Below are 55608 nucleotides of genomic sequence, written 5' to 3'. Positions count from 1 at the left end.
ATGGTGTCGTGGGCGGCCGCCCTGTCGACGCGGGTGCTGACCGCCGCGCTGCCGCTGCTGGTCTGGTTCTTCACGCTGTTCGTCTTCGGGTACCTGGAGCCGGGGGCGGTCTCCGGCAAGGCCCTGCTGCTGCAGGACTGGCGGGGACTGCTGCTCTTCGCCGCCGGCGCGTTCCCCGGTGCGGTCGCGGTGGGCGCGGTGATGGCCCGCAACGCCGCCAACCGGCCGGGGCTCTACGAGACCGCCGGGATCCAGTAGCGGTAGCGGTGGTGCTCGGTGCAGCCGAGGTCCTCGTACAGTCGGATCGCCGGTTCGTTGTGCTCGGCGACCTGCAGCACGCACGTCGTGGCGCCCTGCTCGAGACCCCAGCCGGCCAGTTCGCCCATGAGGCCCCGCGCGAGGCCCTGACGGCGGTGTGACGGCCGCACGGCGAGGCGGGCGACGTGCAGGACGTCCTCGACGACCGCGCCCCGCACGGCCGCGGTGACGGTGTGCTCGTCGGTGAGGCTCGCGAAGCAGACGTCGCCGCCCGAACCGAGCACGTGCCGTTGGGCGGCGCTGATCTCGGATCCTGCCGTCAGTTCCCACCATCCGGGAAGATCACGGCTCTCGGCTACGCCCTGCGCGAACTTCTCCAGCGGACCGGTCATCACGAGCGACTCGGCCCCTCCCGGATGATCCAGATCGACCCGCCAGCCAGCGGCTTCGACCGCCGCCTCCGCCGGTGAGCCGTTCACCACATGCGCCGTCGGTTTGATCCCGTGCTCGCGGGCGAACCTCTGCACGGCATCGAGGGCGTCCGGAACGGGCACGCCGGGATCGCCGCAGGTCAGGGTGCTGTTCGCGCGGCCCGTGAACCCCGCGGCGGCCCGCATCAACCAGTTTCCGAGCGGAACTTCTGCCAGCGCGGGCCATGCTCGCGCGCAGAGCGTTTCGAGGTGATCCACGGTGTGCACCCGTCCATCCTGACTAGGTTGTCGAGAGGATTTCCGAGCGGGAGTTGTGGCGTGGCGCACCGCACAGCTAAGGCAAGCCTGACCGGGTGATACTCGTATGCGCCGCGTACTCTCCGGCTTGCGCGGTGTGGACCAGATGAAGTTGGAGAGCGCAGTGACTTATGTGATCGCCCAGCCGTGCGTAGATCTGCTCGACAAGGCGTGCATCGAAGAGTGCCCCGTCGACTGCATCTACGAAGGCGACCGGATGCTCTACATCCACCCCGACGAGTGTGTGGACTGTGGCGCGTGCGAACCCGTGTGCCCGGTGGAAGCCATCTACTACGAGGACGACGTCCCCGACGAGTGGAAGGACTACACCAAGGCGAACGTCGACTTCTTCGACGAGCTCGGCTCGCCCGGTGGAGCCTCGAAGGTCGGCAAGGTCAGCAACGACCCGCCGTTCGTGAAGGCGCTCGAGCCGCAGCAGGCTGAGGGGCATTGATCATCCAACGCAGGGGTCCGGCGCTGCCGGACTTCCCGTGGGACCAGCTGTCCGGCCACGCCGCCAAGGCGCGCAAGCACCCCGGCGGCGTGGTCGACCTGTCGGTCGGCACGCCCGTGGACCCGGTCCCGGCCGTGATCCAGGCCGCGCTGTCGTCGGTCGCGGACGTCCCCGGCTACCCGACCACCCACGGCACCCCTGAGCTGCGTGCCGCCTTCGTCGCCGCGGTGGAGCGCCGGTACGGGATCGTCGGGCTGTCCGCTGACGCCGTGCTGCCGACGATCGGGTCCAAGGAACTGGTGGCCTGGTTGCCGACGCTGCTCGGCGTCGGGCCGGGGGACGTCGTGGCCGTGCCCGCCGTGGCGTATCCGACCTACGAGGTCGGGGCGTTGATGGCCGGGGCCACCGTGGTGCGGCTGGCCGATGGCGAGGCGCCGCCTGCCGGTACTCGGCTGGTGTGGCTGAACTCGCCGTCCAACCCGACCGGCCGGGTGCTGTCCGCCGCGCAGCTGCGGGACGCCGTCACGGCCGCTCGTGCCGTCGGTGCCGTGGTGGCTTCGGACGAGTGCTACCTCGCGTTGCCTTGGGACTCTTCGCCGGTGTCGGTGTTGCACCCGTCGGTGGTTTCGTCGTTCGACGGGGTGCTGGCTGTGCACTCGTTGTCGAAGTCCTCGTCGTTGGCCGGCTACCGGGCCGGGTTCATCACCGGTGACGCCGAGCTGATCGCCGGGTTGCTGGAGCTGCGCAAGCACGCCGGGATGATCGTGCCCCGGCCGGTGCAGGAAGCGATGCGGGCCGCGCTGGAGGACGATTCGCACGTTGCTGAGCAGCGTTCGCGGTATCTGGCTCGGCGGGCGGTGTTGAAGCCCGCTCTGGAGGCCGCCGGGTTCGTCGTGTCTCACTCCGAGGCCGGGTTGTACCTGTGGTCCTCTCGGGGTGAGGACGCTTGGGAGACCGTGTCCTGGTTGGCCGATCGTGGGATTCTGGCCGCGCCTGGGACGTTCTACGGGCCTGCCGGTGAGAAGCACGTCCGGATCGCTTTGACGGCTTCGGATGAGCGGGTCGCGGCTGCGGTGGAGCGGTTGCAGGGCTGAGGTTCTGTTTCGGCGGGGTTGGTCGCGTCCCGCACTTCGGCTCACCTCGCGGGGGTGGGCGCGCAGGCAGTGACGAACATGTGGGGTTGCGATTGGGGCTTGACCTCGAGCCTCTGGTGGATGCGTTGCCCGTCAGGGCTTGAGGGCTGACCACACGCGGCGCGTGAACTGGTTCGGTGGCACCGCGTCCGTCGTCAGGCGGACGCTCGTGCTGATCTCCTCGCCGCTCAACCCCAGCCCCAGCACGAGGTGCCAGTGCAGGTCCCAGAGGTCGGCGAACGCGTCGAGCTCCACGTCCGCGTCCGCGCTCACGTGAAGCACGGCAGGTTCGGCCACCCGCACCACGCGCTCGACGGCGCGGACGTCTCGGGTGTTGGTGCGGAAGCTGAACGCCAGGTCCACCGTCTCGCTGTCCAGGCCGAAGGTCGCGTAGGAGTGGCAGCGGTGGTGCGGCAGGGACAGGGGTTGGTTGGTCTCCAGGTAGAGGTCGCCCTCGAAGCGCAACGTCGGCGAGTGCTGGCTGAGGGTGGCTCTGGCGCTCACGAACTCCCAGCCCGGCATGTCGAGCTTGGGGACGAGGAGTTCCAGGACCTCGCCCCGGCGGGCCGAGCGGGTTCGTTCGCCTGAGCGCCACGGGATCTCGCGGCTGTACGGCTCTTTTTTCGTGACGAAGACGTACGGGGCGTTGTCGGTCTGCAAGGACAGGACGACGACGGTGCGGCCGCGCGCCCAGTCGAAGGCCACGGTGGTCAGGCCCGGGGCCACGCCGTCGAAGTGGCTTTCCACTCGGGGCCACCAGGAGGAGAGTTCCTCGGCCGGCGCTCCTTTGACGTAGCGGCCCTTCTCGTCGACGCCGACTATCCACATCGCCTCGGAGCCCCGGGCCGCGTTGCAGAGGGCGGCGATCTGGCGGGCCGCTTTGCCGTGGTCCACCGGCCACTGGGTCTTGAACTCCACGAAGGAGTCCTCGGACTGCGCGCCCTGGAGGGCACGTTCGATGGCGGCGCGAGCGTTCAACTCCAGTCGCTGTTTCAGCACGTGCACCTCCCTCTGGCCGGCCGGGGGCCAGTCTGCCTCGGCAGACCGGCCCCTGACACCGAGTTTCGGGCGTCTGTCAGTCGTTCGCGTGCAGCGCCGAGTTCAGTTCGACGCCGGTGCCCTTGCGGGCCTTCACCAGAACCGTGCCGGTGACGGAGTCCCTGATGAACAGCAGGTTCGATTGTCCGCTCAGGGACACGGCCTTGACGACCTCTCCGTCCGGCAGGGTGACCTTCGTGCCCGCGGTGATGTAGAGGCCCGCTTCGACGACGCAGTCGTCGCCGAGCGAGATGCCGAGGCCCGCGTTCGCGCCCAGCAGGCAGCGCTCGCCGATGCTGATGACCTGCTTGCCGCCGCCGGACAGGGTGCCCATGATCGACGAGCCGCCGCCGACGTCCGAGCCGTCGCCGACCACGACGCCGCCGGAGATGCGGCCCTCGACCATCGAGGTGCCGAGGGTGCCGGCGTTGAAGTTCACGAAGCCCTCGTGCATGACCGTGGTGCCGGACGCGAGGTGCGCGCCCAGGCGGACCCGGTCGGCGTCGCCGATGCGGACGCCGGACGGGACCACGTAGTCGACCATGCGCGGGAACTTGTCCACGCCGTAGACCGTCACCGGGCCGCGCACGCGCAGCCGCAGGCGGGTCTGTTCGAAGCCGTCGACCGCGCACGGGCCGTGGTTGGTCCACACGACGTTGGTCAGCAGGCCGAAGACGCCGTCGAGGTTCGCGCCGTGCGGCTGGACCAGGCGGTGGCTCAGCAGGTGCAGGCGCAGCCAGACGTCGTAGGTGTCGCGCGGGGCCGCGTCCAGGTCGATCGCGACCTGCACGCCGACGACCTCGACGCCGCGTTCGAGGTCCTCGCCGAGCAGCTTCGCGGCGGCCTCGCCGAGGGCCTCGGCGATCTCGGCCGACGACACGCGCGTCGTGCCGGGTTCGACGTCACCGAGGGCGGGGGACGGGTACCAGGTGTCGAGGACGGTGCCGTCCGGGGTCACAGTGGCCAGGCCGATGCCGTATGCGGTGCTCACGGCTACCGAGCTTAGTCCGAGCGCCCCGCCCGCGACCGTCCGGCGGGGAAGTGCGACGTGCCCTCGCAGCCCCTGTGCCGGAACCGTTGCCGCAGCTGAGGGACGAGGGTGTCCTCCCGTCACGGCCACGGGTGGAGAGCCGGCAGCGGTACCGGGGTCAGTCGGGGACGTCCGCGCTGAAGTAGAGCGAACCCAGGTCGCCGCGGGTGGCGATGAGGGCCTCGTTGCACTTGGACTGGCGGGCGTCGGTGCTGGAGACGTTGTCGACGCGCACCTCGCCGCACCGGTGCGCCTCGAAGTCGCCGACCGCGGTCATGAGCCGCGGCAGCACCTCGCTGACGTCCTCCCGGACGTGCTTGCCCTGCAACGACGTGTCGAGCCGGCGGGTCATCGAGCTGACGTCCTCGACCCACCCGGCGCAGTCCGCGGGCGTGAAGCTGTGCTGCGAACCGCAGGGCGCGGTGAACAGCGTCCGGATCTCGCCGCACTGCCGGCCGCACGCGGCGGGGGCCTCACCGCAGCCGGTCGCGGTCAGCAGCAGGGAGATGACCAGGAGTGTGCGCTTGATCACGCAGCGCACCGTATCGGCTGAACGGCCCAGCGCCCAAGCGCGCTGAGTAGGGTGAACCGCGTGTCCGACACCCTTGACCTCCTCGCCGACCCGATCGACCTGACGACCGCGCTCGTGGATGTGCGCAGCGTGTCCGGGGAGGAGGCGGAGATCGCGGACCTCGTCGAACGCTCGCTGCTCGCGCACGCGCCCCACCTGGAGATCACCCGATCGGGCAACGCCGTGCTGGCGCGGACCTCGCTGGGTCGCGACCGCCGCGTCGTCCTCGCCGGGCACCTCGACACCGTGCCGATCAACCAGAACTTCCCGAGCCGCCGCGAGGGCGACGTCCTGCACGGCTGCGGCACCGTGGACATGAAGGGCGGCGACGCGGTCATGCTCGCCCTGGCCGCGTTGAGCGCTGACGCTTCGTACGACCTCACGTTCGTGTTCTACGACTGCGAGGAGATCGAGGCCGAGCGCAACGGCCTCACCCGCATCCAGCGCGACCTGCCGGAGTGGCTGCTGGGCGACCTCGCGATCGTGTGCGAGCCGTCGAACGGCGTGGTCGAGGCCGGGTGCCAGGGCACGATGCGGATCGAGATCAGCACCTCGGGCAAGCGTGCGCACACGGCGCGGGCGTGGATGGGCTCCAACGCCATCCACGGTCTGGGCGAGGCGTTGCGGCGGCTGGAGTCGTACGTGCCGCGTCAGCCGTTGATCGACGGCTGCCAGTACCACGAGGGCCTGCAGGCCGTGAAGATCGTCGGCGGTGTCGCGGGCAACGTCGTGCCGGACTCGGCCGTGCTGACCGTGAACCACCGCTTCGCGCCGGACAGGTCTGTCGCCGATGCCGAGGCACACCTGCGCGAGGTGTTCGAAGGCTTCGACGTGGTGGTCACGGACTTCGCCGGTGGTGCGCTGCCCGGCCTGGAGTCGCCGGCCGCCGCCGAGCTGGTCGCCGCCGCCGGTGGTGACCCGGTGGCCAAGCTGGGGTGGACCGACGTGGCGCGGTTCGCCGCGCTGGGGATGCCGGCCGTGAACTTCGGCCCCGGCGACCCGACGCTCGCGCACACCCAGGAGGAGCACGTGCCGGTCCAGCAGATCACCGGTTGTTTCGACGTGCTTAAGCGATTTCTGCTGAGCTGATCACTAGCATCTCAGTGATGAACGAGGAGAAGAAGAACGGCGCCGTCGACGAGCGCCCCACCGAGAAGCAGCGCGGACCGGTCGTGCTGCGGCGTGACCGCAAGGACGAGCTCACCACCACCGACCAGCGGCTGCTCGACTCCCGCGGCCCCTCGGACTGGGTGCACACCGACCCGTGGCGGGTGCTGCGGATCCAGGCCGAGTTCGTGGAGGGCTTCGGCGCGCTGGCCGAGGTGCCCTCCGCGGTGACCGTGTTCGGATCGGCCCGGACCGGGCGCGACCACCCCGAGTACCAGATCGGGCGCGACCTCGGAGCGGCTCTGGCCGAGGCCGGGTTCGCCGCGATCACCGGTGGTGGCCCTGGGGCCATGGAGGCCGTCAACCGCGGGTGCTCGGAGGCCGGCGGGTTCTCGATCGGGTTGGGGATCGAGCTGCCTTTCGAGCAGGGGCTGAACCCCTGGGTCGATCTCGGGGTGAACTTCCGGTACTTCTTCGTGCGGAAGACGATGTTCATCAAGTACTCGCAGGCGTTCATCTGCCTGCCGGGTGGGTTCGGGACGCTCGACGAGCTGTTCGAGGCGTTGACGTTGGTGCAGACCAAGAAGGTGACGAAGTTCCCGGTGGTGCTGTTCGGGACCTCGTACTGGCAGGGGCTGTACGACTGGATCCAGAACTCGGTGCTGGAGGGTGGGAAGGTCGGGGAGAAGGACCTCGCCCTGCTGCACCTGACCGACGACATCGACGACGCGGTTCGGGTGGTCAAGGACGCGCACAAGGCTTGGGGCGACGCGCACTGACGCCGGCCCCGCGCACTGACGCCGGCCCCGCGCCCCGTCACGGCCTCGTGCTGCGCGCGGCCGTGACGGGGCGCGCCCGGTCCCGGCCCGTGATTCGCGTGGCTTCGGCGGTGGCGCGGGCGATAGTGTGCGGCCTTCCTCGTCAGGAGTGGACTTCAGACTGATGTACGTAGCTGTTTATTGCGGAAGCCTCGCGACCGTTCCCCGGAGTTATGTCGAGCTGGCTGCCGAGGTGGGGCGTCAGATCGCCGCCCGCGGGTGGCACCTCGTGTGGGGTGGCGGGCAGACGTCGATGATGGGTGCCGTGGCCCGGGAGGCCCGCGCCGGTGGCGCGCACACCTACGGCGTGATCCCGAAGGGGCTGGCCACGCGGGAGATCGCGGACCGCGAGTCGACCGAGCTGCACGTCGTCGACACGATGCGCGAGCGCAAGAAGATGATGGACGACAAGGCGGACGCGTTCCTCACCCTGCCCGGCGGCATCGGTACCGCCGAGGAGTTCTTCGAGGTGTGGACGGCCGGGGTGCTGGGCATGCACCGCAAGCCCGTGGTGCTGCTGGACGTCGACAACCACTACAAGGGGCTGGTGGAGTGGTTGACCGAGTTGCGGGACAAGGGTTTCGTGTCGCACGCGGCGTTGAATTCACTGGTCGTCACGGACGACGTGTCAGTTGCTCTTGACGCTTGCGTCGTCTAGGCCCTTGGCCTGGGCCAGGAGTTCGACTTCCGGCAGGAGGTCGGGGAGCGGGCGGTACGGGGTCGCGGTGACCTCGTAGCGCTTGCCCGAGACGACCTTGCCCTGCCAGGAGCCCGCGATCTCGCCGTCGACCAGGATGGCGCCCCGGCGACCCAGGATGCGGAAGACGTCCTTCTGCGCGGCCTTGTCCGGGAGGAGCAGGTCCCGGTCGCGGGCCTGCAGGTACGGGTCGGTGGGCGGGAGCAGGCGGACGTCCGGCGGTTCGGCGTCGGCGATCTCGACGTCTTCCGGGAGCCAGGCCGTGACGCCGTCGACCTTCACCTCGACCAGGCCCTCCTTGGGCCAGCGCTTCTTCAGCTCGCGGACCGTGGTGCCGAAGTAACCGGCCACTTCGGACGGTCCGGCCGGGCCGTGCAGCGTCAGGTAGCGGTGGACCAGTTCGTCGAAGCCCGCGGTCTTGCGGGGGACGCCCGGCCAGCCGTGGATCCGTTCGAACGTGACGGTCTTCTCCTCCGGGATGATGCGCAGGCCTGCCGGGAGGGCGCCCAGGCGGAAGATCGGGTCGCTCACGTGCTCGGTGCCGCAGCTCCGGCAGGGTTCGACGGTCTGTTGTGGTGCCAGCGGGGTCAGGGCCTTGCTGACGTCGCCCTTGGTCATCGGCTTGGTGACGATCGAGCGCATCGCGGTGGCGATGTGGCGCAGCGCGGCGAGCATGTCGTCGGTCTTCGGGCGGGCGGCTCTGGCCCTCGCGTCGGCGTCGCTCCACGGCCAGAGGGCTCGGGAGAACGCTTTCAGCTCGCCCGCCCGGTGCAGGTGCGGGGCGCCGCGGACGGACCAGGTGACGGTGAAGTCGTCTGTAGCAGGTGCTTTCAGCCTGGCGGCGAGGCTCAGCAGGGCCGAGCCGGCGGTGTTGTCCTGGACGCCCAGGGAGAACACCGCCAGCTCGTCCGCGTCGCTGGTCCGCCGGTCCAGTTCGTGCTGATGGATCCGGTGGAGGAGCACCTGTTGCCGGGTGAGGTCCACCCGGACATTCTTACGCCTTCGGAACCGTGAGGCTCGACGGTCCGAAGGTGACGGTTGAGCCGCGAGTTGATTCCGTCAGATAACGCGGGTCGACCGTGTCGATCACCAGTGCGAGGCGGTTGCCCGCGTCGACGTTCCACACCGTCGGCTCCAGGTCGACGGCGAGGGTCTGGGTGCGGCCCGCGCCGGTGACCTTGATCGGCTTGTGCGTGATCAGGGCACCGAGGCCCAGCGGGCCCACCTCGTACAGGTACGCGAAGAGGGTCGTGGTCTCGGCGCTCGGGGTGACCGTCAGGGTGAGGCGGGGCGTGCCCGCCAGGGTGGTGGTGCGGGAGTAGTGCGGGCCGTTCCAGACACCGGCCACGTTCCGGTCGACGAACGGCAGGGAGACGCCCGTCGGGATGTTCAGGAACCCTTGCAGGGCACCGGAGAGCAGGATCGTGCCGCTGTCGGCGACCGTGCCCCAGCCCGCGGTGATGCGCCTGGCGTCGAGCTGGAGGGTCTCCCGGTTCGAGTCTGGCCAGGCGCCGAACGTCCTCCAGGCGCCGCCGTTGTTGGGCTTGAGCTGGACGGGCTGTTCGGCGTCGATGCCGTTCGCGACGCCCTTGACGTACCGGTCGAACCAGCGGCCGACGGACTCCCAGATCTCGTTCGGGAGGCCTGCCGCGCCGAAGAGTTCGGCGGTGGCGTGGTCGCCCGGCGAGAGCATGAGCCGCTTCGGTCCGGTCAGCCCGCCGTAGAAGTCGGCGATCTGGCCCGGCGCGAAGATGCCGTCGTTCCAGGCGTTGCCGAGCATCACGGCGGTGCCGTTGGCGTTGATCTGCGCGATCCGGTCGGCCGCCGAGCGTTCGGCGGAGATCGGGACGACCTCCCAGAACCGGCCGTCGCGGTACGCGTCCTCGGCTTCCCGCAGGACGGGACCGGGACGTCCGGTGGCCTTGCCGGCCGCCAGCAGGACCTCGACGGCCTGCTTGTTCACGGTGTTGTTCGGGTAGAGGGACCGGGCCAGGTCCGTCCACGTGCTCAGCGCGGCCGCGGCCTTGATGCGCCTGTCGGTCGCCGCGGCCAGCAGGGACTGGCCCGCGCCGTACGAGATGCCGGCCGCGCCGACCTTGGTGCCGTCGGCGTGCGCGTTGGCGATGGCCCAGTCGATGACTTTGCTGACGTCGCCGACCGTCTCGGGACCCGCGACGTCGATCGTGCCGCCCGAGTCCCAGAAGCCGCGGCTGGTGTAGCTCACGACGACGTAGCCGGACTGCTTGGCGAGCTTCGCGGCCGCGCCGACGTACTCGATGTTGGGGACCGCCCAGCTGGACGGCATGACGAGCAGCGGGAACGGGCCACCGCCCTGACCGGTCGGTTCGACGACGAGCGCCTTCAGGACGGTGCCGCCGACGCCGGGGATCGAGCGGTAGGTGATCTGGTGTCCGGGAGCGGCCGTTGCGGCGACCGGAGCACCGAGCAGGGTTGTGAGGAGTACCAGGACCAAAACAAGTGATCGTCGCACGCTGGTCCTCCTTGACCATGACGTAGATCACACAGGGTTGTTACTGCGGAGTAAACCAGGCGGCTACTCGTGGGTAGCAAGACCGTGTGAGCCAGCTCACCTCGCGCGGTGGTGTTTACGCTGGGTGGCGTGAACCGATTCCGCGTCACTGAGCTGCCAAAAGACCGGGTCCTGGTCGTTGCGCATCTGACCAGCGCGGACGCGTTGGCTCAGGTGGTCGCCGACGGCGCCGACGTCGTCGAGTTCGACGGCGAACTGGAATTGCCGTCGCTCACCGAAACGTTGGACGTGGTGACGATCCCTCCAGGGGACGAGGACTTCACGCTGGCGGCCGCCACGAAAGCCGCGCTGTCCGGCGCACGGGCCGTTCGCGCGTCCGACGTGCGGCAGGCGAGGAAGGTCGTGGAGATGGTGGCGAGTGTGGCCGGGACCCGTCCGCCGGCACGTGCGATGAGGGCGCTCGCCTGATGCTGCCCTCCGTCGAAGCCTGGTTCGCCACGCACACCTGGCAGCAGCCGTCCTGGACCGTCGACGAGCTCGTGGCGCTGAAGCGCGGGCGGACGGTGTCCGTGGTGCTGCCCGCGTTGAACGAGGAGGAGACCGTCGGTGACGTCGTCGCCGTGGTCAGGCCCCTGCTCGGAACGCTCGTCGACGAGCTCGTGGTGATGGACTCCGGGTCCACCGACCGGACGGTCGAGGTCGCCGCCGAGGCCGGGGCACGGGTGGTGCTGCGCGAGGACGTCGTGCCGTGGCTCGAGCCCTTGCCCGGCAAGGGCGAGGTGCTGTGGCGGTCGCTGGCCGCCACGTCCGGGGACCTGGTCGTCTTCCTCGACTCGGACCTGGTGGACCCCGAGACCGCGTTCGTGACGGCGCTGCTCGGGCCGTTGCTGCTGGACTCCGACGTGCACCTGGTGAAGGGGTTCTACCGGCGGCCGTTGCGGCTGGAGAGCTCCGGGGGCGGGCGCGTCACGGAACTGGTGGCGCGGCCGTTGCTGAACACGGTGCGGCCGGAGCTCTCCGGGGTGGTGCAGCCGCTCGGCGGTGAGTACGCGGCCACGAGGTCTTTCCTCGAGTCCGTGCCGTTCGCGGCCGGGTACGGGGTGGAGATCGGGCTGCTGCTGGACGTGCACCGGATGCACGGGCTGGCGGCGCTGGCGCAGGTGAACCTGGGCGTGCGCAAGCACCGGAACCGGTCGTTGTTGCAGCTCGGCGTGATGTCCTCGCAGATCATGGGGACGGCACTGGCCCGTTGCGGCGTCGCTGCGGAATCCGGTCCGTTGACGCAGTTCGTGCAGGTCGGCGGCGAGTGGCTACCCGACTCGACCGACGTCGTCGTCGCCGATCGGCCGCCGATGATGCACGTGATCGAAAAGGGCTAGCTGCTCGGTCCGGTGGGTGACGACCAGGGCCGTGCCGCCGTGGTCGTCCAGAACCTTCGCGAGGACCCGGTCTGCTTGGAGCGGGTCCAAGCCTTCGGTCGGTTCGTCCATCAGGAGGACCTCGGGGCGGGCCAGGACGGACCTGGTGAGGATCAGGCGCTGGCGCTGCCCGCCGGAGATCTCCTCGCCGCGTTCGCCGACGACGCGGTCCCAGTCGAGGTCCAGCTCGGTGATCTCGGCGGCCCGGTCGAGTTCCTGTTGCGTGGCATCGGGTTTGGCCAGCAGGACGTTGGTGCGGACCGTGGTGTGGAAGACGTGCGCGTCGGCCAGCGCGCCCATGCTGGGTTCCAGGTCGTGCGCGATCGCGTTGAGCAGGGTGGTCTTGCCGGCGCCGCTCGGGCCGACGATCGCGGTACGTCCCCGCAGTTCAGGGGTCTGGTGGGTGGCCGAGGGCTCGGGTTCGTCGGTGGGTTCCGGCTTGGGCTTCGAGAGTGCCGCGAGCGGGACGGTGATCTCGAACGTGGCGACGGCGGCCATGATCAGCCACGCCGGTTCGTGCTGGACGAGCATCGTGACGGCGACCGCGAACTGGACGGCGACGGCCAGCGGGGTGAGGTCCCCGGTGCGTTCCCCGCGCGAGAGTTCCTCCGCGGTTTTCGTTGCTGCGGCGAGCTTCGCGTCGAACAGGCCGTAGGCGATCAGCTCTTCCCGGCTGTGGACGAGTTCGGTGGTCTGGTCGGTCAGCCTGGCGCGCAACGGGGTCAGGTCGCGCGGGTTCCTGGTGGCGAACCACGGCAGGAGTGCCAGGTTGATCAGCAGGCCGGCGATCAACGGGAGCGAGAAGCCCGACGCGACCGCGACGACGGCACCAGCCAGGGCCGCGGTGAGCCACGGCAGGGTGGTGCGGAGCCGGGTGTCGAGGTGCTGGTCGACGTTCGTGACGATGCGGGTGAGCGCCGTGCCGGACGGGACGTGCCGGCGGCGCGCGAGGTCGTCGTAGACCTTGCCGCGCAGTTCGACGGCTTCGCTGAGCACCGCCTTGTGGCTGGTCAGGCGTTCGAGGTAGCGCAGGGCGCCCTTGGCGAGGGCGAGTGTGCGGACCGCGACGATCGCCACCGTCAACGCCTGCATCGGCGGATGCTCGGCGGCGCGCATGATCAACCACGTCGCGGTGGCGGTGAGGCCGACGCCGGCCAGTTCGGCGAGCGTGCCGACGAGGATCGCGAGCTTCACACCCGGACCACCCTGTCGACCTCGTCCAGCAGTGCCGGGCGGTGCGCGACGATCACGGCGGTGCGGCCGCGGGTGAACTCGCGCGTCGCCTGGAGCACCAGGGATTCCGTGTCCGCGTCGAGGTGCGCGGTGGGTTCGTCGAGCAGGAAGAGCCCGGCCCGGCGACGGTCGAGCGCGGCGGCCAGCGCGACCCGTTGCCGCTCGCCGGACGACAGGTCCGCCGGGACGAGCGTGGGGCGTTGCGGTACCCACGACAGCGCGTCGAGCCACTGCCGGTGGTCGATGTCCTTCAGGTCGACGCCGCCGACGAGCACCCGGCCGTCGTCGGGCCGCACGAACCCCAGCAGCAGTCCCAGGACCGTGCTCTTGCCCGCGCCGCTCGGGCCGACCAGCGCGATCCGGTCACCGGGCCGGATGGTGAGCGAGAAGTCCTTGAGGCTGCGGACCGTCACGCCGTCGAACACGATCTCGGCGTGAGCGAGGTCAGGAGGAGTCTGGCCGCTGGTTTCCTCGTACTGCGGGACTTTCGCGAGCACCTCACGTCCCTGCGCGCTGGCGTGGTACTGCGCACCGGCCGCCCTGAGCGGAAGAAACGCTTCGGGCGCGAGGAAGAGCACGAGCAGGGCGGTCTGCAACGGCACCCCGCCGTCGAGCAGCCGCAGCCCGACCGGCACGGCCACGAGCGCCACCGACATCGTCGCCACGACCTCCAGCACCAACGCCGACAGGAACGCGACGCGCAGCGCCGACATCGTCTCGGTCCTGTGCCGAGCGGCGAGTTCGCGCACCGTCGTGGACTGCGCCTCGGCCCGGCCGAAGGCCCGCAGCGTGCCGATTCCCCTGACCACGTCGAGGAAGTGCCCGCCGAGCGTGGCCAGCGCGTCCCACTGCCGGGCCGTGCGTTCGCGGGTGTGTGCGCCCACCAGAGCACCGAAGATCGGGATCAACGGCAGCGTCGCGAGGATCGTCAGGGCCGCGATGAGGTCCGCGAACCCCAGCCTGACCACGACCGCGAGGGGCACCGCGACGGCCAGGACCTGCTGCGGCAGATAACCGACGACGTACGGCGTCACGTCGTGCACCCCGCGCGTGACCAGTGTGGCGACCTCGCCGGCCTTCGAGCCCGGCGTGCGCAGAAAGGCTTCCCGCAGGCGCGTTCGGGTGCGTTCGGCAGCCCGGTGCGCAAGAACGCGGTGCGCCCACCAGACCAGCACGCGCGCGCCGATCACCAGGCACAGCAGGGCCAGTCCCGTTCCGCCGCTCAGCACCGACGCCAGCAGTTCGGCCTGCGCCAGCACCAGGAACGGGATCGGGATCAGCGCGAGGAGATGGCGACGATCGACCATTGCAGCACCACCACCAGCGGGATGATCGGGATCGCGACCCAGGCGAGCAGACCGAGCGTGTCGGAGTGCGCCATCAGCCCGGTGACGTCGATCGAGGAGAACGCCAGCGGGATCGGCAACGCGCACAACGCCGCGGTGAAGGGGAACACCTTCCACAGCCGCGCCTGGAACACCCAGCCGTGCACCCCGAACAACACCGGCATGACGAACGCGACGGGCCACGGCGCGTGCAGCAGGTGAGCCAGGAAGAGTCCCCACCCCACCGACACCAGCAACGCACCGGTGAACACCAGCCACCACCACAACCGCAGCTGCACGGCCGCCATGAACAGCACCAGACCGGCCAGCACCAGCGTGAACGTGCTGTGCGCGCCGGAGAGCAGTTCGCCTTCGAGCCGCGGGAACGCCGCGAACAGCACGCCGACCGCCGCGACCAGCCACACCTCGTTGCCCAGGAAGAACGGGTTCATCTGCCGCAGCACGACCTCGCGCCGCCGCAACGGCAGCAGCAACCCCGAGCCGTAGTCGAACCCCGCCAGCGCGAAGTACCCGACCGCGAGCACACCGAGCACGGTCAACCAAAGAGCTTCCATCAGAGCGTCACCACCAACGGCGAGACAGGGGCGGGCGCCACGTCCGGACCACGGCGGACCGCACGCGCGATCAACACCCAGTCGACGCACGCCAGCACCACGAACAGGGACGTGAACACGATGAGCGACAACAGGATCCGCGAAGCGTCCACGTGCGACACGGCGTCCTCGGTGCGCAACAGCCCGTAGATCAGCCACGGCTGCCGCCCGATCTCCCGGAACATCCACCCGAAGACGGCCGCCGCGAACGGCAGCGGGATGCCGATCACCATGAGGTACAACGGAAAGCGCATCCGGATCACGGCGTCGCGGAACAGCAGCGGCAGGGTGAACCAGCTGACGGTCGTCAGCGTCATCCCGATCATGATCATGAATCCCAGTGGTGCGCCGACCCACGGCGTCGCCTCGGACTTGCCCGGCTGGTACTGCGAGATCACCGGGAACTGCGCGAAGCCGGCGCCGATCAGCGAGGGCGTGGCGAGCGCGGTCGTCCACACGCCCATCCGCAGCGAGCGGCGGAAGAAGTCGACCTCCGGCGTCCGCTTGATGAAGTGGTACGCCGAGACACCCGTCATGAACACGCCGCCGGCGGTGATCGCCGCGAAGACCACGTGCGTCAGGGCCGAGGTGAACGTGGGGTTCGTCAGCAGCGCCCCGAAGTCGTCCAGCCGCAGCACATCGCCGTCGATCCGGTAGCCGACCGGGTGTTGCAGGAACCCGTTCGCGGCCATGATCCAGAACGCCGACGCGAACGCCGTCAGTGCGGTCAAGTACAGCAACGCGAGGTGCACCCAGCGGTTGAGCTTCCCCCAGCCGAAGATCCACAACCCCAGGAACGTGGACTCCAGGAAGAACGCGATCAGCGTCTCCAGCGCGAGCGGCGCCCCGAACACGTCACCGGCGTAGGTCGCGAGGCCCGACCAGTTCAGCCCGAACTGGAACTCCATCACGACGCCGGTGACGATCCCGAGCGCGTAGTTGATCACGTAGACGCGGCCCCAGAACCGCGTCATCCGCTCGTGCACGGGTGCGCCGGTGATCGTGAAGCGCGTCTGCATGATCACGAGCAACGTCACGAGACCCAGCGTGAGCAGCACGAACAGGAAGTGGAACGACGTCGTCAACGCGAACTGGAGGCGGGCGAGGTCTACTGCGCTCATGGGTAGGGACGCTATGTGTAGCTCGCCTACTTATTAAGGCTTCCGCACGCATCTCAGGGGGATCTCAGGGCTCACCCTGAACGTGGATTTCAGGGGCCATTCCGAGGGCCTGCATCAGTAGACTCGCTACTCATGAAGCCCGACGCGCTCCGCGGTCACCTCGACGCGTTGCTGCTGGCCACGCTCGACGGCCGGGAGCTGCACGGTTACGCGATCATCGAGGCGTTGCAGCAGGGCAGCGGGGGAGCGCTCGACCTGCCGACCGGCACCGTCTACCCGGCGTTGCGGCGCCTGGAACGGGCCGGGCACGTGGTCAGCGACTGGAGCACCGTCGGCGGGCGCAAGCGGCGCACGTACCAGCTCACGCAGGCAGGGCAACGCGCCCTGCGCGCCGAGCGCAGCGCGTGGCGCGAGTTCACGACGGTCATCGACGGCGTGCTGGGGGGTGACGGCAAGTGGGCGCAGACGTGATGGACGCGGACCTCATCGAGAGGTACGTGGCCGATCTCGGGTCGCGGTTGCGGGGCTCGAAGAAGCAGGTCCGCGACATGCTCACGGAGACGCGGGACAGCCTCGCCGACGCCGCCGAGGCGCACCTGGACCGCGGGCTGGACGAGACCGAGGCGCAGCGGCGCGCGGTCGAGGAGTTCGGGCCGGTCCGCGAGATCGCCAACGAGTACCAGGCCGAACTCGCCGTCGCCTATGGCACGCGCACGCTCGTGTGGCTCGCGATCGTGCTGCCGCTGATGCACATGACGTGGGAGTACGGCCGGATGCTGTTCATCGGGCCGTGGCAGGACTTCGGTGCGATGCCGCCGCCCTGGTACCTGTTCATCGCCAAGGCCAACGACCTGACGAGCGGCATCGCGTCCGGCGTGGCACTCGTGGTGTTGATCCTCGGCCGGGTGCTCGCGCGCCGGCTCGACCCGAAACTGCTGGCCAAGATCGGTGCGGGCGTCGCTTTGGGGGCTGTCGGGGCCGTGCTGCTCGGCAACCTCTCGATCATCGCGGCCACCGCGCACGTCGACGCGTCCCGGCTCGTGCAGTCGCTGCCGATGTCGATCGCGAGCCTGATCACCTGGATCGTGATCGTTCGTCTCGGTCTGCTCGCTCGCCGCAGCCTGAGCTGTGCCACGATCGTCGCGTGACCAACGCCCTGATCTACCTGATCGTGATGATCGCCGTCGCGGCAGTGGTGTTCCTGCTCGCGGCGTTGGTGTTCGGGCGCGGCGAGGAGCTCGCGCCGCTGCCGCCCGGAGCGTCGCCCACGCGCCTGCCGTCCGAGGACATCACCGCGGCCGACGTGCGCGGCCTGAAGTTCCAGCAGGTCTTCCGCGGCTACAAGATGAGCGAGGTCGACTGGGCGCTGCAACGGCTCTCGGCCGAGGTCGAGACGCTGCGGGCCCGCGTCGAGGAGCTGGAGAGCAGTGAGCACCACCGAGCTTGAGCTGACCGTCGAGGTCCAGCACCCGGGTCGCGGTACCGGCGTGTTCGCCGTGCGGCGCTTCGTCCGTCTCGCCGAGGAGTGCCGGTGATCGTCCGCTGTCCGTGGGGTGACTCGACCCCGGACTACGCCGAGTACCACGACACCGAGTGGGGCGTGGAGCTGCACGGCACGCCGGAGCTCTACGAGCGGATGTCCTTGGAGGCGTTCCAATCCGGCCTGTCGTGGATCACGATCCTGCGCAAGCGCCCGGCGTTCCGCGCGGCCTTCGGCAACTTCGACCCGGTGCTGGTCGCCGAGTTCGGGCCGGCCGACGTGGAACGGCTGATGGCCGACGCCGGCATCGTCCGCAACCGGCTGAAGATCGATGCCGCCATCCACAACGCCAGGGTGATCGTGTCGGAGGGCGTGGACCTGGACGCCCTGCTGTGGTCGTTCGCGCCGAAGAAGCACAAGCGGCCGAAGACGTTCGCGGACGTGCCGGCCATCACCGACGAGTCCAAGGCGATGGCCAAGGAACTGAAGAAGCGCGGCTTCAAGTTCCTCGGCCCCACCACGTGCTACGCGCTGATGCAGGCGACCGGCATGGTCGACGACCACATCTCGGCCTGCTTCCGGGCGAAGGAGGCCGCTGCTACTTCCCGATGAGGGGCCGGAGTGACATCGTTCCGGGAGATCAGGGACGGCCTCGACCAGGTGCTGGACAAGGCGGCCGAGGCAGGCGCGGCCCTCCAGACCGCAGCTGAGCTGGCGGAGGACGCGCAGCAGCTCTTGTCGTCGGCCGTCGGTGCCAGCGGTCAATCTGATGCCGAGACCACGAACGCGCAGTTCGCTGAGGTCGTCGGCGGAGCTACCGAACTGCACCGGCTTCTCGGTGCGGGTATCGCGGGTGTCGAGTCGATGCCGCACCGTTTTGCTCTCGAAGATGCTGCTCCGTCATCCAGATCGGTGAGAAATCTGCCGGAACACGGCAGCCGCGAGCACGTCGAGCGGCTACGGCGTGATCAACCGCCACCCGTACAGCCTCGATCAGGCCGAAGAACGCACGGCAGCTGGTTCACGGACGCCGACAGGGCCGTCCGCAAGCTCACCAGTGGTGAAGACGAGTGGTACGAGGTCGCCAGGCAACACCTCAAGGAGATGGGAGTGCCCGGCACGCCTGTCACGGCGGTCGACGTTGAGGTGAAACTGGCCGTGCACATGGCGCGCAACAACGTTCAGCACGCAACGGTCGTGCTGAACAACACACCGTGCAAGGGGCGCTTCGGATGCGATGTCCTCGTGCCGGTCGTGCTCCCGGAAGGCAGCACCCTGACCGTCCACGGGATCACCTCGGACGGCAGGATCACGAGGAAGACCTACACGGGAGGAGCGCCTGCGCCGTGGAGCTAGAAGTGTGGGGGGACGAGAGCAGCGACGAGTCGTTGCTGATCCGGACGCCAGAAGAGCTCGATGCCTTGCTGGAGCGCGCCGGCACCGCCGATCACGGTGTTCTGCTGGAAGCCCTCGATGCCGCATCGCCGTACCGAGTGATCCTCAACGTCGGAATCCGCGGCGACCGCGGCTCTCTGCGGTACGCCGGAGGAGACCACGTCGACGGGGTCTACAGCAAGAACCCCGACTCGACGGCACCTCCAGCGGACGCGCAGCTCTTCTACTACATGAACAACCGCCGGGACTTCCCCGCGGACTCGCTGTACCCGATCGACGTCGTGCGGGGCGCGATCTTGCAGTTCATGGAGTCTGACGGGCAGCTTCCGACCGCTGTCGAGTGGCAGCCGGACTCCGCTGCTACTTCCCGATGAACTTCGGGGCCCTCTTGTTCACGAAGGCGTCGACCGCCTCGCGGTGGTCCTCGGTCGCGCCGCACTCGGCCTGGGTGCGGCGTTCGGCCTCGAGCGCGTCCTCCAGCGTGCCGTCCGCGGCCGCCGCCAGCGCTTCCTTGATCTTCGCGTAGGCCGTCGTCGGCCCCTTGGCGAGCTTCGCGGCCAGCAGCTGCGCGGTGGACAGCAACTCCTCGTCCGGCACGACCTGGTTGACCATGCCGACCCGCAACGCCTCCTCGGCGCCGACGGGCTGGGCGAGCAGCATCATCTCCATCGCGCGGCCGTAGCCGATCAGCCGCGGCAACGTGTACGACGCGCCCGAGTCGGCGGTCAGGCCCACGTTGGCGAACGCCATCAGGAACTTCGCCGAGGCACCCGCGATGCGCAGGTCCGCCGCGTAGGCGAACGACGCGCCCGCACCCGCCGCGCTGCCGTTGACGGCGGCGATCACCGGCTTCGGCATCGCGATCAGCTCGCGCACGATCGGGTTGTAGTGCTTCTCGACCGTGTTCAACGGGGCGGGATCGCCCGCCTGCAGCAACCCGATGTGCTCCTTGAGGTCCTGGCCCGCGCAGAACGACCGGCCCGCGCCCGTGATCACCAGAGCGCGCACCTCCGCGTCCGCCGCGGCGTCCTTCAGCGCGGCGAGGAAGGACTCCTTCAACGAGGTCGTGAAGGCGTTGTACGACTCGGGGCGGTTGAACGTGAGCGTGCGCACACCATCGGCGTCGTCGACGAGGAGCTCGGACACTGGACCTCCATCAAGCTGTGGAAACGTTGCGCACCGGCCGCAGGCACTCGTCGACGAACCGACTCGTGCCCGGTGCGAGCCGCAGGGTCTGTTCGTCGAAGAACGACGCTGCCGCGTGCCCCGGCCAGTCCGGTGGCAACAGTTCAGCAGGAAGACCGGGATCGCGGAACAGGAACTTGCGCCACGCGTGCAGGAGCTGCTGCGAGGCCGCGAACGCCGCCGCGTCGTCCGTTTCGTCCACATCGGACACCACTTCGTGCCAGTGCGCGACGAAACCGGCGTAGTCGCGGCCCAGTTCGGCCAGGTCCCAGGCCTTCGCCGCGAGCTCGGCGTCGCCACCGTCGTGTGAACCGTGAAAAGTTCGTGCGGGAACGCTCTCGGCGGCCAGCACGTCGGCCAGTTCGGGGGACGGCCTGGGCGCGATCCACGTCACAGGACCGAGCGCGCCGTAGCCCAGCAGCTGCAGTTCCGACGCCAGGTGGTCGCGCGAGTCGCGGCCCGGCAGCTCCTCCAGCACCACGACGTGCCAGCGACCGTCCCAGGTGGACGGCCCGGTGCGGTAGATGCGGGCCGCGGCCTCGTCCAGACGACGTTCCCCGCGAGGTGTCATCGCGTATCCGGGCCCGTCAGGGAGCCGCGTGGGCTGCAACCAGCCCTGCCGGACGGTGCGCGAGACGGCGGTGCGGACGGCGGGCGCGGCGAAACCGAGGGGCTCCAGCAACCGGACGAGGGCGGCGATGGTGGCGGCGCCACCGCGGTCGCGGAGGTGGCCGCCGTAGACGTCGAAGAGCGCGGAACGGGCTCGCACCCGGCCCAGTCTGTCACGCCCCGGACGAGGCGGTGCGTCCTCGCGCCGTTCACACCCGCCGTCGCCGGGTCGTGACCTTCCCGGGGCGGAATCGCCCGGCACGATCTTCGTGAGCGGATAGTGTTGTGGTGTCGTGGATACAGGTGTTGATCAGGCACAAGTCAAGATCGACAACCGTCACCCGGACTCGCCAAAAGATCGGTTCGGTTTCGCCCCTGAGTCGCGATAGGGGAGAATGGAGCAGATCCGGCCTGGCCGGACGGGGAAGATGTTGACGGAGGGAGCACGCGATGGCGGCCATGAAGCCCCGGACCGGCGACGGTCCCCTTGAGGTCACCAAGGAGGGGCGCGGCATCGTCATGCGCGTGCCGCTTGAGGGTGGTGGGCGCCTTGTCGTCGAGATGTCGGCAGACGAGGCAAGCGCCTTGGGCGACGCGCTGAAGGCCGCCGCCGGCTGAGGCCCCGGCGAGGAGCTGTCGAGCCCCGGTTTCCACAGTGGAGACCGGGGCATCGCTTCGTTCTCGCCGTGCTCCGGCCGGGGCGGACGCAGGCGGTCTGAGCACTGGGTGAGAATGAACGGTCGTTAATGCGTTAGGGGAGGTCCAGTCGTGGCGTCGACGGTGCCGTCAGTGCCGAGCAAGCTCGTGGACGTCGAGGTGGCCACCACCTCGCGCCGCGCCGTCCCGCAGGTCGTGCTCACGGCCACGGGACCGGCGCTGGGACCGGGCGGCGACGGCATCGACGTCTCCGACCTCACCGGCAAGGCGGGTGAGGCGGTCCGCCACGACGCGACCTGGACGCTCGGCGTCGGCACCGGCTCGCTCGCGGACTACCGCGTGGCCGGTGCGTCGCTGGTGCGCGCGCTGAGCGGCGAGGACGCCCCCAGGACCGCCGACGTGCTGCTGACCCCGGACTTCGACGCCGACAAGGTGCGGGCGTTCGTGCTCGGCGCGGCGCTCGGCGGCTACCGGTTCAAGGTCACCGCCGAACAGGCACCGAAGCGGGTCGGCTCGCTGCGGCTCGTCACCGGTGACACCGGGTTCGAGGAGGTGCTGACGTCGGCCGCGCTGAAGGCCCACGCGCTCGCCACCGCCACCTCGCTCGCCCGCGACCTCGCCAACACACCGTCCAACGTCAAGGACCCGCGCTGGCTCGCCACCACGGCCGCGAAGCTCGCGGACAAGGTCGACGGCCTGACCGCGACCGTGCGGGACGAGAAGTGGCTGGCGCAGCAGGGCTTCGGCGGTGTGCTCGCGGTCGGGGGCGGCTCGGCCCGCCCGCCGCGGTTCATCGAACTGACCTACGGCACGACCGGGCCGCACCTGGTGTTCGTCGGCAAGGGCATCACGTTCGACACCGGCGGCATCTCGGTGAAGCCCGCGGACGGCATGCACCTCATGCGCACCGACATGGCCGGTGGCGGCGCGGTGATCTCCGCGCTGCTCGCCGTGGCCCGCCGGCAGCTGCCGGTCCGGGTCACCGGGCTCGTGCCGTGCGCCGAGAACCACGTGGGCGCGTCCTCCTACCGCCCCGGCGACGTCGTGCGGCACTACGGCGGCGCGACGACCGAGGTGCAGAACACCGACGCCGAGGGCCGCATGGTGCTGGCCGACGCGATGGCGTACGCGGTGAAGAACCTGAAGCCCGACCTGATCGTGGACGTGGCGACGCTGACCGGCGCCATGAAGGTGTCGCTCGGCCTGCGCACCGGCGCGGTGTTCAGCGCGTCGGACGAGCTCGCGGCCGAGGTCGTCGAGGCCGGTGCGGGCGTCGGCGAGAAGTGGTGGCGGATGCCGCTGCTGGAGGAGCACGTCGGTGCCGTCGCCAGCGAGATCGCGGACTACAAGCAGTGCCCGCCCGGCCCCGGTGGCATCACGGCCGCGCTGTTCCTGCAGAAGTTCGCGGGCGACGTGCCGTGGGCGCACCTCGACATCGCCGGTCCCGCCCGGTCGGAGAAGGTCTACGACGAGGTCGTCGCGGGTGCGACGGGCTTCGGCGCGCGGACGCTCGTCCAGCTGGCTGAAAAATATTCGCGTTAACCTACGATCGGCCATACGAGACGGCGGCGTTCCACGGCATGATGTGAGCTCCTTCACAACGCCGTAGAGGAGCTCTCGTGTTACTTCGCCTGGCTCTCGCCGTCTCGTTGGTCATAGCGTCGTCATCCCCTGCCACGGCCGCGACGCCGTGGTGGGAACCGGTGGCTCGTCCGGCACCGGACTCGCAGATCAACGTGACGGGCGAGCCCTTCAAGGGCGTCGACGGGCAGGGCAGGGTGCGCGGGTTCGTCGACGCGCACAACCACCTCATGACCAACGAGGGCTTCGGCGGCAAGCTCATCTGCGGCAAGCCGTTCTCCGAGCAGGGCATCGCGGACGCGCTGAAGGACTGCTCCGAGCACCACCCGGCGGGCCTCGGCGCGATCTTCGAGGCGATCGTGACCGGTGACTTCGACGGCCACGACCCGGTGGGCTGGCCGACGTTCTCCGACTGGCCGTCCTCGACGACGGTCTCGCACCAGCAGAACTACTACGCCTGGCTGGAACGGGCGTGGCGCGGCGGGCAACGCGTGCTGGTCCAGGACCTGACGAGCAACGCGACGCTGTGCGTGATCCACCCGTTCAAGGACAAGCCCTGCGACGAGATGCAGTCGGTCCGGTTGCAGGCCCAGCGCACCTACGAGATGCAGGCGTTCATCGACAAGATGTTCGGGGGCGCGGGCAAGGGCTGGTTCCGCATCGTCACCTCGGCCGAGCAGGCGCGCGACGTGATCACCCAGGGCAAGCTCGCGGTGGTGCTCGGCATCGAGACCTCGGAGATCTTCGGCTGCCGGACGTTCCTGGACATCCCGTTGTGCACCAGGTCCGACATCGACCGCGGCCTCGACGAGATGTACGCGCTCGGGGTGCGCAGCGCGTTCCTGTGCCACAAGTTCGACAACGCCCTGTGCGGCGTCCGGTTCGACTCGGGCACGCAGGGCGGCGTGATCAACGCGGGCCAGTTCCTGCGCACCGGCCAGTGGTGGCAGACCGAGGTCTGCAAGGGCCCGCAGCAGGACAACCCGATCGGCACGGTCGGCCCGAACGCGCTGATCCCCGCCTCCGTCGTCGCGCCGGCCTACGACCCGGCGAAGCGCTGCAACGTGCGCGGGCTGACGTCGCTCGGCGAGTACGCGGTGCAGGCGATGATGAAGCGGCACATGATGATCGAGATCGACCACATGAGCGTGAAGGCGGCCGGTCGGACGCTGGAGCTGGCCAGTCAGGCGAAGTACCCCGGCATCGTCTCCAGCCACAGCTGGATGGACGCCCAGTGGACCGAGCAGGTCTACGCGCTCGGCGGGTTCGTCGCGGGCTACGAGAACTCGCCGGAGGGGTACGTGTCCCAGGCGGCGGCCGCGGAACCGTTGCGGCGCAAGTACGACGTGGGCATCGGGTTCGGCTCCGACTACAACGGCGTGGGATCGCACCCGGCACCGCAGACCGGCGTGACCTACCCGTTCCGCAGCTACCCGGACGGGCCGCTGGTGGACCGGCAGCGGACCGGTGAGCGGGTGTGGGACATCAACGTCGACGGTGGCGCGCACATCGGCCTGCTGCCGGACTGGGTGGAGAAGGTGCGGCAGCTCGGCGGCGACCAGCTGGTGCAGGACATGCTGAGCGGCGCCGAGTCGTACCTGCGGACGTGGTCGCGGTCGCAGACCTGGAGCCGCTGAGCCCGCGCACGACGGGTTCAGCGCTCGACGGTTCAGCGTTCGACGCCGTGGGTCTTCAGGGCGTGATCGCGGAACGCCCTGACCGCGGGTGGCAGCGGGTTGTCCTTCAACCAGGCCAACCCGAAGATCCGGCCCGTCCGCGGCGTCAGCGGCAGTTCGCGCAGACCCGGTGGCGGCACGAACTCGGCGTGGGTCAGCAACGCCACGCCGAGTCCGGCCGCCACCAGCCCGCGCACCGTCTCGATCTCCTGGCACTCGAAGACGTACCGGGGCGTGATCCCGGCCGCCGCGCACATGTCGTCGGTGATCTGCCGCAGGCCGTAGCCGTGTTCGAGGGTGATCAGGTCCTCGTCGGCGATGTCCTCGATCCGCACGGCCCTGCGCGACTCCAGCCGGTGCCCGGCCGGCACCACGACGATCAGCGGCTGCTCGAACACCACGATCGACTCGAACTCCGGCCCGGCCGGTGGCGGGGCGACCAGGGCGAGGTCGATCTCGCCGCCGATGAGCTTCTCGACGACGGCGTGGCGGGCGTTCTGCACGAGGCTGAACCGCACGTGCGGGTGTTCGGCGCGGTAGCTGCGCACCAGTTCCGGCACGATCGCGCGACCGAGCATGTGCAGGAACCCCAGCGCCACGTGGCCCTTCTCGGGGTCGAGTTCCTCCTCCACCTCGCGCAGGCCGGGTTCGAGGGCGGCCAGCGACCGGGTGGCGGCCTCGGCCAGCAGCCGGCCGGCGCGGGTGAGCCGGACCCGGCGGCCCGTCTTCACCAACAGCGGGGCGCCGAGCTGCTCGCCGAGTTCGGCGATCCAGCGGCTGACGGTCGGCTGGGGGAGCCCGACGCGTTCTGCGACGCGAGTCACGTGCTCGTCCGCGGCAAGCGCTTTCAGCACCGCCAGCTTCGGGGCCAGGTCCGATTCGTTCATGGATTGATTCTCGTGCATTTCCGTATTGGACGTATGGCTTAGCGTCAGATGCGTGAACAGGTTGACCACGTCCATCGCCGCTTCGGGGTTCGCGTGCTTCGCGTTGCTCTACACCCCGCAGCCGGTCATGCCGCAGATCGCCGCGGAGTACGGGCTGGGGCCGAGCGCTGCCTCGCTCGCGCTCTCGGCGGCGACGCTGGCGCTGGCCGTGGTGGTCGTGCCGATCGCGATGCTGTCCGAACGCCTCGGGCGCCGTCCGGTGATCGTGGTCAGCGTCCTGGTGGCCGCGGTGCTCGGGCTGTTGCTGCCGTTCGCACCCAACTACGAGGTGTTCCTCGCACTGCGGGTGTTGCAGGGGGTTGCGGCCGCCGGGGTGCCCGCCGCGTCCATGGCGTACCTGGCGGACGAGCTGGAGAAGAAGAGCCTCGGCGCCGCGGTGGGCGCGATGATCGCGGGCAACAGCCTCGGCGGCATGACCGGGCGGCTCGTCACCGGCATGACCACGGACTGGCTCGGCTGGCGGCACTCGGTGCTGCTCGCGGGGGCGTTCGGGCTGGTCGCGGCACTGGTCGTGGTGTTCCTGCTGCCGAAGCAGCACCACCGGCCGAAGCGGGCGCCCAGCGGCATGCGGGCGGCGTTGCGGGACCCGGTGCTGCTCTCGCTGTACGTGGTCGCCGTGCTGCTCGTGGGCGCGTTCATCTCGTTCTACAACGTGGCGGGTTTCCAGCTCAGCGGTCCGGCGTGGCTGGAGACGCTGGTGTTCCTCTTCTACGGCTTCGGCAGCACGGCGGCGGCCGTCGCGGGCAGGCTGGCCGACCGCTACGGCCGTGGGCGCGTGCTGCTGCTGTGCATCGGCGTCCTGGCGTTGGGTGCCCTCGCGAGCTTGGTGTGGGTGCCGCTGGGGCTGGCGATCGTCACGGCCGGGTTCTTCGCCTCGCACACCACGGCGAGCGGCTGGGTCGCGGCCCGGGCTCCCTCGCACGCCCGCGGCCAGGCCTCCGGGCTCTACCTCGCCGGGTTCTACCTGGGCAGCAGCGTCGGCGGCACGTCCGGCGCCACCTCGTACGAGGAGTGGGGCTGGGGCGGGCTGGTGCTGGTGGTCCTCGGCTGGCTCGCGCTCGCCGCGATGCTCGCTCAGAACTCCAGCGCGAGGGTGACGCGCGAGTCGACCGGCGCGATGGTCGTCCTGCCGAGGCGCGGCAGCTCGGGGCTGCCCTCGACCATGCCGACCGACACCGAGCGGGTGTCCGCGGGGACCTCGACGACGACCGCGAACGGCAGCGGGCCGCCGTCGTAGCGGGCGCCGACCTGCGGGGCGGTCGAGCCGTCCGGCAGGGTCACGGTGATCAGGTCCTTGGTGAGCAGGCCGCCCGCCGTGTCCGGCAGGTTGCCGACGGCCTCGACCCGCACCTCCAGCAACGCCTTGTCCGGCGCCGAGATCGTGGCCACGTCGTACTGGCTCTCGCCGAGCTTGATCGGCCGCTGGCGGCCGAGCCGGACGCCGGTGACCTTCATGCCGAGCTCGCGGTCGCCGAAGCGGATCTTCTGCGTGTGCTCGGAGAACTGGCCGGGCGCCGCGGCGCGCTGCAGCACGGGCGGCGGCGTGTCGGAGCGTTTGCCCGTCTGGACCTCGACCCGCTGCTCCAGCGACTTCGCGCCGAGCGTGCTCAGCACCAGCGACTCGGTGCCCTCCTGCGGGTCCGGCACGGTGAAGACGACGAACACCGAACCGGTGGCGGGCAGCCGGTCCGCCGGGAGGGTCTGCCGCTTGCCCGGCACCTCCAGCGCGAGTTCCGACGGCTGCGGGGCGAACCCCTGCCAGTTGGTGCGGTGGAAGCCGCTGTCGGTCTCGTTGAGCTTCTCGACCTTCATCCGGAGGACGCGCAGCCGTGAGCCGGACTCGGCGCGCACGGTGCCCTCGGACGTGTACCAGATGTCCGGGTTGGCCCAGCCGGTCACGGCGACGCCGAGCAGGTCGTCGCGGAGCTTGACGTCCGCGTTCCCGAGGCCCAGGTCGACGTTGCCGCGCTTGCCGTCGTCGGGCAGCACGGCGAGGAAGTCGCGTCCGGCGGTCATGTCCTGCTGCTTGGACGGGTCGAACTCCTTGCCGTCGGTGCGCACGAGGATGCCGCCGGGGTTGCTCCGGTTGCCCTTCTCCGGCACCTGCGGCGACTGCACCTCGTAACGGACCTCGTCCTCCGTCTTGGTGACTTCCTTCAGCGGCACGGGCACCCAGTCGGTGCCGGCGCCGGTGCCGGGGACCTGGACGGGACCGCACCACAGCCGCTCGTCGACCTCGGACTCGACGCCCGTCTTCGCGAACCAGCAGCTGACCGCGGCCGCGCCCGCCCGTGCGACGTAGCCGTACTCCAGCGTGTAGGCGAGCTGGGCCTCGGCGTTCGCCTGCAGGTCGGTGGCGTCGGCGAGCTTCTTGCCGTCGATCGTGACCTGGATCGACGCCGGCTGCGACGCCGGTGCTGATGTGGCGCATCCGGTCGCTGCCAGGAGGACCGTCAGACCCAGCACCGCACAACGCACAGTCCTCGCGCCCCTCACCAGTTGAAACCGAAACGTCACTACTGGTTAAAGGCGGCGCTCACTCTTCGGGGTTGCCCTGGAAGGGTGTGTCTCAGATCACACTGCGGTACACCTCGACGGTCTGCGCGGCCATCGTCGACCACGAGAAGTCCTGCTCAGCCCGCGTGCGCCCGGCTGTTCCGAAGCGCTGCGCCCGTGTGGGGTCCGTGACCAGTTCGTTGATCGATTCGGCGAGCTGGTGTCGATATGTCGACAAATCATGCTCGTCGTAGTGGACGAGCAGACCCGTCTCGCCATGCACCACGACCTCGGGGATGCCGCCGACGTCGCTCGCGACGACCGCCGTGCCGCACGCCATCGCCTCCAAGTTCACGATGCCGAGCGGTTCGTAGACCGACGGGCACACGAACACCGTCGCGTGGCTGAGGATCTGCCGCACCTCGGCGGGCTGGAGCATCTTCTGGATCCAGAACACGCCCGGTCGCTTCTCCGCGAGCTCGCTGACCGCCGTCCGGATCTCCTCGGCGATCTCCGGCGTGTCCGGTGCCCCGGCGCACAGGACGATCTGCGCTTCGGGGTCGATCTCGTGCGCCGCGGCGACGAGGTGGCTCAAACCTTTTTGGCGGGTGATCCTTCCCACGAAGGCCACGATCGGCTTGGTGGGATCGATTCCACGAGACGTCAAAGCGTCCGTTTCCTGAACCGGGCGGTACGCGTTGCTGTCGATTCCGTTGCGCACGACGTGCACCTTGGCGGGGTCGAGCGCGGGGTAGGCGTCGAGCACGTCGGCCCGCATTCCGTCGCTCACCGCGATGACCGCGTCGGCGTGTTCGTAGGCCGTGCGCTCCGCCCAGGACGAGATCCGGTACCCGCCGCCGAGCTGTTCGGCCTTCCACGGGCGGCGCGGCTCGAGCGAGTGCGCGGTCACCACGTGCGGGATGCCGTGCAGGAGTTTGCCCAGGTGACCGCCCATGTTGGCGTACCAGGTGTGCGAGTGCACGAGGTTCGCCGTGGAGATCGCGGCGGCCATCTCGAGGTCCACCGCGAGCGTCGTCAGGGCCGCGTTCGCCTGCTCGAGGCTGTGCGGGGCGTTGTGGGCCGTGGCGTCGGATCTGGGCGCACCGAAGCAGTGCACGTCGACGTCCACGAGCTCGCGGAGGTGGGGCACGAGGAATCCCACGTGCACGCCAGCTCCGCCGTAAACCTCCGGCGGGTACTCCCGGGTCAGCAGCGCAACTCGCACGCACTCACCGTAGATCACTCGCACAGGTGTTGGGACTGGCCACTTTGCGTCTGGTTCGAGAACGATCGCACGGATAGGGTCACATGCTGTGAAGGGGCAGCCGCACGTTCTCGGAATTGTGCTTGCCGGTGGTGAAGGCAAGCGCCTCTGGCCGTTGACGGCCGACCGCGCGAAACCGGCTGTGCCCTTCGGGGGCAACTACCGGCTGGTCGACTTCGTGCTGTCGAACCTGGTCAACGCCGGGCTCGCGAAACTCTGCGTGCTGACGCAGTACAAATCGCACTCACTGGACCGCCACATCTCGACGACGTGGCGCCTGTCCAATGTGCTCGGTCAGTACGTGACCCCGGTCCCGGCGCAGCAACGCCTGGGCCCGCGCTGGTACACGGGCTCGGCCGACGCGATCTTCCAGTCGTTGAACCTGGTCCACGACGAGAAGCCGGACCACGTGGTCATCTTCGGCGCCGACCACGTGTACCGGATGGACCCCGGCCAGATGATCTCGCAGCACGTCGAGTCCGGCGCGGCCGTCACCGTGGCCGGCATCCGCGTGCCGCGCGCCGAGGCCAAGGCGTTCGGGTGCATCGACTCCGACGCCTCCGGCAAGATCACCCGGTTCCTGGAGAAGCCGTCCGAGCCGCCGCACGTGCCGGACGACCCCGAAGTGACCTTCGCTTCGATGGGCAACTACGTCTTCACCACGGAGGCGTTGCTCGACGCTCTGCGGGGCGACGCGCTGAACCCCGACTCGGACCACGACATGGGCGGCGACATCATCCCCATGCTGGTGGACCGCGGGAAGGCGCACGTCTACGACTTCCAGGACAACGTGGTGCCCGGCGCCACGGACCGGGACCGCGGGTACTGGCGGGACGTCGGGACCATCGACGCCTACTACGACGCGCACATGGACCTGGTTTCGGTCCATCCGATCTTCAACCTCTACAACCAGCTGTGGCCCATCCGGACGGCCACGCCGCCGTTGCCGCCGGCCAAGTTCATCGCCGGCGGGTCCGCCGAGGACTCGATGGTGGGGCCCGGGTCGATCATCTCCGGGAAGATCCACGGATCGGTGATCTCGTCCGACGTGACCGTCGAGGTCGGGTCGGTGGTGCAGGGGTCGGTGCTGTTGCCCGGGGTTCGGATCGGCAAGGGCGCTGTGGTGCGGCGGGCCATTTTGGACAAGAACGTCGTGGTGCCCGACGGGGCGTTGATCGGTGTGGACGCGCCGATGGACCGCGAGCGCTACACGGTGTCCGCGTCCGGCGTGACGGTCCTGGGCAAGGGCGTCCGCGCTTACTGACTCACCGCACGCGGGGCCCTTTCGTGCGTGCTACGCGAACGAAAGCTCCCCGCGTGCGCTTTCAGGGGCGGCGGGCCGCCACCAGCAGGCCGTCTCCCAGCGGCAGGATGACCGGCACGAGGCGGTCGTCCTCCTTCACCAGGCGCGCGATGTCCCTCATCGCCTGCGTCGACTCGTCGCGCTGCGCCGGGTCGACCACCGCGCCGTGCCACAGCACGTTGTCGAACGCGATGACGCCGCCCGGCCGGAGCATCCGGACGCCGTGTTCGAGGTACTGCGGGTACTCGGGCTTGTAGGCGTCCACGAACACGAGGTCGTAGGCCGCGTCGGTCAGCCGGGGCAGGACGTCGAGCGCCTTGCCCATGATCAGGCGGGTGCGCGAGGGGGAGACGCCTGCGGACGCGTAGGCCTCGCGAGCCGCGCGCTGGTGTTCGGAGGCCACGTCGATCGAGGTCAGGATGCCGGAGGGCGGCATGCCCGCCAGGAGGTAGAGGCCGCTGGTGCCCGCTCCGGTGCCGATCTCGACCACCGCGCGGGCCTGGAGTGCGGTCGCGAGGAACCGCAGGGCGGCGCCTCCGCCCGCGCCGATGGGCACGCAGCCCAGTTCCTGGCCGCGAGCTCTCGCCGCCAGGTGCACGTCGTCCTCGGGGAGGTACTGCTCGACGTACTCCCGCAGGGCCGATTCCGTGGTCACGGGTTAGCAGGTTAGTGCCAAGCGTGCCCAAAACGGGTGAACGCGGCCCGAACCGAGATTCTCAGGATGCTCTCAGCCCACTCTCACGATCGTTTAAAGGGAGCAGGAGAAGGTACAGAAGCAAGAAGCCAGGCTCTAGTCGGGAACAAGCCGGACCCGTCGCCCGTTGAGCCGCATAAGGGTCGCCGGGCGGCCCACATGGAGGTGCCGAAACACCTGATGCGCACGCAGTCGAGTTCGCCGGAGGCCGTCGCGCCCATCGAGACGGCCGACTGGACGCCGCCCTCGTGGGACTCCATCGTCCGCGAGCACGCGGACAGGGTCTACCGGCTCGCGTACCGCTTGACCGGCAACCAGCACGACGCCGAGGACCTCACGCAGGAGACGTTCATCCGCGTGTTCCGCTCGCTGGCGTCGTACAAGCCGGGCACCTTCGAGGGGTGGCTGCACCGCATCACCACCAACCTCTTCCTCGACATGGCACGCCGGCGCAGCCGCGTGCGCATGGAGGCGCTGCCCGAGGACAACGACCGCCTCGAGGGTGACGACCTGTCCCCCGAGGAAATCTACGACGAGAACCACCTCGACCCCGACCTGCAGGCCGCGCTGGACGAGCTCCCGCCGGAGTTCCGCGCCGCCGTCGTCCTGTGTGACGTGGAAGGCCTCTCCTACGAGGAGATCGGCGCCACGCTCGGGGTGAAGATGGGTACCGTGAGGAGCAGGATCCATCGGGGCCGCCAGGCCCTGAAGGTCGCTCTCGAGCGCCGTCGTCAGGAATCGTTGCTGGAGGACTCTGCATGACCGACCTCCGTGGTTGGGGCCTTCCTGAGGGACACCTCGCGCTGGACGCGGTGGTGGCGTTCGTGGACGGGGAGCTTTCCTCGACCGCCCACGAACGAGCCGCCGCGCACATCCAGCGTTGCGGGTTCTGCGCCTTCGAGACCTTCACGCAGCAGCAGGCGCGTGCGGCCGTGCGCACCGCTTCGGCGCCCACGGCGCCGGCGTCGCTGCTCGACAGGCTCGGCGCGATCCCCCAGGAGGTCGAGCTGCCGTCCGCTCCGGACGGGCTCGCGATCACGGAGGACGGACAGTTCGTCGCCGTTCAGCGCACGGACAAGCCCGCGTTCGGCGCGGGCCCGGTGCTCGGCTCTTCCAGACCGTTGGGCAGCAACGGCTGGTTCAGCGGCCGTCGCGCCCGCCAGGGAGCCGGGGTCGTCGTGAGCGGCATGCTGCTCGGCGCGCTCGCGTTCACCACGCCCGACAGCAGTGACGCGCCCGCGCCTGCTCCGGCACCGCAGAACGCCGGCGCGGTCTTCGCGACCACCCCCTGACAGCCATTTCACTGTTCGTGAGGCACGCTGTAGTTCAGCACTCCTAGCGCGAAAACCGGGGAGAGATGAGCCAGCAGTCGCCCAACGGCCAGACGTCCACACCCGTTTCCGGAGTGGACGACGGAGCGCACCGCAGGCTCCGGCCACGGCCCCTGGTGCAGCCGCCGGTCGACCCCGCGTACGCCACGGCCTTCGGCCGCCCGGACGGTGTTCCCGGCGCGTTCGCCACGCGCGACGTGCCCGTGACGCAGGTCGAGTCCGCGCCGCCCCCTCCCGAGTCCCTCGTGACGGCGTTCGGCCGCCAGGGCTCCTCCGAACTCCTCCAGCGCCCGCCGCAGCCCACCTCCGACCCTGACCCGGACATCGACCCGGTGTTCTGGGGCGACAAGCCCGCGGGTGACCCGTGGCGCGACCCGGCGTCCGGTGCCGTGATCGGCCCGCCCGCCGTCGGTGAGGACCCGCCCGGCGAACCCGAGCGCAAGCCGGAGCCCGGCCCGCAGCTGAGCGTTCCCGAACTGCTCTTCGGCCGCCGCGTGAAGCCGACGGCCATGGCGTTGCTGCTGACCGTCGCCCTGGTGCTCGGCGCCGTCGGTGGCCTGGTCGGCTGGCTGATCGGCCGCGCGGGCAACCCGCTGACCGACTCGACGGTCACCCTGGCCGAGGTCGAACAGGGCAAGGAACGTCCCGCGGGCTCCATCTCGGACATCGCGAAGCGCGTCACCCCGAGCGTCGTCTCGATCGAGTTCAAGGGCGCGAACGTCGCGGGCGTCGGTTCCGGCGTCGTCATCGAGGGTGGCGGCTACATCCTGACCAACGACCACGTCGTCGCCCCCGCCGCGCAGGACTCGTCCGCGAAGCTCAGCGCCGTCTTCACCGACGGCACCCGAGCCGCCGCGCGTGTCGTCGGCCGCGACCCGAAGACCGACCTGGCCGTCATCAAGGTCGAGGTCACCAACCCGACCGTCCTGCAGTTCGGCAACTCCGACGAACTGCAGGTGGGCGACAGCGTGATCGCCATCGGCTCGCCCCTGCAGCTCTCCAACACCGTCACCGAGGGCATCGTCTCCGCCCTGCACCGCCCGGTCACCGCGGCGGGCGAGAACGGCGGCCCCCAGGTCACCTACGACGCGATCCAGACCGACGCCGCCATCAACCCGGGCAACTCGGGCGGCGCGCTGGTCGACTCGCGCGGCGCCCTGATCGGCATCAACTCCTCGATCCGCACCGAGACCGGCGGCTCCGTCGGCCTGGGCTTCGCGATCTCCGGCAACCAGGCCCGCAAGATCAGCCAGGAGCTGATCCGCAACGGCCAGGTCAAGCACGCCGACATGAACGTCAACGTGAAGTCGGTGTCCGCCGAGACCTCCGAGGGCGCGCAGGTCCAGAACGTCCCCGCGGGCGGTGCCGCGGCGGCCGCCGGCATCCAGGAGGGCGACGTCATCACCAGGGTCGGCGACCGCATGGTCCGCAACGCCGCCGAACTGGTCGTAGCGGTCAGGGAACACGAAATCGGCGAAACCGTGCAGGTAACCCTTGCCCGGCAAGGCCGTGAGCTCAAACTCGACGTCACACTCAAGAGCGACTGACAAGTAGGCTGGGACCCGTGTTCGACAGCATCGGATGGGTAGAGATCCTCATCATCGTCGTTGCGGGTCTCTTCATCCTGGGGCCCGAACGCCTGCCATCGGCCGCGGCCTGGCTGGGCAAGACGGTGCGTCAGGTGCGCGAGTACGCGACCGGCGCGCGCGAGCAGCTCAAGCAGGAGATGGGCCCGGAGTTCGAGTCGCTCCGCAAGCCGCTGGAGGATCTGCGGGAGTTGCGCAACTTCGACCCGAAGCGCGCCGTCACCAAGCACCTCTTCGAGGACCCCGAGCCCACGACGAAGTCGAACGGCTACCCGACCCCGTCGACGCCGCCGGTGCAGGAACAGCGCCCGCTGGCACCGGGGGAGCGCCCGCCGTACGACCCGGACGCCACCTGAGTTCCTGAACGCGAAGAGGGCCCCCTCCATCCGGAGAGGGCCCTCTTCGCGTTGTGCGAGCGCTAGCGCCCTGCGGGCGACACGTTCAGCAACCGGCCCGCCAGGCCGCGCGAACGCACCGACAGCTTCTTCGCCACCTCGGACAGCACCTGCGCGGCGGCCGAGTCCGGCACCGCCTGCACGATCGGGGTGCCCGTGTCGCCGTTCTCCCGCAGCCGCGGGTCGAGCGGCACCTGGCCGAGCAGCGGCACGTCGGACCCGATCGCCTTCGTCAGCGACTCCGCCACGGCCTCGCCGCCACCGGCCCCGAAGACCTCCATGCGCGAGCCGTCGGGCATCTCCAGCCACGACATGTTCTCGATGACGCCGGCGACGCGCTGACGGGTCTGCAGCGCGATCGACCCGGCGCGCTCGGCCACCTCGGCGGCGGCCTGCTGCGGGGTGGTGACGACCAGGATCTCGGCGTTCGGCACGAGCTGGGCGACGGAGATCGCGATGTCACCGGTGCCGGGCGGCAGGTCGATCAGCAGCACGTCCAGATCGCCCCAGAACACGTCCGCCAGGAACTGCTGCAACGCGCGGTGCAGCATCGGCCCGCGCCACACCACCGGCGTGTTGCCCGGCGTGAACATGCCGATCGAGATGACCTTCACACCGTGCGACTGCGGCGGCATGATCATCTTCTCGACCTGGGTGGGACGGCCGTCGGCGCCCAGCATGCGCGGGATCGAGTGCCCGTAGATGTCCGCGTCGACGATGCCGACCGACAGCCCGCGAGCCGCCATCGCCACCGCGAGGTTCACGGTCACCGACGACTTGCCGACACCGCCCTTGCCCGACGCCACGCAGTACACGCGGGTCAGCGACCCGGGCTGGGCGAACGGGATGACGGGTTCCTCGGTGCCACCGCGCAACGTCTTGCGGAGCTCGGTGCGCTGGGCATCGCTCATCACGTCGAGGTCGACGCGCACGGACGAGACGCCGTCCAGTGCGGAGACGGCCGTGGTGACGTCAGCGGTGATCTTGTCGCGCATCGGGCAGCCCGCGACCGTCAGGAACACACCGACGACCACGGCGCCGTCCGCGCCGACCTCGACGTCCTTGACCATGCCGATCTCGGTGATCGGGCGGCGGATCTCGGGGTCCTGCACCCCGGCGAGCGCCTTGCGGACGTCCTCGACGGTGGGGCGGGGCTGCGTGGTGGTCACCGATCCATGCTACGTCCGGTTCGTGCCCGTCCTACCGGCCGGTCACATCTGCGCACAGGCCCAGGTCGTAGCCACGAGGGCGCTGTCCGTAACATCGACGTCCGTGCCGGAATCGGGTAGTTCCCGGTTGCCCACCCGTGTCGAGCTCGGGGTGTGGCGATCGTTCCTCCGCGCGCATGCACGGATCACGAGGGTCCTCGAGGCCGAACTGATTGCTGAGCAGCGCCTATCGCTCGCGGCGTACGACGTGCTGGTTCAACTGGCCGAGACGCCTTCCATGCGCATGCGCATGACCGAACTGGCCGATGCCGTCCTGCTGTCCCGCTCTGGCGTGACCCGCCTCGTGGACCGTTTGGAACGTGCCGGTCTTGTCGGACGCGAACGCGCCGACGGTGACGGACGCGGCATCGTGGCCGTGCTCACACCTCTTGGCGCTGAGCGTCTGCGCAGTGCCTCCGCCACCCACCTCGCCGGCGTCGCCGAGCACTTCGGGGAGAGCTTCGGCCCCGGTGAGCTCGAGGCGTTCGGCCGCACGTGCGACCGCCTGGCAGCGGACGACCTGCTGCCGTGATCGTCGTGGTGGGACTGGTGCACGTCGAGGCCGGCCGTCTCCTCGTTGTGCGCTCACGCAACAAGAAGGCCTTCTACCTCCCCGGCGGCAAGATCGAACCCGGTGAGTCCCTGGTGGACGCGGTGCGCCGGGAGGTTCGCGAGGAACTCGGCGTCGAGATCGACGCACCCGGCGAGCTCAAGCGCTACGTCGCCCCCGCTTACGGCGAAGGTGAGGGCGCGATGGTCGACATGACGTGCTTCACGGCGTCGTTGCTGGGCACGCCGCAGCCCACGGGCGAGATCGCCGAACTCACCTACGTGACCCGCGACGAGTACCGCGCGCACGCCGAGACGGCTCCCGCGATCCACGAGGTCCTGGACGACCTGGTCGCGGGTGGACAGGTCAGGGCCTGACCTTCTTCAGGTTGTTCTGCTCCTTCACGAGCTTCTCCAGCTCGCCCCGGATGAAGTCGCGCGTCGCCACCTCGCCCAGCGCGAGCCGCACCGCCGCGAGCTCCCGCGCCAGGTACTCGGTGTCCGCCTTGGTCTGTGCGGCCCGCGACCGGTCCTCCTCGAGCGACACGCGGTCCCGGTCGTCCTGCCGGTTCTGCGCGAGCAGGATCAACGGTGCGGCGTAGGCGGCCTGCGTCGAGAACGCCAGGTTGAGCAGGATGAACGGGTACGGGTCCCACCGCAGCGACACCGCGACGAGGTTCACCACGATCCACGCGACCACGATCAGCGTCTGCCAGAACAGGAACTTGCCGGTGCCGAGGAACCGCGCGAGCCGTTCCGAGAGCTGGCCGAAGGTGTCGGGGTCGATCGAGAACCGGAAGCCGCGCGGGCCTCGCGGCTGGTCCAGTCTGCGCCGGGGCAGCAGTTCAGGCATGGCTCAGTCCCGTCTCGCGCCAGTTGTCCGGCAGCAGGTGGTCCAGCACGTCGTCCACGGTGACGGCGCCGAGCAGGTGCTCGTCCTCGTCCAGCACCGGGGCGCACACCAGGTTGTAGGTGGCGAAGTAGCGGGTCACGTCGCTCAACGACGCGTTGGGTGACAGGAACGCCATGCTCGTGTCGAGCACGCCGGCGACGAGGTCGAACGGCGGTTCGCGCAGCAGCCGCTGGATGTGCACGCAGCCGAGGTAGCGGCCGGTCGGGGTCGCCGAGGGCGAGCGGCACACGAAGACCATCGACGCCAGCGCGGGCGTGAGGTCGGGATTTCGCACTCGTGCCAACGCTTCCGCGATCGTCGCGTCCGGCGTGAGGATGATCGGCTCCGGCGTCATCAGACCGCCGGCGGTGTCGAACGAGTACTCCAGCAGGCGCCGGACCGGTGCGGACTCCTCGGGTTCCATCAGTTCGAGCAGCCGGTCCTTGGTGCCCTCGGCCAGCTCGCCCAGCAGGTCGGCCGCGTCGTCCGGGTTCATCGCCTCCAGGATGTCGGCGGCGCGTTCCTCGTCCAGGTGCGTGAGGATGTCCTTCTGGTCCTCTTCGGACAGTTCCTCGACGACGTCGGCGAGCCGCTCGTCGTCCAGGGCGTCGGCGACCTCGTGGCGGCGCTTGGGCGGGAGTTCGTGCAGGGCGTGGGCGACGTCGGCCGCGCGCATGCCCTCGAAGACCGCGACGAGTTGCTGCGCGCTCTGCGGCTGGCCCGCGATCTCGTTGACGCTCAGGCCACCGACGTCCTCCCAGCGCCACACCTGCACCGGGCCCTTGAGGCTGAACCGGCCGGTGCGCTCGCGGCCCGCGACGCGCACCATCCGCCAGTCGCGGGTGCGGGTCAGCTCCATCGCGGCGTCGACGACCACGGCCGTGCCGCCGTCCTCGAGCTGGATCTTGGCGTCGAGCAGTTCGCCGATCACCAGCACCTCGTTGACGCGCTGGTGGAACGGCCGCAGGTTCACCGACCCGGTCGCGAGCGTCACGGCGTTCGGCTCGATCGACGTCAGGCGCAGCATCGGCACGAAGATCCGCCGGCGCGTCACCAGTTCCACGACCATGCCGAGCACCCGCGGAGGCTGCCGGTCGATGCGGAGGCTGATCACGACGTCGCGGGCCTTGCCGACGGGTTCGCCATCGGGGCCGAAGACGGGAAGTCCGGCCAGCTGAGCGATGTAGATCCGGTTCACAGCCACCACGAGGACCAGGCTAGATCACGCCCTGGCCGCCCACCCGGCGATCTCGGCGCAGATCACGGCCTGGCCCTCGTCCCCCTCGTCCAGGCACCACATCCAGTTCGTGACGGCCCGGTACAGCGTCCAGTCCCGCGCCTTCTCCACGTCCAGCTCACCCGCCTCGCACAACGCGAGAAAGCGGTCGGTGAGTCCCTTTCGGCCGTCCATCTCGTCGAACCTGTTCCACAGCAACGGCAAGACGCCGCGCTCCAGGTCGCCGGCCAGCGGCTTCGGGTCGATCATCAACCACGGTTCGCGGTCGCCGCGCAGCACGTTCTCGTAGTGCAGGTCCGCGTTGACCAGGGTGCTGCCCATCGGACGGGTGGCCACCTCGCGTGCGGCGTCCACCAGCCTGCCCGGCACGGCCGGGTGGTCGCGGACCTCGCTGTGGAACCGGTGGATCTCGGCCGGTGCCTCGAACCGCCGGTGGCGGCGCAGCAGCGAGCCGATCACGTCGACCGCGACCTCGATCGGTTCGCCGAGCAGCGACCGCGTGTGGTCCAGGCGTTCCAGGAGCAGCGCGCCGAGTTCCGCGTCGTGGTCCAGCAGCAGCACGGCGCCGTCACCGTCGTAGATCTTGAGCGCGAGCGGTTCGTGCTCGGTCTCGGTGTCGACCCAGGTCAGCTTGAGCACGGCCGGGTGCCCGTCGGCCTGGCGCACCGGCAGCACGACGGCGCAGAACCCGTTCATCAACGGGCCGTCCGGCGTCAGCCGCCAGCGCGCGCACGCCTTCGTCGCGAGCTTCGGCAACGACGCCACCCACGCGTCGGCGCCGTCGCCGAGCCCTTCGCCGAACCCCTCCGGCACGGTGATCACGAGCTGAACTCCAAGCGGTACACGGCTTCCCACTCCGGCTTCGTGTTGAGGCGGGCCGTCTTCAGCGCTTGCACGGTCTCGTCGTCCGGCTCGGTGAGGTGCGCGACGGCCTGGGCGTCGACGAGGTGCGAGTGCGTGCTGGGCGAACGAACGGTGACGGTGACCTCCGCGCCGTCGCTCAACGGCGCCGCCGGTTCGGTGCCGCCGCTGATCACCCACAGCGCGTCGGCACGCCAGTGAGCGTGCACCAGGCGCGGTTCGTGGCCGGGCGAAGTGATCCAGACGGCAGCGGCTTTCCGCAGCGCCGCGTCCAGGATTCGAGTGATCTCCACCGGTTCAGCCTGCCAGGGTTTGTGAAACGGGACTCAGCGGATATGCGCCCGGAGATGATGCGTGCCACTGTGGCGCTCATAGTTACCGGCCGGTACAAGGAGGTACTCCAGTGGTCGACCAGCAGCGTCCCCGTCGTTCGTGCCTTGCGGTGCCCGGCTCCAGCCAGAAGATGATCGACAAGGCCCGCACGCTGCCGGCGGACCAGGTCTTCCTGGACCTGGAGGACGCCTGCGCCCCGCTGGCCAAGCCGGACGCCCGCAAGACCATCGTCGCCTCGCTCAACGAGGGCGGCTGGGGCGACAAGGCTCGCGTCGTGCGCGTCAACGACTGGACGACGGAGTGGACCTACCGCGACGTCACCGAGGTCGTCGAGGGCGCCGGCGCGAACCTCGACTGCATCATGCTGCCGAAGGTGCAGACGCCCGAGCAGGTCGTCGCCCTCGACTTCCTGATCACCCAGATCGAGAAGACCATGGGCTACGAGGTCGGCAAGATCGGCATCGAGGCGCAGATCGAGAACGCCCTGGGCCTGAACAACGTCAACGCGATCGCCACCGCGTCGCCGCGCGTCGAGACGATCATCTTCGGCCCGGCGGACTTCATGGCGTCGATCAACATGAAGTCGCTGGTGGTCGGCGAGCAGCCGCCCGGCTACGACGTCGGCGACGCCTACCACTACATCCTGATGCGCATCCTGATGGCCGCGCGGGCCCACGACAAGCAGGCCATCGACGGCCCCTACCTGCAGATCCGCGACGTCGACGGCTACAAGCGCGTCGCCGGTCGTTCGGCGGCGCTCGGCTTCGACGGCAAGTGGGTGCTGCACCCCGGCCAGATCGAGGCGGCCAACGAGGTCTTCAGCCCCAAGCAGGAGGACTACGACCACGCCGAGAACATCCTCGACGCCTACGAGTTCTACACGTCCGAGGCGGGCGGCAAGCGCGGCGCGGTGATGCTCGGCGACGAGATGATCGACGAGGCGTCGCGCAAGATGGCGCTGGTGATCTCCGGCAAGGGCCGTGCCGCGGGCATGGCGCGCGCGAACGTCTGGACGCCGCCGGAGGGCTGAAATCCGTTACTGGTTGTGCCCTACTTCACCCCAGTCATCACTGGACGTGGTCGACCGTCACAGGTTGCGTTCAAAACGGGTGAAGTGGGGCACAATCCGTGACAAGAGTTTGCGATCAAGCCCTGGTGCGGGTGCATGCTCGTCGTCATGTCACGTTCGAGTAACGGCAAGACGAGCAGACGGTTGCGGCTCTTCAAACGCCGTGAGGACGACCTGCTGGAGCGCAGCTTCCGCAGCTGCCCCGGCTGTGCCGCCGACGTCCACGTGTTCGCCGACGTCTGCCGCCACTGCGGTGGCGCTCTGGAGATCGCCCTCGCGGGGTGAGCGCTCGGTTCAGTTGTAGGAACTGCCGCTGAACACCGCGAGGATCACGAAGAGGTAGAACCCCAGGTAGATCAACCAACCGCCGAGGACGCAGTAGCCGACGATGATGCCGGCGAGCGCCAGACCGTGGCCCTCCTCCTCGCCGCGCTTGATCTTCCCCATCGCGATGTGGCCGAACACGACGCCCACGATCGACGAGAGACCGCACGTCACGAACCCCGCGATGGACAGCACCAGCGACACGATCGCGCTCGTCTGCGGCTTGGGCATGGGCGGCGGGTAGCCGTAGCCGTACATCGGCTGGCCGTACGGGCCTGGCTGACCGTACGGACCCGGCTGGCCGTAGGCGCCCGGCTGGCCGTAGGGCTGCTGCTGGCCGTAAGGGTCACCCGGCTGCTTCGGGTTGTAAGGGTCGTAGGTCATCGTGTTCCCCCTGGCGGTTGTAGGGCAGAGCGTATAAGGCCGTCCGCCGAGGTTTGGATTCGCGTGGCGGTGGGTACCGCGGCAGTCCTTCAATGGTGTCGTTTCCTTCGGCGGGCAAATAGTTTGCATAGTTCGCGGATGTGCTTGACGATCACGTTACTGCTGTGCCAGGGTCGGAGATGCGGATGAAAGTTCGCGCAATGCGCACGGGGCGTCCTGGGGGACTGACTCGGTCCTGCGTTCCGTGTTGCTGATAAATGGGGGCTTTGAATGAAAACCTCTCTGCGGAAATCCTTCGCGGTGCTGTCCTCCGCTGCCGTCGCAGCCGGCCTTCTGCTCGTCGGTGGGACCTCGGCGCAGGCCATGGCCTGCGGCTACCAGGTCGAGGGAACGCCTGCCACGCAGACGGTCTACTACCACTGCGACGGGTCGTCGAAGGTGTGGATCCACGTCGACTTCATCAGCCATGCCGACATCGAGTTGTGTGTCGGGCCGGGTCGCACTGAACTCGGAAATGTGTTCATCGTGCAGAACGCGTGGTATGCGGGTGCTCTGTGCAACACCGTTGGCGACATTCGCGACCCGCGCTGATCGCATCTGGGGGAAAAATGAAAACAAATCTGCGCAAGGGCGTCATGGGGCTCGCGTTGGCGGGAGCCGCGCTCGCGTCGGCGGTCGTCCTGGCTCCCGCCGCGTCGGCTCAGCAGTGCGGCTACGTGCCGGGTAAGACCGGCCTGGGCGGCTACCCGCCGAGTTACGTGCATTGCGACTCCTCCACGAAGGTGTGGGTGAGGGTCGAGATGTCGGCGTCTCCCGGCTACGACCTCTGTGCCGGTCCCGGCTACAACGCTCTGCGCGATCTCGCGTACTTCGCCTGGTATAAGGGAGAGCTCTGCCAGAACGTGGGTGAGACGCGCCCGTAGGTCGAACGGTCGAGGTGGTGGAGCGGCGAGGACGCCGCTCCACCACCTCTTCGCGTCTGGTGGACGGAGGGTTACCGCGAGCGGCGATGCTGTTTCGGTACAGCGGGCACCCGCGTTGTTGCGGAGAGCACACCCCGGTCGCAAACGAGCGTTAACCGGTCCATACTCGCCGGTAACCTCAGCCTTGGAAGGGAAGTGCGATGGCGCGCCTCGCCCAGACCGCGGGTCTCACGGACATCCAGGAAGAAATCCTCGCGACCGTGCGCACGTTCGTGGACAAGGAAATCATTCCGCACGCCCAGACGCTGGAGCACGGCGACACGTACCCCGCCGACATCGTCGACGGCATGAAGGAGATGGGCCTCTTCGGCCTGACGATCCCGGAGGAGTACGGCGGCCTGGGCGAGTCCCTGCTGACGTACGCCCTGGTGGTCGAGCAGATCGCGCGCGGGTGGATGAGCGTCTCCGGCGTCATCAACACCCACTTCATCGTGGCGCACATGCTCAAGCAGCACGGCACGCCCGAGCAGAAGGAGAAGTACCTGCCGCGGATGGCTGCGGGCGAGGTGCGCGGGTCGTTCTCCATGTCCGAGCCCGAACTCGGCTCCGACGTCGCCGCGATCCGCACCCGCGCCGTCCGCGGGGAGTCCGGGTACACCATCAACGGCCAGAAGATGTGGCTGACGAACGGCGGCACGTCCAACCTGACCGCCGTGCTGGTGAAGACCGACGAGGGCGCGGAGAAGCCACACCAGAACCTCACGACGTTCCTGGTCGAGAAGCCCGAGGGCTATGGCGAGGTCCTGCCGGGCCTCACCATCCCCGGCAAGATCGACAAGATGGGCTACAAGGGCGTCGACACCACCGAGATGGTGTTCGACGGCTTCGAGATCGCCGCGGACCAGGTGCTCGGCGGCGTCACCGGCCAGGGCTTCCGGCACATGATGGACGGCGTCGAGGTGGGCCGCGTGAACGTGGCCGCCCGCGCGTGCGGCATCGCGATCCGCGCGTTCGAGCTCGCGATCGACTACTCGCAGCAGCGCAGGACGTTCGGCAAGGCCATCGCCGAGCACCAGGCCATCGCGTTCAAGCTCGCCGAGATGGCGACGAAGGTCGAGGCCGCGCACCTGATGATGGTGAACGCGGCCCGGTTGAAGGACTCCGGTCAGCGCAACGACGTCGAGGCCGGCATGGCCAAGCTCATCGCCTCGGAGTACTGCGCCGAGGTCACCCAGGAGTCGTTCCGCATCCACGGCGGCTACGGCTACTCCAAGGAGTACGAGATCGAGCGCCTGATGCGCGAGGCCCCGTTCCTGCTGATCGGCGAGGGCACGTCCGAGATCCAGAAGACGATCATCAGCCGCGGCCTGCTCCGCGACTACCAGTCTCGCGGTTAGACGAAATTCGCGTTAACCCGTTAGGGGCCAATCTTTCACGGGACTGGCCCCTAACGGATTTCGCCTGCGGGCCATAAGGTTCGCTCACTTTGAGCACAGATCTGACGCTTCCGAGACCTGTGTCGCCGCCCCACGTCGTCCGCCTGGAGCTGGACACGTTCTCCGGCGTCGACCGCCCTGCGCTGGCCGAGTGGTTCGGCGCGCTGTTCACCGACCTGCTCACGCCGCTGTGCCCCGCCTCGATCGACGAACTCATCGCGGTGGCGCGCGACTACGAACCCTCTGACACAACGCCCTGGGGCCCGCCGGGATACGCCCGGCTGCGGCTCTCCACGGGCGAGTTCACCCGATCGTCGTGGACGGCGGCCCTGGCCGACCTGCCGTCGTTCCTGCGCGTGCAGCTCGTCCAGCTCGACTCGCAGGGCCTGCCGCTGGCGGACGACGGCTGGAGCGCCGAGGTCCTGCTGAAGGACGACCCGGCGTTCCCGCACCAGGTCGTCGTCACGGCCTCGCGGACGTTGTTCGGCGGCTGGATCTCCCACGCCGTGCAGGGGGAGTGGCTGTCGGCGTTCCGCACGGGCGCGTCCCTGGTCCAGGCCTCGGGCGGGTGGATCACGCTCGACCGGGTGGGGGTGCGGACCGCGCACGAGGTGTCCGTCGGCGTCGGCCTGGACGAGTCGTTGTTCATGGCGGCCGAACTGGCCCGCGGACCGCACTGGGCGACGTTGCTCGGACCACGTCAAGTCGCCGCTTTGGGTGGTGTGCAGGAGGTCTGCGCGACGGCGCCCTGTTATTCCGTTGAGCACCTCGGTGGCGGCCGCATACTTTTGCAGCTCACCGAGCACCTGGACGAGGTGCCGTCGGACGTCCTGCGGAAGCTGGCCGAGTTCCTCGCGCCGGTCCTGCACTGAGGGGGTGCCCGTGCGTTCCGAGGGCGGACTCGTGAACCCGGTGCGGCGGCTCGCGCTGCCGGCGCAGGCACAACGCGAGTACCTGGAGTCGATCGGCACCGCCCCGTCCGCCGACGAACTCGCGCTGGAGTTCGACGACGTCAAGCACTACCTGCTGCGCCAGGCTCCCGAGGCCGTCGCCGTGGCCGAGCGCGTCGACGCCCTGCTGGACGAGATGAGCGGTCCCGGTCCCGTCTGGCACGTCGACGCGCTGGAGGGGTCCCCGCAGTGGGCCGAGGTGCGCGCGCTCGCCGCAGAGCTCCTGCGCCTGTTGCCTTTCGACGGCGGCCCGCGCCCGCTGGCACCCTCGGAACGCGCCGTGCTGGCACGAATCCTCGCCGCCGACGTCCCCGGCGCCGCCGGGCTGCGCGCCCAGTTGGACCACGTCCGCGTCCTGAAGCCCTGGTACGAGGGTTCGGCCAGCCTCGACGTCGACACGAGCGGCCCGGCCGCCGAGGTCGCCGACGGCGTCCTCCCGGTCGACGCCCCCGTGCACGCGGCAGGGGAGTACGTCGGCGAGATCCTGCTGTGGACCACCGGCGGCAGGCTGTCGGCGATCGAGTACGCCTGGGTCACCGACGAGCCGCCCTCCCGGTTGCCACCGGTGGACCAGGTGATGGCGCGCCCGCGTTGACCGGCGGGATGCGCGTTCGTTTGGGACCCTGTCGTTCGTGAGGCCTTCACCGAAAACCGATGTGCTCGTCGCCGTGGACACCGCCCTGCGCCCGACCGGCTTCGTCCGCCGCGGCCACGCCTGGCTCCAGGAGCGCGGCGACGGCGTGGCCGGCTGGCTCGGTTTCGGCGTCTCCGGCTCCCTCGACCTCACCCCGCTCGTCGGCGTCTGCTTCCGCCGCTACGACGAGGTGTGCCGCGCTCTGGGCGTCGGAATCCCCGGCACACCACTGGTTTCCACGCCGGTGGGCGCGCTGATGGGCGAGAAACCGGTGTGGCACTGGAACTTCTCGCCCGGCGGTGACCACGCGGCGGTCGCTTCCGCTGTGGTGGCCGCGTTTCTGAAGTTCGGCAAGCCGTACGTCGACAAGTACGCGAAGTGGGAGACGGTCGCGCGCGAGCTCGTCGCGAAGCCCGAGTCGTTGCTGGACTTCGAACGGGCGCGCAAGCTCGCGATCATCCACGTGCTGAACGGCAACGCGGGCGCGGCGGGGGAGGTGCTGGAGAAGGAACGCGAGCGGGTGGCGGACAGCCGGGACGTCTACGCGCGCTCGTACCGGGCGTTCGCGCACCGCTTCGAGCTGGCGTTCACGCGTTAGGACGCCTGCTTGGTTCAATGCGGGGAACCGCCTCGCCCTCCTCCTCTGACGGAGAAGCCATGGATTCTCGCCAACTCCACGCAGCCGTCCTGAGCCTGCTCGCCGAGTCGCCCGTGACGCGCGACGAGGTGAGGGCCGACGTTCAGGAGCTGGTCGCGGCCGGGGAGGTCGAGCTCGCGTTCGACACCATGTGCAGCTGGATCTTCGACGACCAGCTGGAGATCGAGCACGACCACCACGTCCGGCTGGTCGCACTGGGCGAGGCGCTGGGGGACACCACAAGCGCGCCGAGGTTGTCGGAGCTGGTCCGCAACCACGTTTGACGTGCACCGGGTACGTTCCGAACTCCACGTCTACCGCGAGGGCAGTCCGCCGACATGAAGTTCATCCGAGTCGACGCCGTCGTGGAAGACGGCCGGCCCAAGGGTTACCTGCTGGATCCCGACGCCTACCTGGCCGAGCTCCCGGCGTTCGCGGCCGCTCTGCCCGAGGGCGCGCGGAGGTTCGCCGAGGACCCGGACCACTACGACTTCTTCGGACCGAGGTGCGTCAAGGACCTGAAGCTCGACCGGGTGGTGCTCACCGATCGGGAGGACGCGGTCTCGCTGGAGGTCCTGTTCGCGCCGAACCGGTTCAAGCACGACCGGGCGCTGTCGATCAGGTACGCGGACGTCACCGAGTTCGCGGTCGACGTCTCCGCCGCGCCGAGGAGCAGGAACGTCTGGCCGGAGACCCGGCGCCTGGGCGATCTCCAGCTCGACGAGGTCCTGCCCCGCGAGAACGGGTGCGGTCACGAGATCCGGATGACCGGCGGAACGATCACCGTGGTGGCCGCCGACCTGGTCGCCGAGTGGGTCGACGTGGACGGTGCGGCGGGCTCCGGCGTCACGATCCCGGCAAAACACCCGTAGGCGTCTCGGCGTCGCGCACGGGGCACTGGCAGGATGGAACGATCAGCGCGTCCGACAGAGGTGGTCCCCGTGACGAGTCCGTTCGCCAATCCGAACCGACCCGGCGTCCCTCCCCGTCTGCCCACCCCGCCGACGGGCTGGCCGATCGGGTCCTACGCCACGTACGAGGAAGCCCAGCGCGCGGTGGACCACCTGGCCGTCGAGGACTTCCCGGTCCAGGACGTGATGATCGTCGGTGTGGACCTCATGCTGGTCGAGCGGATCACCGGCAAGCTCACCTGGGGACGCGTGCTCGCCACGGGTGCCGCGAGCGGCGCGTGGTTCGGTCTCTTCGTCGGTCTGCTGCTCACCCTCTTCAGCCCCGAGCCGGGCGTGACGGTCGGGCCGGTGCTCACGGGTCTGATCACCGGTGTGTTCTTCGGGCTGGTGTTCGCGGCCGTCGGGTACGGGTCGGCGAAGGGCAAGAGGGACTTCCAGTCAGCGTCCCAGTTGGTGGCCAACAGGTATGACGTGCTGTGTCACCCCAAGTCGGCCGAGAAGGGCCGTGACCTGCTCGCGAAGCTCGCGATGCGGCCGGTCAACCCGAGCTCTTAAAGGTTTCATAAGGCCATTGGTTCTGAATCGTTGCTTCCTTTGGTTGCGGCCCGTGATCACCCGGCCTAGGTTCATCTGACCGGTCCGCCCGGTGCGGCCGGTGGCACGACGAGGTGCCGGGCGCTGCGGTCTGGCTCCTCCGTGCAGTCGGGAAGGAGGCAGGGCCGATGGGTGCGACAAGGCGCTATCGACTCGCGGCCGGAGTGGGTGCCGCGGTTCTGGCGGCCGGAACTCTGACGGCGTGCGGGTCTGGCGACCAGGGCATCACCGTGAACGTCTACAAGTACAACCAGGAGAACTTCCAGGCGATCGTCGACAACTGCAACGCGAAGGCGGGCGGCCGCTACAAGATCGTTTACAACAAGCTGCCGCGCGAGGCGGACGGTCAGCGCGAGCAGATGGTGCGCAGACTTGCCGCGGAGGACGCCAGCATGGACGTTCTGGGGCTCGACGTCACCTGGACGGCCGAGCTCGCGAAGGCCGGCTGGATCAGGGAGTTCACCGGTTCGGTCAAGTCGCAGGTGGAGGACGGCACCCTGCGGACCCCGCTCGAGACGGCGACCTATGAGGGCAAGCTGTACGGAGCTCCGGACAACACCAACGTCCAGCTCCTGTGGTACCGCTCCGACCTCGTTCCCACACCCCCGAAGACGTGGGACGAGATGATCTCCATGGCCGAGGCGCTGGTGGCGGAGGGGAAGCCCGGCCGCATCGTGGGGCAGGGCAAGCAGTACGAGGGGCTCGTCGTGCTGTTCAACACCTTGGTCAACTCCAACGGTGGCAAGATCCTCGACGAGAACGGAACCAAGGCCGTCGTCGACGACAAGGCCGTGGAAGCCTTGGCGGCGTTGAAGAAGCTCGCCACGTCGAAGGCGATCGACCCGTCGTTCTCCAATGCCGCGGAGGACGACGCGCGACTCGCGATGGAGGCGGGCAGGGCCGCCTTCCAGTTGAACTGGCCGTACGTCTACTCGGCCGCGCAGAAGAAGCCGGACTTCGCCGCCAACTTCAAGTGGGCGCCCTACCCCGCGTTGGGCGGTGGCGAGTCCAAGGTGACCGTCGGTGGCATCAACTACGCGGTCAGCAGGTACACGGCCCATCCGGACGAGTCGTTCGAGGCTGTTCTCTGCCTGCGCAGTGCGGAGAACCAGAAGATCGCGGCCACCAAGGACGGTGTGCCACCGACCATCAGGAGCGTCTACGACGATCCCGAGATGGACCAGGCGTACCCCATGAAGGACGCGATCCTGCAGACGCTGGAGAACGCGAGCTCGCGTCCCGCTTCACCGGCGTACCAGAACGTCTCGACCGTCATCTCCACGATCCTCTCTCCGCCCGCTGACATCGACCCGAAACCAACGGCCGACCGGATGCGCAAGGAGCTTCAGGACGCCATCGAGTCCAAGGGAGTGCTGCCGTGACCCGGACGACGGAACCGCCGGCCACACCGGCCAAGCAGGTAGCGGCGTCACCGCGCAAAGCCGCGCTCAGCGAGGGCAAGAAAGCGGAACGCAAGCTGGGCCTCCTGCTGTGCGCACCCGCGGCGTTGATCATGGTGGCGGTCACGGGGTGGCCGATCATCTACTCCTTCTGGCTGTCGCTGCAGCGTTATGACCTGAAGTTCCCCGACGATCGCGAGTTCATCTGGTTCGACAACTACGTCGCGGTGCTGTCCAGTCCCTACTGGTGGAACGCGATGTGGGTGACGGTGCTGCTCACCGTGGTCTCGGTCGCCATCGAACTCGTGCTGGGCATGGCCCTGGCGCTGCTCATGCACCGGACCCTGGTCGGGCGCGGGATCGTCCGCACGTCCAGCCTGATCCCGTACGGCCTGGTGACCGTCGTCGCGGCGTTCTCCTGGCGGTTCGCGTGGACGCCGGGCACCGGTTATCTGGTGGCTCTCATGGAGGAGGGCAGCGCACCGCTCACGGAGAAGGTGCCCTCGCTGCTGATCATCACGCTCGCGGAGGTCTGGAAGACGACGCCGTTCATGGCGTTGTTGCTCATGGCCGGCCTCGCGCTGGTACCGGACGACCTGCTCAAAGCCGCCGCGATGGACGGAGCCGGTGGCTGGCAGCGCTTCCTGAAGATCACCGTGCCGATCATGAAGCCCGCCATCCTGGTCGCCCTGCTCTTCCGCACGCTCGACGCCTTCCGGGTGTTCGACAACATCTACGTGCTCACCAGCGGATCCAACGGCACGTCGTCGGTCTCGGTGATCGCGGCGAACAACTTGATCAGAGGACTCAACCTGGGTATCGGATCGACGATGTCGGTGCTCATCTTCATCGCGGTCGCCATCATCGCCTTCGTCTTCATCAAGGTCTTCGGCACGGCGGCACCCGGTAGCGACGAAGGAGGAAGGCGCTGATGGCAGGCATCAGTGGAGCCGAGACCAAGGCGAAGCGCATCGGGTGGGGCCTGCTCAACACGGTCGCCGTGATCTACGCGCTCGTACCCGTGCTGTGGATCGTCTCGCTCTCGTTCAAGTCGTCGGCGACGTTGACCGACGGGAACTTCATTCCGCGCGAATGGAGCTTCGACAACTACCGCAACATCTTCGCCACGACCGAGTTCATCCGCGCGCTGGTGAACTCGATCGGGATCGCGGTCATCGCCACCGCGATCGCCGTGGTGTTCGGCACCATGGCCGCCTACGCGATCGCCCGGCTCGACTTCCCCGGCAAGCGGCTGCTGGTGGGGATCTCGCTGCTGATCGCGATGTTCCCGCAGATCTCGTTGGTGTCGCCGTTGTTCGACATCGAACGGGCGCTCGGGCTGTTCGACACCTGGCCGGGTCTGATCCTGCCGTACATCACGTTCGCGCTGCCGCTCGCGATCTACACGTTGTCGGCGTTCTTCCGCGAGATCCCCTGGGAGCTCGAGAAGGCGGCCAAGATGGACGGTGCCACCCCGGCTCAGGCGTTCCAGAAGGTGATCGCCCCGCTCGCCGCACCGGGCGTGTTCACGACGGCCATCCTGGTGTTCATCTTCTGCTGGAACGACTTCCTGTTCGCGATCACCTTGACGTCCACCGAGGCGTCGCGGACCGTTCCAGCCGCGCTGTCGTTCTTCACCGGCAGCTCGCAGTTCGAGGACCCGGCCGGGTCGATCGCGGCGGCGGCCGTGGTCATCACGATCCCGATCATCCTCTTCGTGTTGTTCTTCCAGCGCCGGATCGTCGCCGGCCTGACCTCCGGCGCCGTCAAGGGGTGAGTTGACCAATGGCAGAGATCGTTCTGGACAAGGTGACCAAGCGGTATCCGGACGGTGCGTTGGCCGTCCAGGAGGTCAACCTGGAGATCGCCGACGGCGAGTTCATCATCCTCGTCGGGCCGTCCGGCTGCGGTAAGTCCACCACCCTCAACATGATCGCGGGCCTGGAGGACATCACCGACGGCGAGCTGCGCATCGGCGGGCAGCGCGTCAACGAGAAGGCGCCCAAGGACCGCGACATCGCGATGGTGTTCCAGTCCTACGCGCTGTACCCGCACATGACGGTGAAGGAGAACATGGCCTTCCCGTTGCGGCTGGCCAAGGTCGACAACGCGACGGTGGAGAAGAAGGTCAAGGAAGCGGCGGAGATCCTGGATCTCTCCCAGCACCTCGAGCGCAAGCCGTCGAACCTGTCGGGTGGCCAGCGGCAGCGCGTGGCGATGGGCCGCGCGATCGTGCGCAGCCCGAAGGCGTTCCTCATGGACGAACCGCTGTCCAACCTGGACGCCAAGCTCCGCGTGCAGATGCGCACCTCGGTGTCGCGCCTGCAGAAACAGCTGGGCACGACGACGGTGTACGTGACGCACGACCAGACCGAGGCCATGACCCTCGGCGACCGGGTCGTCGTCATGCGCGGCGGTGTCGTGCAGCAGATCGGCGCGCCGCAGTTCCTCTACGACCAGCCGGCGAACCTGTTCGTCGCGGGCTTCATCGGCTCCCCGTCGATGAACTTCGTGCCGGCCACGCTGGAGAACGGCGCGCTGCGGTCCGTCATCGGCGACGTGACGCTGACGGACCGGATCCGCCGGCTCGTCGAAAGCGCCGACGCGCCCCGCGAGGTGATCCTCGGCATCCGCCCGGAGCACTTCGAGGACGCGGCGATCGTCGAGCCCGCGAAGCTGTCGGCGGGCGGCAAGTTCACGTCCCACGTGGACGTGCTGGAGTCCATGGGTTCGGACAAGTACGCCTACTTCAACCTCACCGGCGAGCAGGCGGCCTCGGCCGAGCTGCAGGAGCTCGCGGCGGACGCGGGATCGGACGACGTGCCGGGGGACGGCATCTCGCTCGTGACGCGCCTGTCGTCGGCGTCCGGCGCGGTCGAGGGCGAGCCCGCGGACATCTGGTTCGACGCCGACAAGGTGCAGCTCTTCGACCCGTCGAGCGGTAAGAACCTGACGTACACGGAACGGTGAATTCTCGTTTTACCGAGCCGCCTTCCCCTCCGGGAAGGCGGCTCTTTCTATGTCACTCGATCGGATTAGGACGAAAGACTCGGTTTCGCAAGGGCCGATCAGTCGGGGTCATCTGCCCTGCCGAACTGGGTTCGCCATTGGGCGCTCGGCAGCGACATCTCGTCGAAACATGGAGTACGCGCCTTCGGAACGTCCGCACGCTTGTCGAAGGCGGGTACAAGGACCACGGGGGGTTTCCGGGGAACCGCCGCCCGACTGAAAGAGAGCGTGCAATGGGGATCCTGGACGGGAAAGCGGTCGTCATCACCGGGGCGGGGCGAGGCCTCGGCGAGGCCTACGCCATGCACGCGGCCCTCGCCGGCGCGTCCGTTGTGGTCAACGACAACGACGGTGACCTGGCAGAACGGGTCGCGGAGCACATCCGCGAGTTCGGCGGCAACGCCGTCGCGTCGAACCACACCGTCGCCGACCCCAGCGAGGCCGCGAAGATCGTGGACCTGTGCCTGGACGAATTCGGTCGCGTCGACGGTCTCGTGAACAACGCGGGCCTCAACTACGAGACAGCGCCCTGGGAAGACGACCCGGAGACGATCAAGCACGTCGTCGAGGTGAACGTCCTCGGCGTCATCTACACCGGAATCGCCGCCATGCGGGCGATGCGCGCCTCCGGTGGCGGCTCGATCATCAACATTTCCTCCGGTGCCTCCTTCGGGCAGCGCAAACTCGCCACCTATTCGGCCACCAAGGGCGCCGTCGCGTCACTGAGCTATTCGTGGGCGCTCGACCTCGAAGCCGAGGGCATCCGCGTGAACGCCGTGTGCCCCGTGGCGCACACGCGGATGGTGTGGAAGTCGGAACGCTCCCTGCGCGCCATCCCGGCGGACCGCACGCCGGGCAAGGTGGCGCCGCTCGTGCTGTTCCTGCTCTCCGACCGCGCGGAGGGCATCACCGGCCAGGTCATCCGCTGCAACGGCAGGCAGTTGCACATCGTCGGCCAGCCGTACTTCAAGCAACCGATCCTGGAGAGCGACAACTGGGACACGGCTTCCGTGGAGCGGGCTTTCACGGGCGTTCTGCAGGCGCACCTCGAACCGTACGGGTTGGAGAAGAGGATGCCTCCCCGGCTCCGTGCGCTGGTGGGGCCTTCGCAGACCGCCTGAGCCCGCGGCGGTGCGGGGGACGTGGGGGAGCGTCTCCCGCACCGCCTTTTGGTCAACTGTGGACTGTCGCGTTTGACACGGTGTCAGCTTCCGCGCGTGGTTTCCCAGCTCCCCTCCTGCGTCGGCACCGACTTCGACGACGACGAACTCGTGAACGCGGCGGTTTCTCTCGTCGCCGGCGACATCGACTCCGCACTCCGCCTGCTCGCTCTCGTCCGTGCCGACCCGCACCGCCGCGAACTCGCGTTCGACGTCCTGGGCGCCGCGGGCAACGCCGTGCTGCCGAAGTTGCTCGACGCGGCCGAGGAGCACCGGGACGACGTGGACCTGTTGCTGCTGCTGGGCAGCGCCCAGTCCGTCGCGGGCTGGGAGTCGCGCGGCGCGGCGGGCGCGAACAGGACGAGCGAGGAGCAGTGGACCGGCCTGCGCAGGTTCTCCGCCGCTGCACACCGCACGTTGCAACGTGCCGCCGAACTCGACCCCGCCGACGTCCAGCCGTGGGCGTTGATGATGTCGATGGCCGTGGCGATGCCCGAGTACCGCCGTGAGGCCGCCGACGTCCACGACGAGGTGGTGCGGCGCGTCCCCGACCTGTTCAACGCTTCTTTCCGCCGCCTGCACGCGGCCTGCGCCAAGTGGTACGGCAGCCACGAGGAGATGTACGGGTTCGCGCGCGGCGCCGTCGAAGGCCTGCCGGACGGGCACCCGATGCCGGCGCTGATCCCTGCGGCGCACATCGAGATGCAGGTGTACCTGACCTGGAAGACCAGTTTCGCGGTGCGGATGTGGCAGGGCGTCACGCGCTCGTACCTCAAGAAGCAGCGCGCCGAGGTCGACGCGGTGTCGGACCGGCTGCTCGCCGGCTCCGACGACCACCCGCGGTCCCCGTGGGCGCACCAGATCTTCGCGGACTACTACTACCGGCTCTTCGCGACGGACCGGCTCGCAGCGCACCTCGCGCGCGGCGGCGAGCGTGCGTCGCAATGGCCCTGGGGGTACAGCGGAGACGCCGCTGCGGAGTTCGCGCGGGCGCACGCTTGGGTCGCCCGGTTCCAGGACCGGTGGGAAAGCCGTTCGGCGCGGAGGACGCCCTGAAAGCGTTGTGTGTGACCACGTGACCCTCAAGCCGCTGACCTGATCACCCTCTGAGGCGATTCGGTGACGTTTTCGCACGTCACACGGATGGCTGCCGACACAGTCGGAGGTGGGTGTCACCATCGGGACATGGCTGAGCGCAAACCCAGAGTCACCGACTGGCGACTCGTCGTGCAGTCCCGGCTCGACCGGGTCCGCGCGGATCTGGCTGCGCTCGGGCCGTCCGACCCGGTCGACCCCGAGGGTGACGTGTGGCGGCGCACGGCCGTCGAACAGGCCGCGGTGGTCGAGGCGATGCTGGGGGCTCGGGACCCCTGGTGGCGGGCGGTGCCGTCCTGGTGGTCCGGGTGGCACATCGAACGTGCCTGGCGTGCGCTGCACGAGGCCGAGGTGGCGACGATCTCGGCCGAGCGCGGGTTCCTCGGGCGGTTGCCCGGCCTGCGGGCGCGGGTGGCGCAGTACCTCGACGAGGACGATCCGCGGCGGCGTGCGCTGGAGGCGTTGCGGCCGGGGGAGTTCACGCCCGCGGTGGAGCGGGCGATCGTGGTGGACGCCCTGCGGGCCGCCTACGACAACTCGGACTTCGCGCACGCCGGGTCGCGGGCGTTGCGCAACAAGCTGATCGCGGCTTCGCTGGTGTTGTTCGTGATCAACACGGTGCTGGGCGTCGTGGGGATCCTGCGGCCGGGGATCATCCCGTTGTGCGTTGATCCCAAGGAGAACGCGTTGCCCACGGTGTGTCCCGGGGGCGGGTCTCGGGCGTCCGGTGTGGACGTGTGGCTGGTGCAGGTGCTGGGGGCCTTCGGGGCTGTGCTGGCTGCTGTCGTGTTGTTGTTGCGGCGGCGGCCCTCGTTGTCGCCCTACGTGATGATCGGCTACCAGGCGCTGATCAAGATCATGCTGGGGGCGGCGTTGGCCGTGGTGGGGATCCTGGCGTTGGGGGCCGGGGTCACGAGTGGGTTGATCGGGATTCCTTCGGCTGCCGCCTTGTTGTTGTGGGCTGTGATCTTCGGGTACGCGCAGCAGATCGGGACCCGGTTGCTGGACAAGTACACGGACGAGGTGCTGGACCAGGCTCGGCCGTTGCCCGATGCCGAGGGGCCTCGGGTTGCGCCTCGGTGAGGTCACCTTCGGATGGGCTCGGCTGCGCCGTCGCGACGCTTGCGCTCGGTCGGCCTCGCCTGCGGCTTCGTTCTCCTCAAGCCATTGGTCACCCAGCGCCGGGCAACCGAACTCTCGGCCGCCCCTGCGCCCCCCGTGCAGCCCGCCGCCCTCCACCCCCTAGATGAGTAAGTCCTAAGCATGGGCGGTGTCTGGAGACAGACGAAGGGTGTTCAAGATCAGTTTGTGAGGACCGACCTGAACACCCTTCTGACCGCACTCTACGTCAAGATCGATGACCACCT

Annotated in this window: 64 protein-coding genes (1 of these 64 only partly in view); 43 read left to right on the top strand and 21 right to left on the bottom strand. The window is 69.1% G+C overall.

Annotation, left to right across the window (positions count from 1 at the left end; all coding sequences use genetic code 11):
• A protein-coding gene (locus QSK25_RS30885) for a hypothetical protein (RefSeq protein WP_285643450.1) crosses the window boundary here: on the top strand, positions 1-258 show its 3' portion. 120 nt of this gene lie to the left of the window's left edge; the window shows 258 of its 378 coding nt (coding positions 121-378); its start codon lies beyond the left edge, outside the window; its stop codon occupies positions 256-258.
• Here the strand turns inward: QSK25_RS30885 and QSK25_RS30880 are convergent.
• On the bottom strand, positions 234-947 hold the full coding sequence (locus QSK25_RS30880; RefSeq protein ID WP_352236581.1) for a GNAT family N-acetyltransferase: 714 nt from the start codon (positions 945-947) through the stop codon (positions 234-236). The genes QSK25_RS30885 and QSK25_RS30880 overlap by 25 nt on opposite strands.
• Positions 948-1110: 163 nt before the next feature.
• Between QSK25_RS30880 and fdxA the strand changes: the two genes are divergently transcribed.
• Together fdxA and dapC are read left to right on the top strand one after the other, a co-directional pair.
• The gene (fdxA, locus tag QSK25_RS30875) at positions 1111-1440 is read left to right on the top strand and encodes a ferredoxin (protein WP_218159521.1); all 330 of its coding nucleotides are present in this window, start codon (positions 1111-1113) and stop codon (positions 1438-1440) included.
• A gap of 2 nt (positions 1441-1442) precedes the next feature.
• Entirely contained in the window at positions 1443-2534 is a 1092-nt protein-coding gene (gene dapC, locus QSK25_RS30870; protein WP_502881912.1) for a succinyldiaminopimelate transaminase, read from the top strand.
• Positions 2535-2666: 132 nt separating this feature from the next.
• Here dapC and QSK25_RS30865 read toward each other — a convergent pair whose 3' ends face one another.
• The 3 genes from QSK25_RS30865 to QSK25_RS30855 all read right to left on the bottom strand — a co-directional run bounded on the left by QSK25_RS30865 (position 2667) and on the right by QSK25_RS30855 (position 5173).
• The gene (locus tag QSK25_RS30865; RefSeq protein ID WP_285643446.1) at positions 2667-3572 is read right to left on the bottom strand and encodes a hypothetical protein; all 906 of its coding nucleotides are present in this window, start codon (positions 3570-3572) and stop codon (positions 2667-2669) included.
• A gap of 76 nt (positions 3573-3648) precedes the next feature.
• Complete coding sequence (gene dapD, locus QSK25_RS30860; protein ID WP_285643444.1) at positions 3649-4602, bottom strand: 2,3,4,5-tetrahydropyridine-2,6-dicarboxylate N-succinyltransferase; 954 nt, start codon at positions 4600-4602, stop codon at positions 3649-3651.
• Positions 4603-4759: 157 nt separating this feature from the next.
• Entirely contained in the window at positions 4760-5173 is a 414-nt protein-coding gene (locus QSK25_RS30855; protein ID WP_285643443.1) for a hypothetical protein, read from the bottom strand.
• A 60-nt stretch (positions 5174-5233) separates the two neighbouring features.
• Here QSK25_RS30855 and dapE point away from each other — a divergent pair, with 60 nt between their 5' ends.
• The 3 genes from dapE (at position 5234) to QSK25_RS30840 (ending at position 7795) form a co-directional block, all read left to right on the top strand.
• The gene (dapE, locus tag QSK25_RS30850) at positions 5234-6301 is read left to right on the top strand and encodes a succinyl-diaminopimelate desuccinylase (RefSeq protein ID WP_285643442.1); all 1068 of its coding nucleotides are present in this window, start codon (positions 5234-5236) and stop codon (positions 6299-6301) included.
• A 17-nt stretch (positions 6302-6318) separates the two neighbouring features.
• Complete coding sequence (locus QSK25_RS30845; protein WP_285643441.1) at positions 6319-7098, top strand: LOG family protein; 780 nt, start codon at positions 6319-6321, stop codon at positions 7096-7098.
• 163 nt (positions 7099-7261) lie between these two features.
• On the top strand, positions 7262-7795 hold the full coding sequence (locus QSK25_RS30840) for an LOG family protein (protein WP_285643439.1): 534 nt from the start codon (positions 7262-7264) through the stop codon (positions 7793-7795).
• Here the strand turns inward: QSK25_RS30840 and QSK25_RS30835 are convergent.
• Both QSK25_RS30835 and QSK25_RS30830 read right to left on the bottom strand, forming a co-directional pair.
• On the bottom strand, positions 7766-8818 hold the full coding sequence (locus QSK25_RS30835) for a winged helix DNA-binding domain-containing protein (RefSeq protein ID WP_285643438.1): 1053 nt from the start codon (positions 8816-8818) through the stop codon (positions 7766-7768). The genes QSK25_RS30840 and QSK25_RS30835 overlap by 30 nt on opposite strands.
• A 10-nt stretch (positions 8819-8828) precedes the next feature.
• Positions 8829-10325, bottom strand: a complete 1497-nt coding sequence (locus QSK25_RS30830) for a CocE/NonD family hydrolase (RefSeq protein ID WP_285643437.1) — start codon at positions 10323-10325, stop codon at positions 8829-8831.
• Positions 10326-10454: 129 nt separating this feature from the next.
• On the opposite strand from QSK25_RS30830, the gene QSK25_RS30825 reads away from it, so the two are divergent.
• On the top strand, positions 10455-10793 hold the full coding sequence (locus QSK25_RS30825; protein ID WP_285643436.1) for a hypothetical protein: 339 nt from the start codon (positions 10455-10457) through the stop codon (positions 10791-10793).
• Positions 10793-11704, top strand: a complete 912-nt coding sequence (locus QSK25_RS30820; RefSeq protein WP_285643435.1) for a glucosyl-3-phosphoglycerate synthase — start codon at positions 10793-10795, stop codon at positions 11702-11704. Before QSK25_RS30825 ends, QSK25_RS30820 begins: the two co-directional genes overlap by 1 nt.
• Here the strand turns inward: QSK25_RS30820 and QSK25_RS30815 are convergent.
• From QSK25_RS30815 to QSK25_RS30800, 4 genes are read right to left on the bottom strand one after another with little or no spacing between them, the layout of a single operon-like run.
• Positions 11636-12937: an ATP-binding cassette domain-containing protein gene (locus QSK25_RS30815; protein WP_285643434.1), complete on the bottom strand. Its 1302-nt coding sequence runs from the start codon at positions 12935-12937 to the stop codon at positions 11636-11638. The two genes, QSK25_RS30820 and QSK25_RS30815, sit on opposite strands and share 69 nt — an antisense overlap.
• Complete coding sequence (locus QSK25_RS30810; RefSeq protein WP_285643433.1) at positions 12934-14283, bottom strand: ABC transporter ATP-binding protein/permease; 1350 nt, start codon at positions 14281-14283, stop codon at positions 12934-12936. Before QSK25_RS30810 ends, QSK25_RS30815 begins: the two co-directional genes overlap by 4 nt.
• Positions 14253-14876 (bottom strand): cytochrome d ubiquinol oxidase subunit II, encoded by a 624-nt coding sequence (locus QSK25_RS30805; protein ID WP_285643432.1) that lies wholly within the window; start codon positions 14874-14876, stop codon positions 14253-14255. The genes QSK25_RS30810 and QSK25_RS30805 overlap by 31 nt, the downstream gene beginning before the upstream one ends.
• Positions 14876-16036 carry a cytochrome ubiquinol oxidase subunit I gene (locus QSK25_RS30800; RefSeq protein ID WP_285643431.1) on the bottom strand — a complete coding sequence of 387 codons (1161 nt, stop codon included), beginning with the start codon at positions 16034-16036 and terminating at the stop codon, positions 14876-14878. Before QSK25_RS30800 ends, QSK25_RS30805 begins: the two co-directional genes overlap by 1 nt.
• Positions 16037-16168: 132 nt before the next feature.
• Here QSK25_RS30800 and QSK25_RS30795 point away from each other — a divergent pair, with 132 nt between their 5' ends.
• The 6 genes from QSK25_RS30795 to QSK25_RS30770 all read left to right on the top strand — a co-directional run bounded on the left by QSK25_RS30795 (position 16169) and on the right by QSK25_RS30770 (position 19285).
• Complete coding sequence (locus tag QSK25_RS30795; RefSeq protein WP_285643429.1) at positions 16169-16507, top strand: PadR family transcriptional regulator; 339 nt, start codon at positions 16169-16171, stop codon at positions 16505-16507.
• The gene (locus QSK25_RS30790; protein ID WP_285643428.1) at positions 16492-17184 is read left to right on the top strand and encodes a permease prefix domain 1-containing protein; all 693 of its coding nucleotides are present in this window, start codon (positions 16492-16494) and stop codon (positions 17182-17184) included. Before QSK25_RS30795 ends, QSK25_RS30790 begins: the two co-directional genes overlap by 16 nt.
• On the top strand, positions 17181-17483 hold the full coding sequence (locus QSK25_RS30785) for a DivIVA domain-containing protein (protein ID WP_285643427.1): 303 nt from the start codon (positions 17181-17183) through the stop codon (positions 17481-17483). The genes QSK25_RS30790 and QSK25_RS30785 overlap by 4 nt, the downstream gene beginning before the upstream one ends.
• Before the next feature lie 87 nt (positions 17484-17570).
• Positions 17571-18128, top strand: a complete 558-nt coding sequence (locus QSK25_RS30780) for a DNA-3-methyladenine glycosylase I (RefSeq protein ID WP_502881911.1) — start codon at positions 17571-17573, stop codon at positions 18126-18128.
• 48 nt (positions 18129-18176) lie between these two features.
• Positions 18177-18872, top strand: coding sequence for a DddA-like double-stranded DNA deaminase toxin (locus QSK25_RS30775; RefSeq protein WP_285643425.1), 696 nt, complete (start codon positions 18177-18179; stop codon positions 18870-18872).
• A complete protein-coding gene (locus QSK25_RS30770) occupies positions 18863-19285 on the top strand; it encodes an Imm1 family immunity protein (protein WP_285643423.1) in 423 nt (140 codons plus the stop codon). Before QSK25_RS30775 ends, QSK25_RS30770 begins: the two co-directional genes overlap by 10 nt.
• On the opposite strand, the gene QSK25_RS30765 is transcribed toward QSK25_RS30770, so the two are convergent.
• Together QSK25_RS30765 and QSK25_RS30760 are read right to left on the bottom strand one after the other, a co-directional pair.
• A complete protein-coding gene (locus QSK25_RS30765) occupies positions 19272-20057 on the bottom strand; it encodes an enoyl-CoA hydratase-related protein (protein WP_285643422.1) in 786 nt (261 codons plus the stop codon). The genes QSK25_RS30770 and QSK25_RS30765 overlap by 14 nt on opposite strands.
• Before the next feature lie 10 nt (positions 20058-20067).
• A complete protein-coding gene (locus QSK25_RS30760) occupies positions 20068-20865 on the bottom strand; it encodes a PaaX family transcriptional regulator (RefSeq protein WP_285643421.1) in 798 nt (265 codons plus the stop codon).
• A gap of 290 nt (positions 20866-21155) precedes the next feature.
• Between QSK25_RS30760 and QSK25_RS30755 the strand changes: the two genes are divergently transcribed.
• The 3 genes from QSK25_RS30755 to QSK25_RS30745 all read left to right on the top strand — a co-directional run bounded on the left by QSK25_RS30755 (position 21156) and on the right by QSK25_RS30745 (position 24580).
• Positions 21156-21323 carry a DUF3117 domain-containing protein gene (locus QSK25_RS30755; protein WP_065914675.1) on the top strand — a complete coding sequence of 56 codons (168 nt, stop codon included), beginning with the start codon at positions 21156-21158 and terminating at the stop codon, positions 21321-21323.
• Positions 21324-21494: 171 nt separating this feature from the next.
• Positions 21495-22904, top strand: coding sequence for a leucyl aminopeptidase family protein (locus QSK25_RS30750; protein ID WP_285643418.1), 1410 nt, complete (start codon positions 21495-21497; stop codon positions 22902-22904).
• A 161-nt stretch (positions 22905-23065) separates the two neighbouring features.
• The gene (locus tag QSK25_RS30745; protein ID WP_285643417.1) at positions 23066-24580 is read left to right on the top strand and encodes an amidohydrolase family protein; all 1515 of its coding nucleotides are present in this window, start codon (positions 23066-23068) and stop codon (positions 24578-24580) included.
• Between the two features lie 32 nt (positions 24581-24612).
• On the opposite strand, the gene QSK25_RS30740 is transcribed toward QSK25_RS30745, so the two are convergent.
• Complete coding sequence (locus tag QSK25_RS30740) at positions 24613-25506, bottom strand: LysR family transcriptional regulator (protein ID WP_285643416.1); 894 nt, start codon at positions 25504-25506, stop codon at positions 24613-24615.
• Between the two features lie 52 nt (positions 25507-25558).
• Between QSK25_RS30740 and QSK25_RS30735 the strand changes: the two genes are divergently transcribed.
• The gene (locus QSK25_RS30735; RefSeq protein ID WP_285643415.1) at positions 25559-26803 is read left to right on the top strand and encodes an MFS transporter; all 1245 of its coding nucleotides are present in this window, start codon (positions 25559-25561) and stop codon (positions 26801-26803) included.
• A 1332-nt stretch (positions 26804-28135) separates the two neighbouring features.
• Here QSK25_RS30735 and glgA read toward each other — a convergent pair.
• Positions 28136-29287 (bottom strand): glycogen synthase, encoded by a 1152-nt coding sequence (glgA, locus tag QSK25_RS30730; RefSeq protein ID WP_285643413.1) that lies wholly within the window; start codon positions 29285-29287, stop codon positions 28136-28138.
• 88 nt (positions 29288-29375) lie between these two features.
• On the opposite strand from glgA, the gene glgC reads away from it, so the two are divergent.
• Positions 29376-30590 (top strand): glucose-1-phosphate adenylyltransferase, encoded by a 1215-nt coding sequence (gene glgC, locus QSK25_RS30725; RefSeq protein WP_285643411.1) that lies wholly within the window; start codon positions 29376-29378, stop codon positions 30588-30590.
• Between the two features lie 61 nt (positions 30591-30651).
• On the opposite strand, the gene QSK25_RS30720 is transcribed toward glgC, so the two are convergent.
• Positions 30652-31284, bottom strand: a complete 633-nt coding sequence (locus tag QSK25_RS30720; RefSeq protein ID WP_285643409.1) for an O-methyltransferase — start codon at positions 31282-31284, stop codon at positions 30652-30654.
• 219 nt (positions 31285-31503) lie between these two features.
• On the opposite strand from QSK25_RS30720, the gene sigE reads away from it, so the two are divergent.
• The 4 genes from sigE (at position 31504) to tatB (ending at position 34596) form a co-directional block, all read left to right on the top strand.
• Positions 31504-32085, top strand: coding sequence for an RNA polymerase sigma factor SigE (gene sigE / locus QSK25_RS30715; RefSeq protein WP_229813090.1), 582 nt, complete (start codon positions 31504-31506; stop codon positions 32083-32085).
• Positions 32082-32615 (top strand): anti-sigma factor, encoded by a 534-nt coding sequence (locus QSK25_RS30710; RefSeq protein WP_285643406.1) that lies wholly within the window; start codon positions 32082-32084, stop codon positions 32613-32615. Before sigE ends, QSK25_RS30710 begins: the two co-directional genes overlap by 4 nt.
• Before the next feature lie 65 nt (positions 32616-32680).
• Positions 32681-34201, top strand: a complete 1521-nt coding sequence (locus QSK25_RS30705) for a S1C family serine protease (RefSeq protein WP_285643405.1) — start codon at positions 32681-32683, stop codon at positions 34199-34201.
• A gap of 17 nt (positions 34202-34218) precedes the next feature.
• Positions 34219-34596, top strand: a complete 378-nt coding sequence (gene tatB / locus QSK25_RS30700) for a Sec-independent protein translocase protein TatB (protein ID WP_285643404.1) — start codon at positions 34219-34221, stop codon at positions 34594-34596.
• Between the two features lie 62 nt (positions 34597-34658).
• On the opposite strand, the gene QSK25_RS30695 is transcribed toward tatB, so the two are convergent.
• On the bottom strand, positions 34659-35804 hold the full coding sequence (locus QSK25_RS30695; protein ID WP_285643403.1) for an Mrp/NBP35 family ATP-binding protein: 1146 nt from the start codon (positions 35802-35804) through the stop codon (positions 34659-34661).
• A 103-nt stretch (positions 35805-35907) separates the two neighbouring features.
• Between QSK25_RS30695 and QSK25_RS30690 the strand changes: the two genes are divergently transcribed.
• Complete coding sequence (locus QSK25_RS30690; RefSeq protein ID WP_285643707.1) at positions 35908-36375, top strand: MarR family winged helix-turn-helix transcriptional regulator; 468 nt, start codon at positions 35908-35910, stop codon at positions 36373-36375.
• On the top strand, positions 36372-36770 hold the full coding sequence (locus tag QSK25_RS30685; RefSeq protein ID WP_285643402.1) for an NUDIX hydrolase: 399 nt from the start codon (positions 36372-36374) through the stop codon (positions 36768-36770). Before QSK25_RS30690 ends, QSK25_RS30685 begins: the two co-directional genes overlap by 4 nt.
• On the opposite strand, the gene QSK25_RS30680 is transcribed toward QSK25_RS30685, so the two are convergent.
• From QSK25_RS30680 to QSK25_RS30665, 4 genes are read right to left on the bottom strand one after another with little or no spacing between them, the layout of a single operon-like run.
• Positions 36760-37245 carry a DUF1003 domain-containing protein gene (locus tag QSK25_RS30680; RefSeq protein ID WP_285643401.1) on the bottom strand — a complete coding sequence of 162 codons (486 nt, stop codon included), beginning with the start codon at positions 37243-37245 and terminating at the stop codon, positions 36760-36762. The genes QSK25_RS30685 and QSK25_RS30680 overlap by 11 nt on opposite strands.
• On the bottom strand, positions 37238-38491 hold the full coding sequence (locus QSK25_RS30675) for a magnesium transporter MgtE N-terminal domain-containing protein (protein WP_285643399.1): 1254 nt from the start codon (positions 38489-38491) through the stop codon (positions 37238-37240). The genes QSK25_RS30680 and QSK25_RS30675 overlap by 8 nt, the downstream gene beginning before the upstream one ends.
• A gap of 15 nt (positions 38492-38506) precedes the next feature.
• Positions 38507-39343 (bottom strand): aminoglycoside phosphotransferase family protein, encoded by an 837-nt coding sequence (locus QSK25_RS30670; protein WP_285643397.1) that lies wholly within the window; start codon positions 39341-39343, stop codon positions 38507-38509.
• Positions 39340-39675 carry a hypothetical protein gene (locus QSK25_RS30665; protein ID WP_285643396.1) on the bottom strand — a complete coding sequence of 112 codons (336 nt, stop codon included), beginning with the start codon at positions 39673-39675 and terminating at the stop codon, positions 39340-39342. The genes QSK25_RS30670 and QSK25_RS30665 overlap by 4 nt, the downstream gene beginning before the upstream one ends.
• A gap of 110 nt (positions 39676-39785) precedes the next feature.
• Here QSK25_RS30665 and QSK25_RS30660 point away from each other — a divergent pair, with 110 nt between their 5' ends.
• Together QSK25_RS30660 and QSK25_RS30655 are read left to right on the top strand one after the other, a co-directional pair.
• Complete coding sequence (locus QSK25_RS30660; protein ID WP_285643395.1) at positions 39786-40745, top strand: HpcH/HpaI aldolase/citrate lyase family protein; 960 nt, start codon at positions 39786-39788, stop codon at positions 40743-40745.
• Positions 40746-40892: 147 nt separating this feature from the next.
• Complete coding sequence (locus QSK25_RS30655) at positions 40893-41069, top strand: hypothetical protein (protein WP_285643394.1); 177 nt, start codon at positions 40893-40895, stop codon at positions 41067-41069.
• Between the two features lie 9 nt (positions 41070-41078).
• Here the strand turns inward: QSK25_RS30655 and QSK25_RS30650 are convergent, their stop codons facing one another.
• Positions 41079-41492, bottom strand: coding sequence for a DUF4190 domain-containing protein (locus tag QSK25_RS30650; RefSeq protein WP_285643392.1), 414 nt, complete (start codon positions 41490-41492; stop codon positions 41079-41081).
• Between the two features lie 270 nt (positions 41493-41762).
• Here QSK25_RS30650 and QSK25_RS30645 point away from each other — a divergent pair, with 270 nt between their 5' ends.
• The 16 genes from QSK25_RS30645 (at position 41763) to QSK25_RS30570 (ending at position 55324) form a co-directional block, all read left to right on the top strand.
• Positions 41763-42083 (top strand): DUF6355 family natural product biosynthesis protein, encoded by a 321-nt coding sequence (locus tag QSK25_RS30645; protein WP_285643390.1) that lies wholly within the window; start codon positions 41763-41765, stop codon positions 42081-42083.
• Between the two features lie 17 nt (positions 42084-42100).
• Entirely contained in the window at positions 42101-42415 is a 315-nt protein-coding gene (locus tag QSK25_RS30640; RefSeq protein WP_285643388.1) for a DUF6355 family natural product biosynthesis protein, read from the top strand.
• A 200-nt stretch (positions 42416-42615) separates the two neighbouring features.
• Positions 42616-43812: an acyl-CoA dehydrogenase family protein gene (locus QSK25_RS30635; RefSeq protein ID WP_285643387.1), complete on the top strand. Its 1197-nt coding sequence runs from the start codon at positions 42616-42618 to the stop codon at positions 43810-43812.
• Positions 43813-43901: 89 nt separating this feature from the next.
• Positions 43902-44723 carry a hypothetical protein gene (locus QSK25_RS30630; RefSeq protein WP_285643386.1) on the top strand — a complete coding sequence of 274 codons (822 nt, stop codon included), beginning with the start codon at positions 43902-43904 and terminating at the stop codon, positions 44721-44723.
• Between the two features lie 10 nt (positions 44724-44733).
• Positions 44734-45396, top strand: a complete 663-nt coding sequence (locus tag QSK25_RS30625) for a hypothetical protein (RefSeq protein WP_285643385.1) — start codon at positions 44734-44736, stop codon at positions 45394-45396.
• A gap of 37 nt (positions 45397-45433) precedes the next feature.
• Positions 45434-46033, top strand: a complete 600-nt coding sequence (locus QSK25_RS30620; RefSeq protein WP_285643384.1) for a hypothetical protein — start codon at positions 45434-45436, stop codon at positions 46031-46033.
• Positions 46034-46092: 59 nt separating this feature from the next.
• The gene (locus QSK25_RS30615; RefSeq protein WP_285643383.1) at positions 46093-46356 is read left to right on the top strand and encodes a MafI family immunity protein; all 264 of its coding nucleotides are present in this window, start codon (positions 46093-46095) and stop codon (positions 46354-46356) included.
• A gap of 54 nt (positions 46357-46410) precedes the next feature.
• Entirely contained in the window at positions 46411-46944 is a 534-nt protein-coding gene (locus tag QSK25_RS30610) for a hypothetical protein (RefSeq protein ID WP_285643382.1), read from the top strand.
• Positions 46945-46977: 33 nt separating this feature from the next.
• Positions 46978-47538, top strand: coding sequence for a YflT domain-containing protein (locus QSK25_RS30605; RefSeq protein WP_502881907.1), 561 nt, complete (start codon positions 46978-46980; stop codon positions 47536-47538).
• Positions 47539-47705: 167 nt separating this feature from the next.
• Entirely contained in the window at positions 47706-48959 is a 1254-nt protein-coding gene (locus tag QSK25_RS30600) for an ABC transporter substrate-binding protein (RefSeq protein ID WP_285643381.1), read from the top strand.
• Complete coding sequence (locus QSK25_RS30595) at positions 48956-49909, top strand: carbohydrate ABC transporter permease (protein WP_285643380.1); 954 nt, start codon at positions 48956-48958, stop codon at positions 49907-49909. The genes QSK25_RS30600 and QSK25_RS30595 overlap by 4 nt, the downstream gene beginning before the upstream one ends.
• Positions 49909-50754, top strand: coding sequence for a carbohydrate ABC transporter permease (locus QSK25_RS30590; protein ID WP_285643379.1), 846 nt, complete (start codon positions 49909-49911; stop codon positions 50752-50754). The genes QSK25_RS30595 and QSK25_RS30590 overlap by 1 nt, the downstream gene beginning before the upstream one ends.
• Before the next feature lie 8 nt (positions 50755-50762).
• Positions 50763-51947 (top strand): ABC transporter ATP-binding protein, encoded by a 1185-nt coding sequence (locus QSK25_RS30585; RefSeq protein WP_285643378.1) that lies wholly within the window; start codon positions 50763-50765, stop codon positions 51945-51947.
• 272 nt (positions 51948-52219) lie between these two features.
• Positions 52220-53107 (top strand): SDR family NAD(P)-dependent oxidoreductase, encoded by an 888-nt coding sequence (locus tag QSK25_RS30580; RefSeq protein WP_285643377.1) that lies wholly within the window; start codon positions 52220-52222, stop codon positions 53105-53107.
• A gap of 96 nt (positions 53108-53203) precedes the next feature.
• A complete protein-coding gene (locus QSK25_RS30575) occupies positions 53204-54202 on the top strand; it encodes a hypothetical protein (RefSeq protein WP_285643376.1) in 999 nt (332 codons plus the stop codon).
• A 129-nt stretch (positions 54203-54331) separates the two neighbouring features.
• Positions 54332-55324 carry a hypothetical protein gene (locus QSK25_RS30570; RefSeq protein ID WP_285643375.1) on the top strand — a complete coding sequence of 331 codons (993 nt, stop codon included), beginning with the start codon at positions 54332-54334 and terminating at the stop codon, positions 55322-55324.
• Positions 55325-55608: the final 284 nt, after the last annotated feature.

The organism is Lentzea sp. NBRC 102530 (assembly GCF_030269365.1).
Classification (GTDB): Bacteria; Actinomycetota; Actinomycetes; order Mycobacteriales; family Pseudonocardiaceae; genus Lentzea.
This window is presented reverse-complemented; position numbering and strand designations above follow the sequence as displayed.

Bases quoted from the DNA above. Each gene is read 5' to 3' on its own strand.
- QSK25_RS30605 (WP_502881907.1), top strand. From the start codon at position 46,978: ATGGAACGATCAGCGCGTCCGACAGAGGTGGTCCCCGTGACGAGTCCG.
- QSK25_RS30655 (WP_285643394.1), top strand. From the start codon at position 40,893: ATGTCACGTTCGAGTAACGGCAAGACGAGCAGACGGTTGCGGCTCTTC.
- QSK25_RS30795 (WP_285643429.1), top strand. From the start codon at position 16,169: ATGAAGCCCGACGCGCTCCGCGGTCACCTCGACGCGTTGCTGCTGGCC.
- QSK25_RS30755 (WP_065914675.1), top strand. From the start codon at position 21,156: ATGGCGGCCATGAAGCCCCGGACCGGCGACGGTCCCCTTGAGGTCACC.
- QSK25_RS30710 (WP_285643406.1), top strand. From the start codon at position 32,082: ATGACCGACCTCCGTGGTTGGGGCCTTCCTGAGGGACACCTCGCGCTG.
- QSK25_RS30840 (WP_285643439.1), top strand. From the start codon at position 7,262: ATGTACGTAGCTGTTTATTGCGGAAGCCTCGCGACCGTTCCCCGGAGT.
- QSK25_RS30600 (WP_285643381.1), top strand. From the start codon at position 47,706: ATGGGTGCGACAAGGCGCTATCGACTCGCGGCCGGAGTGGGTGCCGCG.
- QSK25_RS30740 (WP_285643416.1), bottom strand. From the start codon at position 25,506: ATGAACGAATCGGACCTGGCCCCGAAGCTGGCGGTGCTGAAAGCGCTT.
- QSK25_RS30615 (WP_285643383.1), top strand. From the start codon at position 46,093: ATGGATTCTCGCCAACTCCACGCAGCCGTCCTGAGCCTGCTCGCCGAG.
- QSK25_RS30590 (WP_285643379.1), top strand. From the start codon at position 49,909: ATGGCAGGCATCAGTGGAGCCGAGACCAAGGCGAAGCGCATCGGGTGG.
- QSK25_RS30585 (WP_285643378.1), top strand. From the start codon at position 50,763: ATGGCAGAGATCGTTCTGGACAAGGTGACCAAGCGGTATCCGGACGGT.
- QSK25_RS30635 (WP_285643387.1), top strand. From the start codon at position 42,616: ATGGCGCGCCTCGCCCAGACCGCGGGTCTCACGGACATCCAGGAAGAA.
- QSK25_RS30845 (WP_285643441.1), top strand. From the start codon at position 6,319: ATGAACGAGGAGAAGAAGAACGGCGCCGTCGACGAGCGCCCCACCGAG.
- sigE (WP_229813090.1), top strand. From the start codon at position 31,504: ATGCGCACGCAGTCGAGTTCGCCGGAGGCCGTCGCGCCCATCGAGACG.
- QSK25_RS30800 (WP_285643431.1), bottom strand. From the start codon at position 16,036: ATGAGCGCAGTAGACCTCGCCCGCCTCCAGTTCGCGTTGACGACGTCG.
- QSK25_RS30570 (WP_285643375.1), top strand. From the start codon at position 54,332: ATGGCTGAGCGCAAACCCAGAGTCACCGACTGGCGACTCGTCGTGCAG.
- QSK25_RS30805 (WP_285643432.1), bottom strand. From the start codon at position 14,876: ATGGAAGCTCTTTGGTTGACCGTGCTCGGTGTGCTCGCGGTCGGGTAC.
- QSK25_RS30680 (WP_285643401.1), bottom strand. From the start codon at position 37,245: ATGCCTGAACTGCTGCCCCGGCGCAGACTGGACCAGCCGCGAGGCCCG.
- QSK25_RS30820 (WP_285643435.1), top strand. From the start codon at position 10,793: ATGCTGCCCTCCGTCGAAGCCTGGTTCGCCACGCACACCTGGCAGCAG.
- QSK25_RS30580 (WP_285643377.1), top strand. From the start codon at position 52,220: ATGGGGATCCTGGACGGGAAAGCGGTCGTCATCACCGGGGCGGGGCGA.
- QSK25_RS30640 (WP_285643388.1), top strand. From the start codon at position 42,101: ATGAAAACAAATCTGCGCAAGGGCGTCATGGGGCTCGCGTTGGCGGGA.
- QSK25_RS30645 (WP_285643390.1), top strand. From the start codon at position 41,763: ATGAAAACCTCTCTGCGGAAATCCTTCGCGGTGCTGTCCTCCGCTGCC.
- QSK25_RS30650 (WP_285643392.1), bottom strand. From the start codon at position 41,492: ATGACCTACGACCCTTACAACCCGAAGCAGCCGGGTGACCCTTACGGC.
- QSK25_RS30810 (WP_285643433.1), bottom strand. From the start codon at position 14,283: ATGGTCGATCGTCGCCATCTCCTCGCGCTGATCCCGATCCCGTTCCTG.
- QSK25_RS30610 (WP_285643382.1), top strand. From the start codon at position 46,411: ATGAAGTTCATCCGAGTCGACGCCGTCGTGGAAGACGGCCGGCCCAAG.
- QSK25_RS30705 (WP_285643405.1), top strand. From the start codon at position 32,681: ATGAGCCAGCAGTCGCCCAACGGCCAGACGTCCACACCCGTTTCCGGA.